This window comes from Mesonia sediminis, assembly GCF_042684705.1.
GTDB classification, from domain to species: Bacteria; Bacteroidota; Bacteroidia; order Flavobacteriales; family Flavobacteriaceae; genus Mesonia; species Mesonia sediminis.
Genome location: NZ_JBHULZ010000023.1, coordinates 57,672 through 115,342, shown reverse-complemented (window position 1 = coordinate 115,342; position 57,671 = coordinate 57,672). Strand labels below are relative to the sequence as shown.

Genomic DNA, 57,671 nt, shown 5'->3' with positions numbered 1-57,671 from the left:
CCGAAGCAATTGAAGCTTGTGTTAAATTAACAAACCGTTATATGACTGACAGGTTCCTACCCGATAAAGCCATAGATGCTTTAGACGAGGCAGGATCGCGTGTACATATCACCAATATTGAGGTGCCTAAACGTATCTTAGACCTCGAACGCCAGCTTGAAAAGGTACGTGAAACTAAAACTTCTGTGGTTAAAAAACAAAAATATGAAGAAGCTGCTAAACTTCGGGATGATGAGAAAAACTTAGAGCAAGAATTACAGGTTGCTCAAGAAAAATGGGAAGAAGAAAGTAAAAAACATAGAGAGCTTGTAAATGAAGAAAATGTAGCTGATGTGGTCTCAATGATGACCGGTATCCCTGTTAATCGTATTGCCCAAACCGAAAGCAATAAATTAGCAAAATTACCAGACCGAATCAAAGGAAAAGTTATTGGCCAAGATCAAGCAGTATCTAAAGTAGTTAAAGCCATACAACGTAACCGTGCAGGCTTAAAAGACCCTAACAAACCTATTGGATCATTTATCTTTTTAGGACAAACAGGCGTAGGGAAAACGCAGTTAGCGAAAGTCTTAGCAAAAGAGCTTTTTGATAATGAGGATACGCTTATTCGAATAGATATGAGTGAATATATGGAGAAATTTGCCATTTCACGTTTAGTTGGTGCTCCTCCTGGATATGTTGGTTACGAAGAAGGCGGCCAACTTACAGAGAAGGTACGCAGAAAACCTTATGCCGTTATCTTATTAGATGAAGTTGAAAAAGCACATCCAGACGTATTTAATATGTTGCTTCAAGTTTTAGATGATGGCTATTTAACCGATAGTCTTGGACGTAAAATAGATTTTAGAAATACGATTATCATAATGACGTCAAATATCGGTGCGCGTAAATTAAAAGATTTTGGTCAAGGAGTTGGGTTTGGCACCAAAGCGAGAAAAGAGCAAGCCGATGCCAACACAAAAAGTGTAATAGAAAACGCACTAAAGAAAGCTTTTGCTCCAGAATTTTTAAATAGAATTGATGATGTAGTTATTTTTAATGCACTAGAGCGACAAGATATTCATAAGATTATAGATATTGAGCTTGCTAAACTATTTACTCGCGTTAAAGATTTAGGTTACAATCTAGAACTCACAGAGAAAGCCAAAGATTATATTGCCGATAAAGGTTTTGATCAGCAATATGGAGCCAGACCATTGAAAAGAGCAATTCAAAAATACGTTGAAGATGCCTTGGCGGAAGAAATTATAAACACCAAATTAGAAGAGGGAGACCATGTAGTTATGGATCTAGATGAAGACAACAAACAACTTGTTGTACAAATTACTAAAAAAGAGACACCAGAACAACAAGAAGACTCATAATTTATGTATAATTAAAATCAAAAAGCCTCAACAGTTGAGGCTTTTTGATTTTAATCATTTATTTATAACCAAACTTAATTGGTTTGTTTTTTATGGGATTTATAATCGGATTCTGTAAGAATAACTGTATTAATTTTATTATATAAAAATTCCTTCAGCTCCTCACCTCGTAAAATCTTAAATTTAATATTTTCTTTTAACTTTAAACTGTCTATATAATTATCAAATTGATAAAATTTATTATTATGATAAATTAGGATTTTAGAATTAACATTTTTTCTGTTTTTCTCTACGAATATCATATTTCCTAAACTAGAGTTATCTATTAAAACCGCATTTTCTATCGATTTATCCAATAGAAAAGATGTCTTGGTTGAGTCTATTTGAGAGAATAAATTGTAACTCACAAACGAAAAGCCTAACATTAAAATAATTTTATTTTTCAAAATATATAATTTTACAACTAAGCTCTAAGTTAATGAATATTTTTAACTGCAAAACAACAATTCTTCATCGATTGTAAACTGATTTATAAAGTCTACCGCTTTATGAATCTCATTTGCCATTACCTTATCTTGTTTAACCACGGGCACCTCAGTTCTAAACGCCGTGATTAATTGCTCTACAAATGGAGAAGATTTTAAAGGCGCTCTAAAATACAAGGCTTGAGAGGCGTTAAAAAGTTCAATTGCCAACACTGTAGCTAGATTATCAACCACTTTAATTAATTTTGTAGCTGAGTTAGCCCCCATACTTACGTGATCTTCTTGACCATTTGAAGAAACGATAGAATCTATACTTGCAGGGGTACAGAGTTGTTTATTTTGACTCACAATACTAGCTGCAGTATACTGCGGAATCATAAAACCGTTATTCAAGCCTGGGTCATTCACCAAAAACATAGGAAGCTGTCTTAAACCCGAAACCAATTGATAAATTCTTCTTTCAGAAATATTGGCTAATTCCGCGCAAGCAATAGCTAAATAATCCATTCCCAATGCTAATGGCTGTCCGTGAAAGTTACCTCCTGAAATAATTTCATCTTCTTCAACAAAAATATTCGGATTATCGGTTACACTATTAATCTCAGTTTTTACCGTTTTGTGTACAAAACGCAAGGTATCTTTACTAGCTCCGTGAACTTGCGGGATGCATCGAAAAGAATATGGATCTTGTACATTTTCTTTGGTTTGTTGTGCAATTTCACTTCCGTCAAGGAAATCAAGCATACGTTCGGCTGTTTTAATCTGCCCTCGATGCGGTCTCACATAATGAACCAATTCATTAAATGGTGATAAATTACAATCAAAGCCGTCTAGAGAGGCAGCACTTATGGCATCTGCCATATAACTTAACTTATAGGTTTTTATTAAGGCATACACAGCATGTGCACTCATAAACTGAGTTCCGTTTAGCAATGCTAGTCCTTCTTTTGACTGTAAAACCAGTGGTTCAAGATTATGTTTTTTTAAAATTTCTTCACCTGTTAATCGTTCGCCCTTATACCAAGCTTCTCCTTTACCTAAAAGAGGTAGGCATAAATGCGCTAAAGGTGATAAATCTCCAGATGCTCCTAAAGATCCTTGTTCATATACAACGGGTAAGATATCATTATTAAAGAAAAAAATCAATCGTTCTACCGTAGCCATTGAAACACCAGAATGCCCATAACTCAAAGATTGAATCTTCAGCAACAGCATAATTTTCACTATTTTAGAATCAATAATAGCACCGGTCCCGCAAGCATGAGAAACCACTAAATTCTCTTGCAACTGAGCCAATCTTTCTTTAGAAATTTTCACGTTGCAAAGAGAACCAAATCCTGTATTAATTCCATAAAATGGTCTTTCGCTTTCAGCTAGTTTTTCATCTAAGTATTTTCTAGCCTTATTTATAGCACTTTTAGCTTCTTCGCTAAGATCTAATTGATAAGATTGAGTTATAATTTGCTGTATTTTAGGTAGGTCTAAAATATCTTTACTAATGTAATGTGTCTGTTTCATTTTAAATTTTAAAATTAACCCATCGCTGGGTTGTAAGGTCAATTATTTTGAATTCTTTACTTCTTGGGGTTTTTCAAACAGATAACGTAAGGCTTTACCTTGATGGGCAATTATGTCTGAGGCCAAAAGCGCATCTGGTATAGTATTTTGTATGGCTAAATCTCCAGCTAAAGCGTGGATATAGACTCCAAAAACACAACTAATGGCGGGGTCATAACCTTGGGCTAATAAACCGATTAAAATACCCGACAACACATCGCCACTTCCTGCCGTTGCCATGCCAGGGTTACCGTTCGTATTAATATAAACGTGGTCACCACTTACCGTTAAAGTATAAGTTCCTTTAACTATCACACTTACTCTGTATTTTTTTGAAAAAGTTTTTACTTTACGGATTTTATCAAAGTCATCATCCCAGTCTCCAATTAAATTCACCAACTCCTTAGGGTGCGGGGTTAATATAGATTTCTCTGGAATTAATTTTAATAGCTCAGGAGCTTTACCTAGCATATTAATACCATCTGCGTCTATTACTATAGGAGTTTTTACTTGATGCAGCAAGGTTGTAAACATTTCGATAGATTTCTCTTCTTGCCCTGCTCCTACACCAAAACAAATCCTATCCTTACTTGAAAACTCAAAATTATCCTCTACAAGATATTCATCGTGCGCTACGGTTTTAACCATCACCTCTGGATTAACGGTTTGCAAGGGTATGTAAGCACAAGTAGGTACTACCGCAGAAACTTTTCCAGCCCCCATTCTTAAGGCTGCTTTTGTGGCTAAAATCACGCTTCCAATCATGCCGTATTTACCACCTATCACATAAGCATGCCCATAGTCTCCTTTATGAGAAAAACGGGACCTAGGCTGATATAAAGCAGCCGCCTGTTCTTTAGTAATCAAGGTTGCTACCGCTTTTTGATTATGTAAAAATTGTTGATCTAAACCAATATCTATAATTTGAATATTGCCGGCATAAGGTGCGGTTTCGGGTAGAAAGAAAGGTAATTTAGCGGCTTGAAATGTAAGGGTATAATTAGCTCTTAAAATAGGTTGTTTTGAGTTATAACTATCCAACTGCATACCCGATGGCACATCTATAGCAAAGGTGTATGCACCAGCATCATTTATATGAGTTATAACTTTATTTACCCAAGAAGCTAAGGGTCGGTTTAAGCCAATTCCAAAAATAGCATCAATAACCACATCATTGGCTTGAACTGTGGGAAGTTCAGATTCTTCGTTCACCATTACAGGCCATTTATTCAATAACTCTTTAATGGCATTATAATTAGATAAGAATCCTGCTGTTCTTTGTTCAGAATAATTTATGATAAACACCTGTACGGCATAACCCTTTTCAATCAATTTTCTGGCTATGACTAAGCCATCTCCGCCATTATTTCCAACACCACAAAAAACCTTGATTTGTACAGCTGCTTTCCCCAATCGGGCATGGATTTGCTCAAAAGCACTAGTGCCAGCTCTTTCCATTAACTGTATCCCATCAATTTTCTGGTTTTTCTGGGTGATTTCTTCGGCTTGATATAATTGTTTTGCACTAAAAATTTTCATAATCTGGTTTTGTACAAATATACTATTCTTTATAGGAATTCATATTTAATACTAAGCTAATAGGAGGGGCAAATGCCGATTTTCTTAAAGCTAAATACTTGGTCATACTGCTACAAACAACTACCTTTGCTAAAATTTTTAAACCAATGAAAAAAACAGCTTTAAATTCAATACATAAAGGTTTGGGAGCAAAAATGGTTCCTTATGCTGGTTTTGAGATGCCTGTATCTTATGCTGGAGTTAATGAAGAACATCAAAACGTACGCGAAAACTTAGGTGTTTTTGATGTATCCCATATGGGGGAATTTTTAATTAGTGGACCAAACGCTTTAGCCTTAATACAAAATCTTACCACCAATGATGCTTCTAAGCTAGTAGATGGTAAAGCTCAGTACTCTTGCCTGACCAACCACGAGGGCGGTATCATAGATGATTTGATTATTTATAGGTTTAATAGTGAAAAATATCTATTGGTAGTAAACGCTTCTAATATCGAAAAAGACTGGAGCTGGATAGCAGAGAACAACACCGTAGATGCAGATATTAAAGATATCTCTGATGAGTATTCTTTATTGGCTATTCAGGGACCTAAGTCTATCGAAGCTATGCAAGCACTTACCCCTATTGATTTAAACGCTATAAAATTTTATAATTTTGAAGTAGGTGAATTTGCCGGCGCAGAAAATGTTATTATTTCGGCAACTGGATACACCGGAAGCGGCGGGTTTGAAATTTATTTTAAAAACGAAGAGGCTCCCGAAATATGGAAACGTGTTTTAGAGGCAGGAAAAAATTTTGGCATTCAACCAATAGGTCTGGCTGCCCGAGACACTTTAAGATTAGAAATGGGCTTCTGTTTATACGGCAATGATATAGATGAAGAAACAACCCCTATAGAAGCTGGCTTAGGTTGGATTACAAAATTCAATAAATCGTTTAAAGGAGATGAAGTGCTTAAAAAGCAAAAAGAAGAAAAACCAAGCCGTAAATTAATTGGTTTTGTATTATCTGAAAAAGGTATACCGCGCAAAGGTTACAGCATAATTGATGAGCAAGGTGAAGAAATTGGAGTGGTAACTAGTGGTACCATGTCTCCTTCAACAGGTAAAGCAATAGGGATGGGATATGTAAAACTTGAACACGCCAAAGAAGGCACACCCATAAAAATTCAAATAAGAAAGAAAAGTGTGGCTGCTGAAATAACCAAACCTCCTTTTTACAAAAAATAGTAGGTATTTCATATTACAATCAAAGCTGTTTATTTTTTGTTTATGCCTTTGAGTCTTCAAAGATTACGCAAAGCAGAGATGAACAGCTTTTACATTAAATAGACTTTTTAGTATTAAAAACAATAAGAACATATTAATTTTAGGAGCTAGCGGCTTTATTGGTAGAACGCTTTACAAAGAACTATCCCCCTATTTTAACGTTTACGGTACTTATCGGACGCCTCTACGAATCTATAATGAAAATCAGCAATACATACATTGGAATTTTCATTATGATGACCTAGAAGATTTGCTCAAGCAAATTCAACCTAAAATAATAATACATTGTTTAAAAGGTGATTTTAAGGCTTTGCACGAAAACTATCAATCTTTGTTGTTTTATCTCCGTAAAAACGAGGCAAAATTCATTCAGTTTTCTACCGCAAATGTATTTGATGCATTTACAAATTATCCTAATTACGAATACGATAAAACTTTTTCTACCAGCATATACGGTAAGTTTCAAATACAAATAGAAAATGCCCTTTTAAGACTGCCTACCTATAAGTATATAATTGCCAGAGTACCTATGCTTTACGGATTAAATTCGCCTAGAATTCAAGAAATACGGAATAATTATAAAAACAAGGAAGCCATTGAAGTTTTCCCAAAGGTTATAATAAATGCGGCCAGCGTGAATAGGCTTAGTTTGCAAATCCATTTTATGATCAACCAGCATTATGGCGGAGTTTACCACTTGGGCAGTAAAAATTTAGTTCACCACGAAGATTTAATTTTAGAATTATGCGAAAAATTAGACTTAGACAATCCGTTACTAAGAAGAGTCTACAATTCAAATCAAGATAGGTATTTAGCCTTATTAACTAAAAACAAATTACCGCAACATCTTCGATATGAACTAGATAAGGTTATAACAGATTCTACTAATAGTATAAAGTTTTAGTACAAATTTAACCTACGCTAATTATTTCTGTATTAAGCGAAAAAAATAAAACCTGTGTAAAACTATTTTTACACAAATTAAAATCAATTTACCTATTTATAATGCTCAGCCTTTCTTAATTTTAAGGCAAATAAAAAACCTGAAGCGATGAGAAAATTGAACGAGCAAGAAATAAAAGATAAATTAAAAGATTTAGAAGGTTGGCAACATCAAGAAAATGCGATACAAACCAAGTTTGAATTTGAAAATTTCAAGGAAACATTTTCTATAATGACTCGAATTGCTTTTGAAGCCGAAGCTTTAAATCATCATCCTGATTGGAGCAATGTCTATAACGAATTGAGTATTACACTTTCTACCCACGACGCTGGCGGAGTAACGGAAAAAGATATACAATTAGCACAAATAATAGAAGCTATAATAGACACCGAGTAATTTTAAATAAAATTTACCTAGAATTTTTAGATTTTTTTAAATTTGTCGTCAAGAAAAATGAATACAAATTATGGGAAGAGCATTTGAATTTCGTAAAGCACGTAAAATGAAAAGATGGGCGGCAATGTCTAAAGCCTTTACACGTATAGGTAAAGATATTGTTATGGCCGTGAAAGAAGGCGGACCCGATCCCGATTCAAATGCCCGCTTGCGCGCTGTTATACAGAATGCAAAATCTGTAAACATGCCTAAAGACAATATTGAACGAGCAATTAAAAGGGCTAGCGATAAAAATCAAGGCGATTACAAAGAAGTTTTGTTTGAGGGCTATGCTCCACACGGAATTGCTATTCTGGTTGAAACGGCAACCGACAATAACACAAGAACAGTGGCTAACATTCGCTCCTATTTTAACAAATGCAACGGCAATTTAGGAACTTCTGGCTCTGTAGAATTCATGTTTGATCATACTTGCAACTTTAGAATTAAAGGAGAAGGGTTAGATACCGAAGAATTAGAACTTGAATTCATTGATTTTGGTGCAGAAGAGGTTTTTGAAGATGAGGATGGAATATTAATCTATGCTCCGTTCGAAAGTTTTGGTGCCATTCAAAAAGAATTAGAGGATCGCGGTATTGAAATTTTGTCTTCTGGTTTTGAACGGATTCCCACTACTACTAAAAGTCTTAGTCCAGAAGAACAAGCGGATGTAGAGAAATTAATAGAAAAAATAGAAGAAGATGATGATGTACAAAACGTATATCATACAATGGAAGAAAATACCGAAGATTAATTGGTTATTATAAAAAAAGGAGTCAAAAATTGACTCCTTTTTTTATCTACATCAGTTTAGTTTACTACTCTATTGTAACTCTTTAAATATAGAATGCATTAAACGCTTCTTATCGTTTAAGCTTTCCTCCATAGAGATCATTGTTTCTGTACGGTAAACCCCCTCGATATCATCTATCATAAAAATGATCTTCTTTGCGTGCTCAGTATTTTTAGCCCTAATTTTACAGAAGATATTAAACTTTCCTGTTGTAACGTGTGCCACGGTAACAAATGGTATTTCGTTTATACGCTCTAAAACAAACTTAGTTTGCGATGTTTTTTGTAAAAACACACCCACATAAGCAATAAAAGAATAACCTAATTTTTTATAGTCTAGCGATAATGACGAACCCGTAATTATACCTGCTTCTTCCATCTTTTTAACTCGTACATGAACCGTACCAGCAGATATATCTAAACGTTTTGCTATATCTGTAAATGCAGTTCTAGAATTATCGATCAAAATATCTAATATTTGATGATCGATATCGTCTAACTTAAACTTTGCCATAATTTTTCTTTTACGTAATATCTTAAATTTCTTTCATTAAAGAATATGCAAAAATAATACTTTATTTTTGATAAATCATAAAGAAAAATTAAGTTTATGTTAAATTGAGTGAGAATAAGCCACTTGTTCCATTTAGGTATTTCAATTCCTCACCTACCTTGAGTAACTTTTCATCCAAAACACTTAATTTAAGCTGCTTAGCGCAAATCACTTTAAGTCCTTTCCTGCTTAACTTTAGTCCAATTTCTGCTATAATTGGTATAAAATGTATCTCTCTATCCATTAAACGTTCTTCATATTGTATACCTATTTTATAGCTTTCTGATTGCAATTCTAAGTTTTCAATAACCAAATCAAAAAATTGTTTCTCATTTTTAGGTATAGCAAAATAGTTTTTTTCTGTAAAATTCTTGAAAGAATTGTCATTAATTAAGCTTAAGCCTTTCCATAAAGCGCTAAAAACAAAACCGCGTGTTAGCTCGCGGGCATAATCATTAGGAAAGTGACCTGCTTCGAATAATACCGTAGGAATACCTTTGTACATTAATGTATCACCAATACAATCTAGATTAAAAGTATCATCGTAGCGGCCAATTCCGCCAGGTAAATCTTCACTTAATTCTTTATATATGCCTGCTATAATTTGCATAGCCTTTAAACGCTGGGAATTCACCTCTCTAGCCTCATTAAATGCAGGTGCAAGAAAAGATAAGGTAGCGGGTTTATTAAAGCCTTCTGTACCAAAGATTGTTCTTTGATCATGTAAATTGAAACAAAAGTTAGGAGAAATACTGGTGTAGGTATCCTTAAGGATTTGACTCTCTACTTGCGAAAGTTGCTGCGCATCTCTATTAAGATCTACCTGATTTGCATTTACTCTGGTATAAGCCTTCAATCCGTCTGGATTTAAAACGGGAATAATATGAATACATAAATTCTCAAAAAATATAGTAGTCGCTTCTTTTCTAATTTTCTCAATAAGGTCAAAAACAGCTTTAGTAGTAGTACTTTCATTACCGTGCATCTGTGACCACATTAGTATTTTAGTTGGACCATTTCCAAAAGCAACCTTAAAGATTTTTTCATTTTTTTCAGAATGTCCTATAACCGATACATTAAATTCAGAAGGTAAGCTTTGAAGGTATCCACATATATTGCTATAAGATAAATAACGTCCTTTAATTTGATTATAATGTTCTAAGCTCATTTTGAGGTTTCTTTTTTATTGTTTACAAAAGTAAACATTCTTTAATTTACATATGTAAACAAAAAGAAAAATTGAAATTGTTACAATTGTAAATCTACCCCGCTACGGGTAAACGGGTTGTTTGGAAAGTATCCTATGTAATTAAAAATAATTTACAATAAACTTGTTTTGAGTATTTTATATTGTTTCAATTAAAGTTTTTGTTTAATGTAATTAGTGACTAGGAATAAAGTTTTTGATACTGTTATTATTATTTATTACATTTGTAAACAATCAATTTAGTTTATATTGTTTACAATGGTGAACACGAAAGCATTTACAAAACGACTTGATAAAATTTTAGCCTACTATGATTTAACGGCTGCTGCTTTTGCTGAAGAAATTCAAGTTGGACGTTCTTCTATCTCTCATATTCTTTCTGGTCGTAATAAACCTAGCTTAGAATTTGTGTTAAAAGTAATTGAGCGGTTTCCCGAAGTAAATCTATATTGGCTTTTAAATGGAAAAGGAAAATTTCCAAGTTCTAAAAATTTAGAAACTCCTACCCCTCCAACTTTAGAGAAAACAAGTATTCCTGATTTATTTCAAACAAAGGAAAATTTGCAAGTAACTAAGGAGGCAGAAAAGAATACCACTGGAAGCTACCCAAAAAACAAATCCATCAGTCGAATAGTTATCTTTTATAAAGATGGAACTTTCGAAAGTTTTACTGATTAATTGCAGTTATATTACTTAAATTAGCGGTTAAAAAAATTCAATGAAAAATACATTTCTTTTGCTGATGTTTTTAGCTTTGGTTTCTTGCTATAGCCCTAGCCGTAATTGCACCGATTTTAAGACAGGTAGTTTTGAGTTTGAAACCTATCTTAATGGTGAATTGGTTAAAACCAGATTTGTGCGCAATGACAGTATTGAGATTGATTATTTTAAGAATGAAGTGGATAGTAGTAGCATAAGATGGATCAATGAGTGCGAGTACATACTTAAAAATTTGAATCCGAAAAATATGGCAGAAGAAAAACCATTGCATATGAAGATACTAACTACCAAAGGTAATACCTATACCTTTGAATATTCAATTGTGGGAGAAACCAAGAAACAAAAAGGAACCGTTATAAAAGTAGATTAAAGTAGGTATTTAATCCTTTATTATTCTAAAAAGCATTAAGAATTGGCTTTATTTTTCTCTTTTAATAAAGCATTCTGTTCTTGCATAAGTAATTTTAGGTCACTTAATAATTCTATATTTTTGGGTGTTGATACATGCTTGTTTTTAGTGTCCTCTGCATTTTTACGCAGTTGATTAAAAACTCTGATGACTATAAATACCGTAAATGAAATTATTAAGAAATTAAGTAGAACCGTGAGCAATTCACCATACCCGATATAAACTTCTTCTTTAATTATTTTGCCTCCCTCTTTTAGAGCGTGGCGCAATATTATTTTTTTATCTATAAAATTTATACCATCAGTAAGTAGAGATAAAGGAGGCATAATAACCTTTTTCACCAATACATCAATTACTTGATTAAAAGCGCTTCCTATTATCACACCAACAGCGATATCAATCATATTGCCTTTTATGGCAAACTCTTTAAACTCCTCTAAAATATTTTTCCCTTTAAAGAGCATGTTCTATTCTTTATTATTTTTTTCCTCATCAAACAAACTGGCTTGTTTCTCTTCTGGTGCTTTGGTTTGTTTCTCTAATGTACCAATTTCTAACTTATCATCTCGGCCATTATCTTCTTGAGAAGCCTCTACTTCAGACGTCGGTGGAATAGGCTCTAACAACTGCAATTGAGTAACTTTTTCAGTGGTTAACTGGTTTCCTTGGGCTTTTATACCTTTAACCGCAATGAATTCTTCTAGGTTTACGGTATCATTGGGTCTCTGTTCTTTACCCCTTTGTTTCCTATATTTAATTTCCAATACAGGAATTAGATCGGTAGATATTAACTCTAATTGTGATTTGGGATGGTCTGTAATTATTAATTCTTCTTTCTCTTCATTCTCAATAAAAAATCGCTTAACATAGTACCTTTCTTTTTCTCCTTCCCAATAAACTGCAGTCAATGGAATTTCTGGATTCCATTTTTCAAGAACCACATAATTATCATCAAACCGCGTAATCAACTCGGGTTTAATGGTAGACGCGACTCCTTTTTGAGTAACTAATAGAATACGATCTTCACCTTTAAACTCTCCTAACAACTCTCCTCTTTCTTCAACATTTAATCGTTTAATAGTTTCATCAAACCAAATTTTTCGTGGTTTTAAAGTAGATACGCCCTCTTCTTTAAGCTCCACTTTTTTAATTGGGTGTTTACTTACTAAATTGCCTTTTGCGGTTCTTCCTTTAATTAATTGGTCGGCAAAATCTAATTCGAATCGTAATTTTTTAAGTGCTCCTATTTGGCGAAGATAAATGGCTACCTTTTCGGCCTCCCCATTAGGATTAGCTGAAAAGTAAAGAATTTTTGTTCCAGGTTTACCCTTACCAACACTATACTCTTTATCTCTCGTTATAGAAGTAACCGCAAATCTTTTTACATAAGCGTTGCCACCTGTGCCGTTACGATAAATTAAATTGTAAATTGTTCTTTTATCTTTTTTCTTAAAAACGGCAACGTGAATAATATTTTTACCGATGAAGATTTTGCTATCTACCCTTGTAACCTTCATAATGCCATCTTGTGTGAAGCAAATTATATCATCTATATCACTGCAATCACCTACATACTCATCTTTTTTTAGAGAGGTGCCTATAAATCCTTCTTTTCTATTTACGTAAAGTTTTGTGTTTCTGATAACTACTTTTGTAGCTTCAATATCTTCAAAAAGGCGCAGTTCTGTTTTACGCTCTTTGTCTTTTCCAAAGTTCTTTTTTAAGCGGTTAAAATAATCAACAGCATAATCGATAAGGTTTGCTAAATTATGTTTTATTTTGGTTATTTCATCTTCTAGCGCTTCTATCTTTTGTTGAGCTTTATCAAGGTCAAACTTAGATATACGTTTAATTTTAATTTCGGTTAATCGTATTAAATCTTCGCGAGTCACCGCTCTTTTTAAATGTTGTATATGTGGCTTTAAACCATCATCTATAGCTTGAAGAACCCCTTCCCAGGTGTCTTGATTTTCTATATCGCGATAAATTCTTTTCTCGATAAAAATCCGCTCAAGCGAAGCAAAATGCCATTGTTCTTCGTGCTCATCAAGTTTTATTTCTAAATCTTTTTTAAGTAACTCAAGTGTATGGTTAGTACTTAACTTTAGAATTTCAGAAACACCTAAAAAATGAGGTTTATGATCAATGATAATACAAGATAAAGGTGATATTGAAATTTCGCAATTTGTAAAAGCGTAAAGCGCATCGATGGTTTTATCTGGAGAGATACTGTTAGGCAAGTGAATTAAAATTTCAACCTGCTCGGCAGTATTGTCTTCAATATGCTTTACTTTAATTTTGCCTTTCTCATTGGCTTTAATGATAGATTCTATTAACGTGCCAGTTGTGGTTCCATAAGGAATCTCATTTATTACTAAAGTATGCTTGTCTAATTGATTTATTTTAGCGCGTATACGCACTTTACCCCCTCTTAAACCATCGTTATAATTGCTAACATCCATAATTCCCGCCGTAGGAAAATCAGGGTATAATTTAAAGCGTTTACCTCTAAGGTGTTGAATGCTAGCATCTATCAACTCATTAAAATTATGAGGCAATATTCTGGTACTTAAACCAACTGCAATTCCTTCTGCTCCTTGAGCCAACAGCAAAGGAAACATTACTGGCAAAGCAATAGGTTCTTTTCTTCTACCGTCATAAGAGGCTTGCCAGTTGGTAATTTTTGGGTTATAAATTACCTCTAGAGCAAATTTTGAGAGTCTGGCTTCAATATATCTTGGTGCTGCCGCCCGATCGCCGGTTAAAATGTTACCCCAGTTACCTTGTGTATCAATGAGCAAATCTTTTTGCCCTATTTGAACTAAAGCATCTGCGATACTAGCGTCGCCGTGAGGGTGGTATTGCATTGTGTGCCCCACAATATTAGCCACTTTATTGTACCTGCCATCATCTAAGTCTTTCATAGATTGCATAATACGCCTATGAACAGGTTTGAATCCATCTTCAAGCGCTGGTACTGCTCTTTCTAGAATTACGTAAGAGGCGTAATCAAGAAACCAGTCTTTATACATACCCGTAACCCGGGTTATTTCTTGATTCTTATTGGTCTCAAAATTATTTTCTGCTGACTCTTTTTCGCTCATATTAATTGGCTTCAAATGTTTTGTTCTCTAAAATTCTATGCAGCTCATTCTGCAAGTATCCAATTTTCTTTTTACTTAAAAAACTAATATTAAATTGAATTGCTCGCCTGCGTTTAGTGGATTTTGAACAAATTTGTAATTCTAATATTTTAATAAAAAAATAGTTCTTGATTTTAAAATCATCTAGTTTCTGTTTAGGGAATTCAGCTTTCTTGTTTTTATAATTCCAATACTCCGACAAAAACCCACCTCTATTGGTGAAGCTCAAGGTTGCTCCTAATCCATCATATTCAAAATATTTTAAATTAAAAAAGCAGTACAGAAAAACCAACAGAAAAATTAAATTTATACTGGTGAACCAATCCGTAAAGGAAAAATTATTCAAACTAAAATAGAGTATGCAAATGGCCAAGTATGACACCAGCATCAAAAAATAAATTACCGGCACATATTGCGTTAACTTAAGGTTATTAAAGCGCATATTTTTAAGCTGTTTCTTCAATAGGATCTAGCTCTACTTTTAAATTTTCAATTATGAAGTTTTGTCTATCTGCAGTGTTTTTCCCCATATAAAAACTTAACATTTCTTCAATACCCATATCTTTATCAAGCATAATCGGATCTAATCGGATATCTTCACCTATAAAATTTTTAAATTCATCGGGAGAAATTTCACCTAAACCTTTAAATCTAGTTATTTCTGGATTCCCTTTTAATTTAGCAATAGCAGCTTGTTTCTCTTCTTCAGAATAGCAGTAAATTGTTTCTTTTTTATTGCGCACTCTAAACAAAGGAGTTTGTAGAATATACAAATGACCTTCTTTTATTAATTCTGGGAAAAATTGTAAAAAGAAAGTAATCAACAGTAATCTAATATGCATACCGTCTACATCGGCATCTGTAGCAATTACAATATTATTGTAACGCAAATCTTCCATAGAATCTTCTATGTTCAAAGCGGCTTGAAGCAGATTAAATTCCTCATTTTCGTAAACAATTTTTTTAGTTAAACCGTAACTGTTTAAAGGTTTACCTTTTAGACTAAAAACGGCTTGTGTATTTACATCTCTAGACTTGGTAATACTACCACTTGCTGAGTCTCCCTCGGTAATAAACAAAGTTGTTTCTAGGTTACGTTCTTTTTTTACATCGCCCAGATGTATTCTACAGTCACGCAATTTTTTATTATGTAAACTGGCTTTTTTTGCTCTTTCACGCGCTAATTTACGAATACCCGATAGATCTTTTCGTTCTTTTTCGGCCTGTAGAATCTTTTTATGCAGTTTCTCTGCTGTTTCCGGATTTTTATGTAGATAATTATCAAATTTTCGTTTTACAAAATCTACAATATAGGTTCTCACCGTTGGCAGGTCACCTCCCATTTCTGTGCTACCTAATTTGGTTTTGGTTTGACTTTCAAAAACAGGCTCCATCACCTTAATGCTTACTGCAGAGACGATACTTTTTCTAATATCACTGGCGTCAAAATTTTTATTATAAAACTCACGAATAGTTTTGACTATAGCTTCTCTAAAAGCCGCTAAATGTGTACCTCCCTGTGTGGTATGTTGTCCGTTAACAAAAGAATGATACTCTTCGCTATACTGCGTCTTGTTGTAAGTAATCGCTACCTCAATATCGTTGCCTTTGAGGTGTGCGATAGGAAACAAACGATTTTCTTCATTTATATTTTCTGCTAATAGGTCCTTTAACCCATTTTCCGAAAAATATTTTTCGCCATTAAAAACAATGGTTAAACCCGGATTTAAGTATACATAGTTTTTAAGCATTTTCGACACATATTCATGTCGATATTTATAATTTTTAAAGATTTGCTCATCTGGTATAAAACTAACTTTTGTACCTTTTCTTCTTGAGGTCTCTTCTAAAAATTCTTGTTCAAGTAATTCTCCTTTCTCAAATTCGGCAGAAGCCGATTTACCTTCACGTGTAGATTCTACTCTAAAATAACTGGAGAGCGCATTTACGGCTTTGGTACCAACACCATTAAGACCAACAGATTTTTTAAAAGCTTTGGTATCGTACTTACCTCCTGTATTCATTTTAGACACTACATCAACCACCTTGCCCAACGGTATTCCTCTACCATAATCTCTTACAATCACCCGTGTTCCTTGTATAGAAATTTCTATGGTTTTACCCGCGCCCATTACATATTCATCTATAGAATTGTCTAAAACTTCTTTTAGAAGAATATAAATTCCATCATCGGCACTTGAGCCATCACCAAGCTTACCGATATACATACCAGGACGCATACGAATGTGTTCTTTCCAGTCTAAAGATCTAATGTTATCTTCGGTATACTTTGTTTCCTCCATAGTTTACTTGCTTGATGCTAATATAGTAAGGTTTACATAAAAATGAAACCGTTTTTAGAAGTTTTAAAACCATAAAATCGAAGTTTTTTACAGATACTTCTGTAGCATGTCGATTAGGGTTTCTTTATTAAATGGTTTGATTAAAATGTCGGTAATTCCCACCGTATCGGCTAAACATTGAATCTCTTTTAATTCAGATGCTGTAACCGCTATGATTGGTACTTCTCGATTGGTTTTTCTTATTTCTCTAGTTATATCAAAGCCGTTCATTCCTGGAATGTTAATATCTACCAAAAGTATATCATACTCATTTTCTTTGTAAAGAGCTAGACCTTGATTACCTTCTGATGCTATATCTAATTTAACCTCTTGGTTTGATAGGAATTTAGTGACCACCATTTTATTGATCTCGTTATCTTCTATCAACAAGATTCGTTTATGAGCTATGTTCGAGGCATTTTGCGCTTTATTTTCATTCAATTCGGGTTGTACAATGATAGGGGCTACTAAATCGAAGTAAAAGGTTGTACCCTTACCTAGTTCACTATCAATATTAATATTTGAGCCTAATAATTCTACTAAATTTTTAACAATAGACAAACCTAAGCCTATCCCCTCTAAGTTTTTCTTCTCTGCAGATACTTGTGTAAATTCTGTAAAAATCTCTCGATGCTTTTCTTTTGGAATACCTGGGCCTTGATCAATAACTTTAAAACGTAATTTGGCCTTATCACTTGTCTTTTCTTGCAGAGAAACTTCAAGCCTAACTTCTTGCTTTTGCTGACTAAATTTAATTGCATTTTCTATAAGATTGACTAAAATTTCAAATAGAACAACTTGATCTAATTTCATTAAACTGGGAACCCCTTTTTCTAATTTCCATTTTACATCAACGCCTTTTTTATCTCCTATAAAAGATACCGACTGAATTACATTTTCTAAAAATCCCTTTATTTTGGTTTCTCTTGGCCGAACAACAATTTTATTATTGTCTATTTTACTAATAAGCAAAACATTACTTATAAGACCCAATAAGTAGTTACCCGAAAATTTTAAAGATTTTAATAGCTTTTTATTACTGTTAGAGGTATTTTCATCTTCCAAGAGCAATGAGGTAATCCCTATTACCCCGTGTAAAGGAGTTCTTATTTCGTGACTTATGCTATTTATAAACTGGGTCTTTATTTTTGCGGCTTGTAAGGCTGCCTCGCGAGCTTCTTTTAAGGCCCGATTATTTTTAGCTAAACCAGAAATTAGTTTCTTTTTAGCTGAATTTTGCCTGTAAATAATTACTGAAAAGATCAATAACACACTAAACGCAATGGCATAAATCACAATTAATTTTCTCCTACTATCAGCCAAAGAACTAACCAGCAAATGTTCTCTTTCTGAATTGTTTAAGGCACGCTCGTATTCTCCTATTTGAAGTTTTACTTTTTCGGCTCGTAAACTTTGAATGGCTTTATTATCTAAAAATAAATTATTGTAGGCAATATATTTTTTAAGCTGTTCGTGAGCTTTTTCATAGTTTTTTTGAACTTCGTATAATTTGGTGGTTTGCCAATATATATCTCTTAAATGCTCTAAATTTTTAATTTTCTTTGCATAGCCAATACTTTTATCAAAATAAATTTCGGCTTGCTTAAAATCACTTGTTTCTAAATAATATCGACCTAATATATAGCCGCTGGTGGCCTGAGTTAAAACTTCGTCACCATCTTTAGGAGGCGATTTTAAAAAATTATTTAGTTTAGAGAGATATGGTTTCACCTGATTTGTTTTTTGTTGATCTAGAAAATTCCAACAAAGATTAATGGTTAAAGTGGTTATAAAAGGTGAATCAATTTCTTCTGCAAAACTTAAAGCTTTGGTATAATAGTTTTCAGCTTTTTGGTAGTTACCATCTTTTAACGCAGCGATAGAACCCAAACCGTTGTAGAGGTCAATGATAAAAAGTGTGTCCTTATTTTGGGTAGTTATATCAAGTGCTTTTAGGTATTTTGTTTCGGCTCCTTGATAGTCGCGCGAAGTTTCATCGATTAGTCCAAGAAAGTAATAAGTTTCTGCGATGTATTCATCAGATTTTTGTTTGCGCGCTCGCTCTAAGAGTAAATTAGCTTGCTTAACACCATCTAAGTAACGGTTTTCCTCAAGGTGCTCATAACAAAGCTCTAATTGGTTCCGTAAAGCGGTATTATCAATTTCATTTTGGGCTATTGCTGTACAAATCCAAAAAAGACTAAGAAGAGTAAATGCTACTTTTTTATACATCAAAAAAAATTAATCAGAAAGCTTATTTTAGCCTGGTAAATATAGTAGTTTTAAACCTTTCTTCGCATTTCAATTTAAAATTTATATAAAAAAAAGCTCAATTTTGAATAAAATTGAGCTTTTTACAGATTTTATTTGCGCTTAAACATTAAACCTAAAGTGCATCACATCCCCATCTTGTACAATATACTCTTTACCTTCTACTTTTAATTTACCGGCTTCTTTAATTTTGGCTTCACTACCATAAGTAACATAATCATCATAAGCAATAACTTCTGCTCTAATAAATCCCTTTTCAAAATCTGTATGTATTACTCCTGCAGCTTGCGGTGCGGTAGCTCCAACCGGAATAGTCCAAGCTCTTACCTCCTTCACCCCAGCAGTAAAATAAGTTTGTTGATTTAACAGTTTATAGGCTGCTCGAATTAATTTGGCAGAACCCGCTTCATCTAGGCCAATATCACTTAAAAACATTTGCCTTTCTTCATAATCATCCAACTCGGTAATATCTGCTTCAATACCTACCGCCAAAATTAAAACTTCGGCATTTTCGTCTTTCACAGTCTCCTTTACTTGATCGACGTACTTATTACCCGATACAGCCGAAGCTTCATCGACGTTACACACATATAAAACAGGTTTGTCAGTTATCAACTGTAGCGGTGTAACATAATCATTGCGATCATCCTCATTTACAACAATTCCCCTTACCGATTTGCCAGCCTCTAAGCCAGCTTTAAGTAGTAATAAAGTATCTTGTTCTTTAATAGCTTCTTTATTACCCGTCTTTGCCGCACGCTTAACCTTTTCTAATTTTTTTTCGACGGTTTCTAAATCTTTTAGTTGCAGCTCAATATCAATGGTTTCTTTATCTCTAATAGGATTAACATTACCGTCTACGTGCACTACATTATCGTCATCAAAGCAGCGAAGCACGTGTAAAATAGCATCGGTTTCTCTTATATTTCCTAAAAATTGATTCCCTAGTCCTTCACCTTTACTAGCTCCCTTAACCAATCCCGCAATGTCTACTATCTCTACGGTAGCCGGTAAAACACGTTCTGGATTAACCAATGATTCTAATTTCTCTAAACGGTGGTCTGGTACATTAACTACTCCTATATTTGGCTCGATAGTACAAAAAGGAAAATTAGCACTCTGTGCCTTTGCATTGGATAAACAATTAAACAATGTCGACTTACCTACATTGGGTAAACCTACTATACCTGCTTTCATCTTTTAAAATTTTGAGTTGCAAATATATTAAATGATTTAAATATAAGCTTTAAAATAACCTTAGGCTTTACTTATTAATTATTAACATTTCTAAGTTGTATTTTTGAATAAACAAAATAAAAATGCTATGAAAAAGATTTTAATTACAGCTTTATGTTTTAGTTTTTCTTTGGGAGTTATGGCCCAAAAAGACCGATTAGAAAAAACGGTCACCACTAAAACAAAAGTTAAAACTAATAAAGGAGAAGAAGTAGCTATTAAAAAACAAAAAGTAAGTGAAAATCAAGACCTAAAACTCTCTGAAACTGGTGCAACCAACCAGATGCTTATGCGAGGTGATAAAGTGATACAATCTTCTACTTTATTTATTGAGAACAATGTCAACTTTAGTATAGAACCAGATGACAAAGGCTATGTTATAAAAAAGCAAACCGATGGTAAAATGGTAAATTATGGAGTTATTAGAAAATTACCTAATAAAGATCTTTATTTGCTACATACCCCTAAACACGACGCCGTAGGTTATTTTGATTTATCAGGAAATTTTGTTGTGGGTAGTTACGATGATAATACCGATGCGGTTGTACTTAAAAAATACAAACTAAAACGATAACTAAAAAGATTGAGAGAAAAGGAAAATTGAAATAAACGGATAGTAATTTACTATCCGTTTATTTTTAAAGAACAATTTAGCTTCCGTGCATAAAACTCTGTTTTTCTAGAAGCTTTTCTTCACTTTCGACGTGATTCTCATCAGGAACACAACAATCAACGGGGCAAACAGCCGCACATTGCGGTTCGTCGTGAAATCCTTTACATTCTGTACATTTATCGGGTACAATATAATAGAATTCATCACTTAAAGGTTCTTGGGTTTCTTCGGCATTGGCCTCTTTACCATCAGGTAAAACAATTTCTCCAGACAAGTCGGTTCCATCTGCATAACGCCAATCATCTGCTCCCTCATATATAGCGGTATTGGGGCACTCTGGTTCACAGGCTCCACAATTTATACATTCATCGGTGATTATAATAGCCATAATTAATAGTTTATATTACGTAACTTTGCACAAAAATAAAGCCATTGGCATAGATAACCAAATAAATATGGATTTAGAAACTCGAATAAATTCTTTTGTTGAACTGGGTAAATTTTTAAGTGATTACTTAAACGGCAAAGCACAACATAAATTACATGATAAATTAGATCAAACGGTAAGTTCAGCCATTCATCACAACGGGTGGTTTACAGTAGAAAATATAAAATTTGCCTTAAAGAATTGGGCAGACGTGTTAACACAGGATAAACTGGAACATTGGCTTGATTCTTACCAGTTAAATACTCCTACCCAACCCAAAACCATAGCAGTGATTATGGCAGGAAATATTCCGTTGGTTGGTTTCCATGATTTTTTGTGTGTGCTTTTAAGTGGAAATAACATTTTAGTAAAGCAATCAAGTAACGACCAAACATTACTTCCTGTTTTGTCTGACTTTCTAATTGTAAATAATGATAATTGGAGTTCTAAAATTGAATTCACAAAGGAGAAGCTAGAATATTTTGACGCCGTTATTGCCACAGGTAGCAACAATACGGCAAGATATTTTGAATACTATTTCTCTAAAAAACCAAATATCATACGTAAAAACCGAAACAGTGTAGCCTTAATTTCTCGAGATGATACCAAAGAAGACCTTAAAAAACTGGGAGAAGACATTTTTAGATATTACGGTTTAGGCTGTAGAAATGTTTCTAAAATTTATATTCCTCACGATTTTAAAATTGATAAGTTTTATGAGGCTATTTTTTCTTGGCAAAATTTGTTAGACAATCATAAGTACGCCAATAATTACGATTACAATAAAGCGGTTTACCTGATGAGTGAATTTTCAATTTTTGATAACGGCTTTTTATTGTTAAAAGAAGATACAAACTTTTCTTCACCTATAGGTACACTGTTTTTTGAGCGTTACAATCAGCTTCAACAAGTAAAGGATTTATTAAACGAACATCAAGAAAAGCTTCAATGCATCGTATCTAATCAGCTAGAAGAAAACCATATAGCTTATGGCCAAACACAAAAACCATCGCTAAGAGACTATGCTGATAATGTAGATACACTTAATTTTCTAAAACAACTATAATGATGCCTAAGCATAACTTTTGTGCAGGTCCCGCCAAGCTACCAGATGTTGTTTTTCAACAAGCTAGTAAAGCTGTGGTAAACTATAACGAAAGCGGTTTATCTATTTTAGAAATATCGCACCGAAGCAATGCCTTTACAGTCATTATTGAAGAAGCCCGAGCATTGGTGCTCGAACTTTTAGGGCTAAATACTAAAGATTATGTTGCCTTATTCTTACACGGTGGCGCCAGCGCACAGTTTCACCAAATCCCATTTAATTTTCTAAGCAAACGAGCAGGTTATTTAAATACGGGCGTATGGTCGCAAAAAGCCATTCACGAAGCTCGTTTCTTTGGCGAAATAGTTGATTTAGGCAGTTCAAATGACCAGCATTTTTCCTACATTCCTGAAAAAATCATTCAAAATAGAATTGATCTAGACTATATTCACTACACGAGCAATAACACCATTTACGGAACGCAAATTAAAAATTTCCCTGAACAAAAAGTACCGGTAGTGGTCGATATGAGTAGCGATATTTTTTCTAGATCTTTAGACTTTTCGCAGTTTCAACTCATTTATGCCGGAGCGCAAAAAAATATAGGCGCAGCGGGCACTACCCTAGTAATAATCAATAGAAAGGCCTTTTCTCAAGCAAATCGAAAAATACCAAGCCTGCTAAACTACGACTACTTAATACAGAAAGAAAGTTTAGCAAACACGCCAACCGTTTTCTCCATTTATGTTTCTTTACTTAATTTACGTTGGCTTAAAGCTCAAGGCGGAATTAAATCCGTTGAAAAACGTAACGAAGTAAAAGCAAATTTACTGTATAATTATCTCGATGCCTCAAATCTATTCACCCCTTTAGTTAAGAAAAACTCGCGATCAAATATGAATATTACTTTCGCTTTAAATAAGCCTGATTTAACTTCTGATTTTGATAGATTTTTAGAGCATCATAATATCATTGGACTAAAAGGACATCGCAGTGTGGGTGATTATCGCGCTTCACTTTATAATGCCTTAGAATTAGATAGCGTTAAAGTTTTAGTGTCTTGCTTGCAACAATTTGAAGAAAACTATGAAAATATTAAATCTTAAGGTTTTACAAGAAAACCAAGAACGCTCACTACAATCTTTAGGTATTGAAGTGGTTACCAAAACTATTGCCCAAAATCAAATCGTGAATTATTGTGCCAATCATGATTTTGACGGCTTATTGGTTGACGCAAATTATAAGATTACTACTACACTACTCGACCAACTGAATTCCTTAAAATTTATTATCGTAGTGGGTAAAAGTTTAGCGCATATCCCTTTTGAATATGCAAAAAAACTAGGTATACAAATTTATACTACCGAGCAAGCCTATATTCAAACCGAGGCAGAGCTTATTATTGCTCACAGCCTTAGTTGTTTAAGGAATTTAAAAGACTGTAATAGAGAAATGCCTTTAGAAGGAGATATTCGTTTTAATCAAATGCACAAACTATTTAGTCAAGGAAATACCTTATGGGGTCAAACTTGGGGCTTTTTAGGGTTTGATGCCGTGGCAGAACGGGTTGCACAATTATTACAGAATTGGGGAGTGAAATTTATGGTAGCAGAACAAGGTAAGTCTTCTATCCTAAACAAGACTCAAAGGCGGAATAAAGAATTTACTATTGAATTTGAAACTTGTTCTGAGGAAACACTCTGCCGTAAAGCTGATGTTATAAGTGTTCATAAATATGACATAGACGACTATTTAATTAATGCTTCAAATTTAAATTTAATGAAAAAAACGGCAGGCATAATTAACACCCATCACCCTAAAGCTATTGATGAAGTTGCTTTGGTAGATGCTTTAAATGACGACACCATCGGTTTTGCTGCACTCGATGTTTTTGAAAATCAGCCTAAACCCGAAATTCAAGTTCTAATGCAACCCAAAATATCCTTAAGTCCAAATCTAGCTTCACATTCTAAACAAGCAGATTACTTAGCTTCAAAAATGGCTACCCAACAAATTATTAATATATTTGAGGATTTAAAAAAATAAAAATGAATAGGCTTTTAATTTTACTAAGTTTTTTGGTTTTTAGTATAGCCAATTACGCACAAGTACAGACCGGTAAAGCTTCTTTTTATGCCGATAAATTTGAAGGAAGACGTACGGCCAATGGTGAAAAATATACGCATACTAAAGCTACCGCAGCCCATAGAAATTTGCCCTTTGGCACAAATTTAAAGGTAACTAACTTAGCTAATAATATAACGATTGTCGTAAGAGTTAATGATAGAGGGCCATTTGTAAAAGATAGAATAATAGATTTATCTAAGTCGGCAGCAAGGCAACTGGGTTTTATAGACGAAGGAGTGACCGATGTAGCGATTGAAGTTATTGATTATAAGGAAGAGGTGGCTACTGTACCCGTTGTATCAGAAATTGAAGAACCAGAATTTCGCAATGAAAATAAAAATACGATTGCTGGTACTTCTAAAGTAGATGTCGCTTCGGGCACAGTTGAAGCTTTAGAATTTTATGAGCTAGCCATAAAACGGGTTCAACCCGATTGGTATGGTGTTCAAATAGGAAGTTTTCAAGAATTAGCCAATCTGATAAGATTAGCCGATAACTTAAAAGCTAGTTATCAAAAAAATGTAGTGATACAAGTAAAAACTATACAAGAAGTAAAGGTGTACACTTTGGTATTAGGCGAATTTTCGCAAAGAGATAAGGCTGAGCGATTTAGAGATAAAGTGCAGAAACAGTATCCAGGAAGTTTTATTGTCGATTTTAAAGCTTTTAACTGATGCGTAGATTGGTTTTTGGATTGAAGTCTTTACTTTTTTTGTCTTTATTTGCTTGTACATCATTATATAAACCAATCCATGTCCCCAGGTCAGCCAATCAAGATTTTAGTTATGAAGTCGTCATTAACGATTCCGAATTCAAGAAATGGATGCAGACGCAAACAAACTTTCAAAATATGGAAGTGTCTAATATGAGAACTGAGCTTCTGAAAAAATTATCTAATTATAGAATTTGGGTCAAATCAAATCTTGAAAAACCACAAAACATAAATTATTTCAAAAACAAAAATTACAGTCATGAGGTAGATTCTGTGGTCTATCTATACTTGATTTATTTTGAAGAGAAGCATAACATTACATTATGAGAAAGCTGAAAGAGCATTGGGGAATTACTTCAAATTTTCAATTGATTATTATTTTTATTGTTTTTGGACTTACGGGTTCAACTGCTGTGTATGTGGCCAAACCCATTTTAGATTTCTTAAACTTAAGTAGAGAGAATTTTCCAGACAATTTTATTTGGGGTGGATTACTTTATTATACCTTACGTATTTTACTAATTTTCCCAGTTTATCAAGTATTGTTAGTTGTTCTGGGCAGCCTATTCGGACAATTTAAGTTCTTTTGGGCTTTCGAGAAAAAAATGCTAAAGCGTTTGGGACTCGGCTTTTTATTTGAGAAAGAATAAAAAAAACATCCCGAAAACTCGGGATGTTTTTTTTATTGTCAGCTCTGTTAATTAAGCGTGTTGAAGATCATGTTTTCCTTCTTTAATCTCTTCAATCACCTTGGCGTTAAAGGCTTCTAAGTCTCCTGGATTTCTAGAAGTTACGAGTGCTTCATCTACAACAACCTCTTGATCAACCCAAAGGGCTCCTGCATTTTCTAAATCTTTTTTAATTGACTTGTAAGAAGTCATTGTTCTACCTTCTACCACGTCTGCATTAATCAATGGCCAAGCACCATGGCAAATAGCTGCGACAGGCTTGCTTTGTTTAAAGAAATCTCGTATGAAAATTAAGGCATCCTCCTCTACTCTAAGCAAATCAGGATTAATAACTCCACCTGGTAAAACCAAAGCATGATAATCTTTTGCACTAACTTCTTTTAGTGGTTTATCTACATCAAAAGATTTACCCCAATTTCCATCTTTCCAACTTTTAATACTTCCCTTTTCAAGGCTAACAATCTCTACATTAAAACCTTCCTTTTTCATAGCATTTAAAGGAGACTCCAATTCACTTTCTTCAAATCCATTTGTGGCTAAAATAGCTACTTTCTTTTCCATAATAATTTTTCTTTTTTTTGATTCACCACTAAATTAGAGAATATGTATGGAAAAGGCTATTAAAGCTATTTTAAAAAACAATCCAAAGAAGTTAAATACTATTAAAATAAGTTTTTAAGTGCTCGAATCAGACAATACATCTAAATCTTTTTTGTTTTGTTCAATGATTCGCTTCTTTTCCTTCAATTCTTCAATTTCTTGGTAATAGGCAGGTTCAGCAAATTTATTTGGCTGTATGGTATCGTTTTTAAACAAAGCGTATTGTACGGTAAATTCAGCTCCGAAAAATAAGATTAAGCAAGAATAATAAATCCACAACAATATGAGCACTACCGAAGAAGCGCCTCCATAAATAGATGCAGGATTAGATTGACCAAAATAATAGCCTAATGCGTATTTACCTAGTAAAAACAACAAGGTAGTGAGTGAAGCGCCTATGAAAGTAGTTCGCCATTTAATTATTATATCTGGCAATAATCTAAATATACTCGCAAATAAAAATCCGATAAAGGCATAACTCAATAAAAAATTTAAAACCTCTACTGTATAACTTGTCAATTGCGGTGCAAACTGCCCCAGATACTCACTTAAATATGAAATTGCAGAACTAAGTATAAGAGATATTAAAAGTAAAAATGCAATAAAAAACACCATACCCAATGAAATTACTCTGTCCAAAATAATTCCTTTTAGATTATCGTTTTTAGTGCGAACACTCCAAATATTATTCATCGCTCTTTTAAGTTGAAAAAAAGCACCTGTGGCACCAAAAAACAGCATTCCTAAACTAATAATAATCATCAAGGTTTTATCTTGACTCAATTGTGCTTTTTCAATCATATCCGCTATAGCTTCCGCAGTATCGGGTCCTATAAAATTGGCGATTTCGTTTAAAATTTTTTCTTCTGCACTTTCTCTATTAAAAAAGTAACCAGTAATACTTATTACAATTACCAGCAAGGAGGGTAATGAAAATAACGCATAATAAGCGATAACCGCACTTTGTTCGAAGGGGTTATTACCCATCCAACGCTGATAGGTTTGTTTTAACAAGGCTAATCTTTTCATTACCGTTACCTTCATAATACGCTATTTTACACGTTTAACAAAATTACCTTCTCGACGATGTTTTTCTTCCATAAGTAAAGCATACTCCCTTCCCGTTTGACCGGCTACAGAGGTGTTCTCCTCTGCTCTTCTAATTAAATAAGGTATAACTTCTCGAATAGGTCCATAAGGCACTAGTTTGACCGTATTGTATCCGTTTAATGCCAAATTATAGGAAATATGGTCGCTCATACCGTACAATTGAGCAAACCAAATTCGCGGATCGTTTTTTTCTATTCCGCGTTCTTCCATTAAACGCATGGCAGAGTAGGTACTTACTTCGTTATGTGTACCTATATATAAGCTAATTTCATCTAGATTTTGAATACCATAATAAAGTGCGGCATTAAAATTAACGTCGGTAGCTTCTTTATCTTCGCATATTGGCGTGGGGTAATTCATTTTTGATGCTCTTAGATTTTCTTTTTCCATATAAGCACCACGCACTAATTTAGCGCCAACCTTAAAACCTTTATTTTGAGCTCGCACGTGAAGATCTTTAATGTACTGTAACCTGTCCCAACGATAACATTGTAGGGTATTAAATACGATGGCTTTTTCTTTGTTATATTTAGCCATCATTTCCTCCATCAAATCATCCGCTGCATCTTGCATCCAAGACTCTTCGGCATCAGCCAATATCACAACATCTAATTCGTGTGCTAAAGCACAAATTTTATCTACTCTATTCTTTATACGCTCCCACTCTTTTTGTTCTTCTTGTGAGAGCTGCTCATTGGCCGAAACTTTTTCCCAAATTGCAAACCTCCCAATGCCAGTAGGTTTAAAAACGGCAAAAGGAAGTTCATCATTTTCTTTAGTAAAGGCTATAAGGTCTTTTTTAATTTCTAAATCCTTATCAAATTCAGCTTCTTCATCTTTACCTTCGCTCGAATAATCTAAAATACTAAAAACATTCTTTTCATGCATTTTACGTATGGTAGGCAAGCAGTCTTCCTTGGTTATTCCTCCACAAAATTGCTCAAAAATAGTTTTCTTAATCAATCCCTCAATGGGTAAATGCAAAGCAAGTCCTAGTTTAGTTAATTTTGTGCCTACACTAACTAAGGCGGGTTGATTCATTAATTTAAAAATAAAGAGCGCTTTCTTTAAGTCTTTGTCACTTTTTAATGCAAAAGCCCTCTTGGTATTATTGAAGATTTTTGTAACCATTACAGATATTTAATTTTTGCAAATATAGTTTTCGATTTAGGAATAATATATTTTTCTCATTAATTTCGAACCATAATTAACATGCATTTATAATGAAAGCCATTCCCTCGGTAAATAACACAGTTTATTTTGTTGAAGAAGCCTATCAAAAACTAAACGATTGTCTAGCGACAAATTGCTTTTCTAAGGTTTTTATATTGGTAGATACACAAACCCAGATAAATTGTTTACCCCAATTTTTGCCTCTACTACAAACCAATATCACCATTGAAGTGATTGAAATTGACAGTGGTGAACAAAATAAAAATTTGCAAACCTGTAAAGGAGTTTGGGAAGCTTTAGCCGATTTAGGGGCAGATCGAAAGTCTTTATTAATAAATTTAGGTGGCGGTGTGGTAACAGATCTGGGCGGATTTGTTGCTTCTACCTATCAGCGCGGTATAGCATATATTAATATACCAACTAGCTTATTAGCAATGGTTGATGCTTCTATAGGCGGTAAAACCGGAATTGATTTGGGAAATTTAAAAAATCAAATCGGGGTGATAAATGATGCTAAAATGGTGTTGATCGATCCTAAATTTCTAGCCACCCTGCCCGCCAACCAGATGCGTAGCGGTCTTGCCGAAATGCTAAAACACGGACTCATTGCTGATAAAAATTATTGGAAAAAAATGACCGATTTGTCTCAATTAAATTTAACTCATTTAAATGAGCTAATTTACAGAAGCATTGAAATAAAGAATGAGATTATAAGCGATGATTTATTTGAAGATGGAATTCGAAAAACATTAAATTTTGGGCATACTCTCGGGCACGCGATTGAAGCTCATTATTTAAATCAATCTAATGAAAATGTTTTACATGGTGAAGCCGTTGCCGCAGGTATGATAATGGCTGCTTTTTTATCGCATAAGCTTACACAATTCCCAAAAGAAGATTTAGAAGAGTTGAGTAAAGTGATTAAGAAATACTTTGGCACTCTTTCAATTAAAGAGGAAGACGTGCCAGAAATCCTAGACCTTTTAAAACACGATAAAAAAAACAGCCACGGAAAGGTACTTTTTGTTTTATTAAGCCAAATTGCACAACCTCAAATAGATTGTAAAATTCCTAAAAACTTATTAAAAGAAGCTTTCACCTTTTATCGGCAAGTTTAATTACAGAATCTGTGCTGCGTGATCTTTGGTTTTCACCTTCTCTATGATGTTCTCTATAACTCCGTTCTCATCGATTATAAAAGTTTTTCGGTGAATACCGTCATATTCTTTCCCCATAAATTTTTTGGGTCCCCATACACCAAAAGCATTAATTAAACTTTTGTCTTCATCTGCAATAAGAGGAAATGGCAACTCATGTTTCTGTTTGAAATTCTCTTGACGTTTGGCCGAATCGGCACTCACGCCCAATAAAGCGTAATTTTTATTTGTAAAATCTTCAAAGTTATCACGTAAATTACAAACCTCATTGGTACAACCTGGTGTACTTGCTTTTGGATAAAAGAATACCACTAGTTTTTTACCGCTATAATCTTTTAATTCGTGGAGATTACCACTTTGATCTTTAACTTTAAAATCTGGAGCCTTATCTCCTACTTTTAATGTGTTCATATTTGTTATTTTTGCTTAAAAATAGATAAAATGAATAAGCAAGAGAAGGTTGAATTTGTTATAAATACGTTAAAGCAACTCTATCCAAACATTCCGGTTCCTTTAGATCATAAAGATCCTTACACCTTATTGATAGCGGTACTTCTTTCTGCGCAAAGCACCGATAAGAAAGTTAATGAAATAACCCCCCAACTATTTGCCTATGCAGATAACCCTTATGATATGGTACGCTTATCGGTGGAACAAATTAGAGAAATTATTAAACCTGTAGGACTTTCTCCTATGAAGGCAAAAGGCATATATGGATTATCAAAAATTTTAATTGATGAATATCACGGAAAGGTACCAAAAAGCATTGAAGCTTTAGAAAAATTGCCTGCAGTGGGCCATAAAACGGCTAGTGTAGTAGTGGCTCAGGCATTTGGAATTCCTGCATTTCCTGTAGATACACACATTCACCGGCTCATGTACAGGTGGAATCTGAGCACGGGAAAAAATGTTGTACAAACCGAACGTGATGCAAAACGCTTATTTCCTAAATCTTTATGGAATGATCTACATTTGCAAATTATCTGGTATGGTCGGGAATATTCTCCCGCACGCGGGTGGAATCTTGAAAAAGATATTATTACTAAAACGATAGGAAGAAAAAGTGTTATCCAGGCTTATTATAAAAAGAGCAGTAAAAAATAAATTTACTGCTCTTAATTTAATATAAACTCATACTTTTTATCTTCTTTATCTAAAACCCGTAAGGCCTTAGAATAATTCAATAAAAAAGCTATTGTTTCTTTTTTTGGCTTACGTGAGCCAGTATTTTCGTTATTTTTTTTTGGATTATTGAGGTAAAGCTGCGCCATTTATCTTATTGGTTTTGTTCTAGATAAAAACGGCAATATTATCTCTTTATTGTATTAGTTGGTCAAAATAATATTATGGGCTTCTATAACCTTCCTCAGATTAATTAAAGCATAACGCATTCTTCCTAGTGCTGTATTTATGCTAACATCAGTTTTTAAAGCAATTTCTTTAAAACTCATATCCTTGTAAATTCGCATAAGTAAAACCTCTTTTTGATCCTCAGGTAATTCAGCTATCAAATCAGTAACATCTCTTTCTATTTGATCTTTGATTAGTGCATTCTCAACATCTAAACTTGAATCTTTTAAAACGTCAAAAATATCAAAATCTCCCGTTCCTTCAAACTTAGGCATTCGTTTGTTTTTCCTAAAATGATCTATAACTAAGTTGTGAGCAATACGCATAACCCAGGGTAAGAACTTCCCTTCTTCATTGTATTTACCTCGTTTTAGGGTGCGAATTACCTTAATAAAGGTATCTTGAAAAATATCCTCGGTTAAATCACGATCAAAAACTTTAGAGAAAATAAAATTGTAAATTCTAACTTGATGCCTTTCAATTAAATGAGACAAAGCCGTCTCATCGCCATTAATATACTCCTTTACCAAAACAGCATCACTGGTAGTATTATTCCTTTTCATACGTGTTACTTTAGTTATAAGCCATCAGAAGAAAGCTTATTTTGATTATTAAGTTATTTTAGTTGTAAGTAACAGTATGCTATAGGCAGATATTATTGGTTTTTACTTGTGTAAATATATAAAAGAATTTTAATCCCACCCATAAAAGTTAATCTTTTTAACACTTTTTGAATGGAGTGCTTGCTTTTTTTCTCGTTTAGGTTTAATTAACTTTGACCCTTTATTCAAATACTGCATGAGAAAATCAAACCAAGAAATAGACCCAAAGAAAAATATCATCATTAAAGGAGCCAAACTACATAATCTAAAAAATATAGATGTTGTAATTCCTAGAAACAAACTGGTGGTTATCACCGGTCTTTCTGGCTCTGGTAAATCAAGTTTGGCTTTTGACACCCTTTATGCCGAAGGTCAAAGAAGATATGTAGAGAGCTTATCTTCTTACGCGAGGCAATTTTTAGGCCGCTTAGATAAACCCAAAGTAGATGACATAAAGGGGATAGCACCCGCCATTGCAATAGAACAAAAGGTAAATGCTACCAACCCTCGTTCTACCGTAGGTACATCTACAGAAATTTACGATTACCTCAAACTGCTTTATGCTAGAATAGGCAAAACCTACTCTCCTATCTCTGGAAATGAAGTTAAAAAAGATTCGGTGGCTGATGTAGTTAAATACATAAAAAGTTTACAAGAACGCGAAAAATTGCTGCTTTTAAGTCCGGTTTTTGTCGAAGAAGGTAGAAGCATTCAAGAGAAATTAAAAATTCTTCTGCAACAAGGTTTTAGCCGAGTGAAAATAGATCAAGACGTATTGCGAATAGATGAAGTTGAGAATCTAAATTCAAAGACCAGAGTTGAATTGGTTGTAGACCGTGTGGTAAAAAAGGATAATGAAGATTTTTACAATCGACTAGCAGATTCGATTCAAACAGCATTTTATGAAGGAAAAGGAGAACTATTTGTAGAGCATGTCAAATCGAACAAGCGTAGACAATTTAGCAATCGATTTGAGTTAGATGGAAAAACCTTTCTAGAGCCGAATATACACCTATTTAGTTTCAATAATCCATTCGGTGCCTGCCCTACTTGTGAAGGTTACGGTGATGTAATAGGTATAGATGAAGATTTAGTTATACCCAACACCTCCTTATCTATTTATGACAATGCAATTTTCCCGTGGCGTGGAGATAGTTTAAGCTGGTATAGAGACCAACTGGTAAATAACGCAAGCAAGTTTGATTTCCCTATTCACAAACCATATTTTGAACTGTCAGATAAGCATAAAAAGTTGATTTGGGAGGGTAATAAATACTTTGAGGGCCTAAATGATTTTTTTGCCCATTTAGAAGCGAAAGCTTATAAAATTCAAAACAGGGTTTTATTGTCTCGCTATCGCGGAAAAACAAAATGCAAAACCTGCAATGGATTGCGTTTAAGACCAGAGGCTAATTATGTAAAGGTTAGCCACACTCCTATTTCGGAATTGGTTGAACTTCCTTTAAACGAATTACGCGAATTTTTTGAAAATTTAAACCTTAGTATTAACGATAAGAAAATTGCCAAGCGCCTTCTAAAAGAGATTCAAAACCGATTAAATTTTTTATGTGATGTCGGGTTGAGTTATTTAACCTTAAATCGAAAATCAAATAGTCTTTCTGGGGGTGAATCGCAGCGAATCAATTTAGCCACCTCATTAGGAAGCAGCCTAGTAGGATCTATGTATATATTAGATGAACCCTCTATTGGTTTACACGCCAAAGACACCGAGCGTTTAATTGGTGTGTTACAAAAGCTACGCGATCTGGGTAACACCGTAATTGTTGTCGAACACGATGAAGATATTATGAAGGCTGCCGACGAAATTATCGATATTGGTCCAGAGGCTGGAACCCATGGCGGACAAGTGGTGGCAACCGGTAATTTTAAAAGCATTCTCAAAAGTGATTCGCTAACAGGTAAATATTTAAGTCAAAGACTACAAATTGAAATTCCAGGAAACCGGCGTAGCTATAAAAATTATATCGATTTAAAAGGATGTAGGCATAATAACCTAAAAAATATAGATGTGCGCTTTCCATTAGGGGTTTTCACCTGCGTTACCGGAGTATCAGGCAGCGGAAAAAGCACCTTGGTTAAAAATTTACTATACCCAGCTATTTTAAAAGAAACCGGAGGATATGGAGCGAAAATTGGACAATTAACTGAGGTTTCTGGGAAATTTGAAAACATTAAAAATGTAGAATTTATTGACCAAAATCCTATTGGTCGTTCTTCTCGTTCAAATCCTGTAACCTATGTAAAAGCCTATGACGCCATTAGAAGTCTATTTGCAGATCTTCCTTTAGCTAAAGCAAGAAATCTTAAAACCAAACATTTCAGTTTTAATGTTGACGGAGGTCGATGCGAAACCTGTAAGGGAGAAGGCGAAGTTACCATTGAAATGCAATTCATGGCAGATGTTCAATTAGAATGTGAAACTTGTAAAGGAAAACGGTTTAAAAGAGAAATTTTAGAAATTAAATTCGAGCAACAAAATATTGACGATATACTCAATATGACCATTGATGATGCGATTGATTTTTTCACTTCAAAAAAACAGAACAAAATCGCTAAAAAATTAAAACCTTTACAAGATGTAGGCTTGGGGTATGTCCGTCTAGGACAAAGTTCATCCACTTTATCAGGTGGAGAAGCACAACGAATAAAACTAGCCTCATTTTTGGGTAAAGCTACGAGTAAAGATAAAGTGCTATTTATATTTGATGAACCTACCACAGGATTACATTTTCATGATATTAAAAAATTACTCAAATCTTTTCAAGCATTGATTGAAAAGGGACACAGCATAGTGGTTATAGAGCATAATATAGATCTCATTAAATGTGCAGATTATATTATTGATCTAGGCCCAGAAGGGGGAAAAAAAGGAGGCTACTTATTGGCAGCAGGTACACCTGAAGAAATAATTAAAAACAAAAAAGGATTTACCACTAAGTATTTAAAAGACAAACTAGTAATGGCATAGAAATTGTGTATTATAAATTATATTTTCATAATATTTTATTTAGTTGGTTATAGGAAACAAGTGCAATTTCAAGTGAAATCTGCACTTGTTTTTTTATCTTATGCACCCTATTGTTAAAATTTTGGCACGTTAATTGGATTTCTGTTAATGAATCATAAAATTACAAGCCATGAAAACACTTATTAAATTTACAATTGCATTTTTATTACCCATAGGCTTGGCTTTTGCTACAGACAAAATTCATCCTAAATTCTATCACAATCAGGGTCCAATTATTTTTATCGAAAACAATATCGAATTTGCGGTATTTCAAGATGGGCAATTTGATTTTAATTACTTACCTAATAGAAGAAAATACAGCTATTTTAATCAGCACATTAATATAACCTATAACGGGGGCTATAACTACACGCCGCATATTCGGGTTAACCGGTACGGAAGTATAATTCAAATTAGAAACACACCTATTTTCTACGATTTCTATGGTCGAGTAACCCAAATTGGACAGATAAATTTAAAATATAATCGTTTCGGTTATTTAAAACGAATTGGCAATATGCACATTCGTTATAATAGGCATTTTAATCGTTATTACCTTAACGGATTTATAAATAGGTATAACAAAGGCTATACTTATAGACCTTGGCATCGAAACTTTAGAAGGCCAAAGTATGCTCATCATCCTGATTATAGACTACCAATTAGTGATCGTAGAGCTAAGCATCCTAAATACAGAAAACCGAGGATAAAGGGAAATAAAGGAAGAACTACCAACCGGTACAATTACAGAGCAGAAAAACAAAAAGACCTTAGGCGTGATGCCCAAACTAATAGAAGGCATTTGAATCGTCGTAAGGCACCAAGTAAAAATTTCAGGGAAGAAATAGATAATAAACCCAATACCGTACGGAAAAGAAGCTACCATCAAAAAAGACCTTTAGGTGCTAGCACTAGAAGTAATCGCTAAAAAAAAGCTCTATTTAGGAGCTTTTTTTATTTTGAAAATGTTTTAATTTATATATAATCTCTTTAAGAAATAAGCTCAGTTCTTCTGATGGCTTTAAAAATAAAATTCCTATAAAATAAACTATAGCCAAACTTATAGATTGAATAATAAGATTTATAAAAGGATTAAAGGGTAACGCAAAAAATCTTGAACAAAATAATAGTATAAAGATAAACACAATAACATAAAATGTCTTCCTGCTTAAGGGATGAAGCCTGTGAAATTTATAAACCATAAAAATTTTTGCTAAATCGTACATCAAAAAAACTATGAGTGATGCAACCGCCGCACCGATTAAACCAAAGCGCGGAATAAGATAAATATTGAGACCAATAGCTAAAAGAATTACAAAGAGTCCTGTGATTAAAAGCAATTTATAAAACCGAGAATTTAAAATAATGCTATTAGAAATGCCTAGAAGGTTATTCAATAATTTAATACTACTTAGCATACATAAAATCTCGAATGCTAAGGTATAAACCGGTGGCAGTAAACGATATATCTCGCTTGCGTTCACCAAAATCAATAAAAAAATAAAGCCACTTATAACCAATAAATTTATACTGCTTTTAGCATATAAGCTTTTTAATTTTCCATTTTGATTTTCATTTAAATACTTTGCTGTAAGTGGTAAGGTAATTTGATGCATCGCTCGAGAAGGCACGGCAATCACAGAGGCCATATAAACACCAATTCCATAAATAGAAACTTGCTCAATAGGCATAAAATGTTCTATCATTACCTTATCTAAATCTAATAAAGCAGTAGCTACAAAACCAGCTAAAAGCATCAAAGCCGAATAGGTGAAAATTTTCTTATAATTTTTAGGTAAACGCAAATCAATTTTTGGAGGTAGCAGGTGAAAAGCGTAAAACTTAATTAATAGGGTGCGTAGCAAATATACAGTCGTTAATGCATATAAAAACTGGTTGACATTGAGTAGTTCTATATATACCATATACAATAAAACACTGATTAAAACACGATGAAAAACCTCCTTCATAAAATTACCAAAAACGCTTTTTAATTTAAGCTTGCTCCAAGCAAAAAACAACTCAAAATAAGCGACAGCAAAAGCAATTAGAAAAATTAACCAGAAATAAGGTTTTATCCAGTCCTCGGTAATTAAAAGTAAAAATTGATTCTTAAAAATAGCAGTTAGACCTCCTAATATCAGGGCTGCTGCTAAGGGATAAAACAATCCCATACTTAACAATTGGTTTTGTTCATCCTGTTTTTTATAGGAAGAATAGAATCGAATTATAGAATTGTTTAAACCGATTCCCAGAAAAGGCCATAACAAAGTGCCAGCCGATAACAAAAAAGTAACCAAACCGTAGTATTGAGGACTTAGAATTTGAGGATATAAAATTAATACATTAAAAGCCCCAACACCAAAGCCAAAATATGTTACAAGAGTGTTCTGCAAAGATTGTTTAAAAACCACTCCCATCACACTTGGTCATTTAAAAAAAAAGCTAAATTTTGTGTAAGATTTCGGCGATGAAAAGCTTTTATTTCGTCGGTAGAATTAAAATCAGTTTTACCTTGTAAAAAATTATTGAATTGATCGCGGATATAGGCTTTGATTTTAGCCTTCTCTGTGTATTCAAAGGCGGGCTTATACCCTACTTGTTCAAATATTTTATTAACATCCCAGTTTTTGGGTCCTATTGCCAAGATAGGTCTTTGAGCTTTTAAATAAGCAAATAGTTTGCCTGGAACAATACTAGCATGTTGCGCAGAGTTAATTTCAATCAAACTTAATAAACTTGCTTCACACATAAAGCTAAATGCTTTTTCTGCAGACACATAACCCTTATTATTTAAACAATCACTTAAACCCTCCTTTTGAATTGAATTGATTACCTCCTCACTCACTTTACCGCTGAGCTGAAGTTCAAAATATTCTAAAAAGTTTTTATTTTCCTGCCTCAATTCAGCTAAAGCTACCCAAAGATTTTTAGGATTACGATTAGTTAATAAGGAGCCTACGTGGGCCAAAATAAACTTGTCTTTTTTACGAAATACATCTTTTTTTATGTTCCCATCATATCCGTTAGTGATTACACGTATGGGTCGCTTCGTTTTCTTTTTAAATTCTTTTGCAGTTCCAAAACTTGTAGTAATGATAGCATCTGCCTGCTGCAATACAGTTGTTTCTAACCTTTGGTGTCTTTTTTGAGATGCGGGTAATAAAAATAAGTCCTTATGATAACCTATATGTGTCCAAGGATCTCTAAAATCAGCATACCAAGCGATTCCCAATTTACGTTTCAAAGCCAAGCCTATTAAATGTAAACTATGCGGTGGCCCGGTAGTAATAACTTTTGTAATGTTATTTTTCTTTAGATAAGATTCGAGATATTTAGTTGCTGGTTTAACCCAACCTACTCGTGCATCTGGAATAAAAAGATTCCCTCGGATGAATAGCAACAGTTTTTCCATGAAACCCTGTTTATCCTTTTCTGAAATAATACCACTACTAATAGTTTGGGTTTTGCGCTTATTGAATATTTTAGCCAAGGTGTATGGTTCTCTAATAGGATATTTAACCACCTTAACTTGGTTTGGAACCTCTTTTAGTAACTCAGCATCTTGCAAGGGATAAAAAGGGTTTTCTGGTGCAAAAACAATAGGTTCATACCCAAAATCTGGCAGGTATTTTACAAACTTCAACCAACGTTGAACGCCAGGACCTCCAGCTGGTGGCCAATAATATAATACAATGAGAACCTTAGTCAATTGAAGTACCTTTTTTCTTCATCCATTTAAAATAGATTCCGCCTAAAAGCAGAAGTAGAACAAGCACACCACTAATTAAAGTATAAGTACTACCCTTCTGAATAACTTGTGGTTCAAATTTGAAGATAAGTTCATGTTCACCTGCAGGAAGTTCTGCTGCTCTCAAGGTATAGTTTACTCTAAAATGCGGAATTAACTCTCCGTCTAAATAAGCGTTCCACCCGTGCGGATAGTATATTTCAGAAAATACCGCCAATTGATCATTATTGGTTTTATACCCATAAATCAACTCATTGGCTTTATAGCTCTTTAAATAAATTGTATCTTGAACCGAGGGCTGAAACGATTTTTGCTTCAATTGTGCTGCAAACTCCTTGTGAACCACAGCTGTATTTTTAGTATTCAGCGTGTCGAGCATACTTATCACAACATCGGCATCTTGAGCCACTACCACTTCATTAATGAACCAAGCATTACCGTTTGCATCCGCATTTAGCTGTGCTAAATCTTCTCCTTGATTATTCATTAAAATATATTTGGTGTTCAGCATATTCAATACCTCCTGATTTCCTTTACTAATGTGATATTCAAATAAATCTTGCATTCTTTGAGGCTTGGCTGCGTGGTATCCACCAATAGAATGATGAAAATAAGAAGCTGCCGAGGAGTTGAATGGACTATTAGAAAGATCTAAGACACGGTAGTGTGTTTCATCCTGCAAAACTTGTTGATTAGCAGCGGTAGGTTGGAATGGTTGCTCCATAAATCGCTTTGCTACAAAAGCATCGTTATTCACGTATCGTCTATCTACAGCAACTAAATCAAATACAATTATTACCCCGAGTATCAAAATACTAGTATTTTTTTGCAATTTTTGCTTCAGGAACAACCATAATGTTCCGGCAACGGCCAAAACTAAAATTAGGCTTCTTAAGCTGTCCTCAGTAAAAATACTCTTGCGATCTTCCTTTAAGGATCGAACAAAATCTGGTCCAAACTGTTCTATAAAAATCCGATCTTGAGCACCAGAAAAATCAAAAAACAAACCTTTAAGCAGTAAAAATACTAAGGCTATACCTGCTGTAATAAAAGTTGACTTTTTAAGAGCTTCAAGCATTTCTGTTCGATGGTATTTTTGTTTAAATAAAACCGAAAGTCCCATAATTCCCAATACGGGAATACACAACTCAAGTATTACTTGAATACTGGAAACCGCACGAAATTTATTGTACAAGGGAATATAATTTACAAAAAATTTTGTAAGCAAAGCCAAGTTATCACCCCAAGAAAGCAGTAATGCTAAAATACTACCTCCTAACAGCCACCATTTTAATCTACCTTTCACTAAATATAGGGCCAATACGAATAGAAAAAGTACGCTAGCACCAATATAGGCTGGTGCCCCGATATAAGTTTGATCTCCCCAATAGGTTGGTGCTCGTTTTACAAACTCTTTTGCTTGAACAGGTGAAGCACCCATCTGTAGTAAACTATTGTAAGTAGCCGAATCAGTGCTGAGCTTTTCGGCACTAGCACCGCCCATAAAACGGGGAATAAACAAATTAAAACTTTCTAGAATTCCGTAACTATATTCAGTAATATAATCGTAATCTAAGCCTGAATTTTCTTTTTCACTACCATCAGGATTTAAAGTTAATACCGAAGGGCCTCGCGTACTAAAATCTGTATACTCTTTAGTGGCTAGCAAATTAGTGGCATTAGCTCCTATTGCCAGTAAAACGGGTACAATCATTATTCCTACCCGACTAAAGAAAACTTTAAGTTTATTTTTTTTATAAAAATCGATGAGGTAAGCCACTCCCAAAACCAAGGTTAGCACTAACAAATAATAAGTCATTTGAAAGTGATTGGCGTTAATTTCCAGGGCCATACCGGCAAACAAAAGTAAACTACCCCAAAAATACTTTTCTCTAAAGACCAGTATAATCCCGGCAAGCACCCAAGGCATATAAGCAATAGCGTGTGCCTTGGCGTTATGCCCTACACCCAAAATAATAATCATATAAGTACTAAAACCAAAAGCAAGAGCACCCAAAATAGCCAATTTATAATCTATTTTTAACGCCAATAATAAAATATACAGCCCTATAAAGTATAAAAATAGATAATCGGCAGGTCGAGGTAAAAATCGAATGAGACGGTCTACTTGCTTTACATAATTATAAGGATAATTAGCTCCGAGTTGGTAGGTTGGCATACCGCCAAATGCAGAATCTGTCCAGTAAGGCTCTTCATCAAAAGATTTGATGTGATCTTTCTGCTGCTTAGCCATCCCAATATATTGCACAATATCACTTTGCTGAATAACCTTACCTTGTAAAACTGGGTTAAAATAGGCCAAGGCCAATATTATAAACAGAGCCAAGGCACTTAAATGGGGTAAAAACCGCTTCAATGCTAAATTCATAAACTAGTATTTTGGAGCTGACAAGCTAATCAATTTCTTCGTAATCGATATACTCTCCTACTTTCTTTTCAGACTTTTCTAAATTTTCCTTTTTTGCTTGTTGTGGTCGATTAAAATCTGCTTGCTGTTTAAACTGATCTTGCATTTTCTGATTTACTTTGTTCAGTATATACTTCAGTAAAAACGGTTTAAGCCACTTAAAAATTATTTTAAGTCCAAAATAAACCAATAAAATAATTAATATAGTCTTCAATAAGCCCATAAATGATGCGTAAGCCATTTTTTTTGATACAAAATTAGGGATTGTTCTATTAAAGCCTATTTATTTAATTAAAAATTACCAAAAATATATACCTTTGGGTGTTTAACAAAGTACTATGAAGCAATTATTTTTAACGATTAGCTTGAGCTTGATGTGTTTTCACGGATTTGCTCAGTATACAGAAACTATAAACTCAAACCGCCCGGGAGCCTCCCAAGGAGCATTTTCTGTTGGCCACAAAGTCATACAGTTTGAAATGGGCGGACTATATGAGCAAAACCAACACGATTTAACTCAGATTGATGCAACCCAATGGGGTGTAGATTACGAATTCCGTTTTGGAATTATAATGGAGCAACTTGAGCTCAATTTAAAAGGGAGGTACTTAAGCACAACCGAAGAATATATTCAAGGTGGCCAGAATATAGAAAACAGTTATAGCAACTTTCAATCGAACACCTTGGCGATAAAGTATTTGGTCTATGACCCTTATAAAAAACGAGCTTTTGAAAAACCTAATATTTACAGCTGGAAAGCTAACAATAGCTTTCAATGGCGTGATTTAATTCCTGCGGTTTCAATTTATGCAGGGGCTAATATATTACTAGGCGATAACAATCCTTATTTAGCGCCTGGTGTTGGTAAACTTACTCCTACCGCCGCTTTAGTTACGCAAAACAATTGGGGAAAATGGGTATTTGTTATGAATTTTATTGCGGATAGATTTACTAGCGATGATCCTTATTATTCAGGAATTTTCACAATGACGCATACCCTTAACGCTCAGTTCTCTGTATTTGCTGAGTACCAGGCTATAAAAAACGATTTCTACGCAGATGATTTAGTACGATTGGGTGGTGCCTATTTGTTTTCTAAGGATTTACAATTAGATCTTTACGGATTAACGAACTTTAAAGACACGCCCTCTCGTTGGCAAGTAGGCTTAGGTCTCTCCTATCGTTTGGATAACAAGCACGAGGATGAAATAATAATGGAAAAGAAGCAACCTAAGCAAAAGAAAAATAAAAAGGTGAAAAACAGTGAGCTAGTTGATCCCGAAAGCGAACTAGATTAATTACAGCATAAAAAAATCCGCTTAAAGCGGATTTTTTTTCTTAATGAAATTCTGTTTATATTAATCACCCATTGCAGCAGCAACTCCTGCAGATAATCTTTTATAAGTACCATTTTCTAAACGCTCACGAATAGATGAAAAGGCTTCTAAAGTTTCTTCAATATCTTTCATAGTATGTGAAGCTGTAGGTATCATTCTAAGTAGTATTAAACCTTTTGGAATTACAGGGTATACTACAATACTACAGAATACACCGTGATTTTCGCGTAAATCTTTAACCAAGGCCATTGCTTCTGGTATACTTCCTTTTAAATAAACTGGGGTTACACAACTTTGTGTTGTACCAATATCAAAACCTCTTTCTTTAAGTCCGTTTTGTAAAGCATTTACATTTTCCCAAAGTTTCTCTTTCAATTCAGGCATGCTACGCAGCATATCTAAACGCTTAAGCGCCCCTACAACCAATTGCATTTGCAAAGACTTTGCAAACATTTGCGATCTTAAATTATACTTTAAATAATCAATAACTTCTTGATCACCCGCTATAAATGCTCCTGTACTTGCCATAGATTTTGCGAAAGTAGCAAAGTAAACGTCAATTTGATCTTGTACTCCTTGCTCTTCACCAGCACCAGCACCAGTCTTACCTAAGGTACCGAAACCATGCGCATCATCTACAAATAACCTAAAGTTGTACTTTTCTTTTAGGGCAACAATTTCTTTTAATTTCCCTTGTTCTCCACGCATACCGAATACACCTTCAGAAATCAGTAAAATTCCACCTCCAGTTTGCTGTGCAATTTTTTCGGCTCTTTGTAGGTTTTTCTCAATACTTGCTACATCATTGTGTTTGTAGGTAAATCGTTTACCCATATGTAAGCGTACCCCATCAATAATACATGCGTGCGCATCTACATCATAAACAATTACATCATCTTTCCCCACCAAAGCATCAATAGTACTCACCATACCTTGATAACCAAAATTCAATAAATAAGCCGCTTCTTTATTAACAAATTCGGCTAACTCATTTTGAAGTTGTTCATGCAAATCGGTATGACCACTCATCATTCTTGCTCCCATAGGATAAGCTGAGCCATACTGTTTAGCTGCCTCGGCATCTACCTTTCTAACTTCAGGGTGGTTTGCCAACCCTAAATAGTCATTCACACTCCAAGTAATTACTTCTTTACCCTGAAATTTCATTCGGTTACCTATTTCTCCTTCTAGTTTAGGGAATACAAAATAACCTTCAGCTTGGTCTGCCCATTTTCCTAATGGCCCTTTGTCTTTATATATTTTATCAAATAAATCTTTCATAGAATAATTTTTATAAAACAGAATGCAAAAATAATCAAATAAATATCAATTTGATTATTTAACAAGCAATTCGTGAATTTAACATATGGAATAAATTTAAAAGCATCCTTATCGGATGCTTTTAAATTACTTAATGTACTGAATTTTTTCAGCATCAACTAGATTTTCAGAATCTGAGAAACCTTGTTCTTGCATCCAATCGTCACTGTAGATTTTGCTCATATAACGAGAACCGTGATCGGGAAAGATAATAACTACTTTGCTATTAGCATCAAAAATTTCTTCCTCGGCCAACTGCTTCACCCCTTGAAAAGCGGCACCACTAGTATACCCAACAAAAAGACCCTCGGTTTTAGAAATCATTCTGGCTGTATGTGCGCTCTCTTCATCAGAAACTTTGACGAAACGATCTATAACATCAAAATCTGTTGCGGTTGGAATCAAATTTTTACCTAAACCTTCAATACGGTACGGATAAATTTCATTTTCATCAAACTCACGCGTTTCGTGGTACTTTTTTAATACCGATCCGTAGGCATCTATACCTATAATTTGAATATCGGGATTTTGCTCTTTTAAAAATCTTGCGGTTCCAGAAATGGTTCCTCCTGTCCCACTACACGCCACCAAATGAGTTATTTCTCCTTCAGTTTGTTTCCATATTTCAGGACCAGTGGTGTTGTAATGCGCGTCAATATTTAATTCATTAAAATATTGATTGATATAAACAGAACCTTTAATTTCTTGGTGCAACCTTTTTGCCACCTCATAATACGATCTTGGATCATCGGCGCTCACATGTGCCGGACAAACATATACTTTAGCTCCTAAGCTTTTAAGCATATCTATTTTATCTGCAGATGATTTTGAACTAACCGCTAAAATGCACTCGTAACCTTTGATCACCGAAACCATTGCAATACTAAATCCTGTATTACCCGATGTGGTTTCAATAATAGTATCTCCTGGTTTTAATATCCCTTTGCGCTCAGCTTCTTCGATAATATAAAGGGCTATTCTGTCTTTTGTTGAGTGACCGGGATTAAATGCTTCTACTTTGGCATAAAAATCTCCAGTTAAATCTTTAGTTATTCGGTTTAATTTAATGAGTGGTGTATTTCCTACTAGCTGTAAAGCGTCATTATAAACCTTTAAGTCTTCTTTCATAAAATGTGAAGTTCTTATTAACTTTCCTTTCGTGTTTTGATTCCAAAAAATTAAGGAATTCGCAAAACAAGGCAAATTTACATGTTTTTTTTTAATTATTGGTTAATTCCTTCCAAGTCTAATAAAAATGCATAGTCTTCGGCTAGCTCTTTTAGACTTTCAAATCGACCTGAAGCACCGCCGTGCCCTGTATCCATATTGGTGTTTAAAAATAATTTGGTCGCATTACGTTTATGGGTTCTTAACTTAGCAACCCATTTAGCGGGTTCCCAATATTGCACCTGAGAATCATGGTAACCCGTAGTGATCAACATATGCGGATAGTCCTGTTCTTTCACATTATCATAGGGCGAATAGTTTTTCATATAATCATAATACTCCTTTTTATTAGGATTTCCCCACTCATCATACTCGCCAGTTGTTAATGGTATACTATCATCGAGCATTGAGGTTAACACATCTACAAAGGGTACCGCTGCAATAATACCGTGATACAATTTTGGAGCCATATTGGCCACCCCACCCATTAACATACCTCCTGCCGATCCGCCGTAAGCATAAAGGTGTTTTTCTGAAGTGTATCGATTGGCGATTAAGTGTTTTGAAACCGAAATAAAATCGGTAAAGGTGTTCATTTTATGAAGCAGCTTACCATTTTCGTACCAATTACGCCCCATATACTCCCCGCCTCTAACATGGGCGATAGCATATACAAAACCACGATCTAATAAGCTTAAACGATTACTAGAAAAATAAGGGTCTGTGGTATGTCCATAACTTCCGTAAGCATATTGAAGTAATGGTGCACTGCCATCCCTTTTTAATCCTTTTTTATAAACTAAAGATATCGGAATTTTAGTCTCGTCATCGGCAGTGGCCCAAATACGTTCTTCTATATAATTATCTTTATTAAAACTTTTATCTAACACAGCTTGCTCTTTCATTAAAGTAGTTGTTTTTGCTTGCATATTAAAATCAAAAACAGCCGCTGGTGAGGTCAAACTCGAATAACTATAACGAAGTACAGGGGTGTCAAAGTCAGGATTTGCTCCAGTATTTGCTGTGTAGGTTTCTCCTTTTAAGGGCACATAAAAATCTTCCTGCTCGTCCCATCGCATCACTCTCAATTTGTTTAATCCTTGAAAACGCTCTGTCACCACTAAGTAATCTTTAAAAATATCTACATCTTCAAGCAAAACTTCTTCACGATGAGCAATAACTTCTTCCCAATAATCGTAACCTGTTTGTGTAATGGGTGTACGCATTAATTTAAAATTGTACGCCTCATCTTTATTGGTTAACAAATAAAAATGATCTCCAAAATGAGCCAAACCATATTCTACACCCCGTTTTCTTGGTGCGAATAGTTTAAATGAATCATTAGGGGTATCGGCATTTAAAATACGATACTCATCGCTTAAAGTACTGCTACTCCCAATAATCAGATAGGCTTGTGATTTTGTTTTATAAATATAGGTGTTAAAAGTTTCATCGTCTTCTTGATAAACCAAAGCATCGTTATTTGGCGATGTACCCAATTTATGCTTAAAAATCTGGTTTGAGCGTAAAGTTTGCTCATCTTTTCGGGTATAGTAAAGGGTTTTGTTGTCGTTGGCCCAAATTGATCCTCCTGTGGTAGATTCTATATGGCTAGGATACACCTCACCAGAAACTAAGTCTTTAACGTACAAGGTGTATTTACGTCGGCTTACGGTATCTACTCCATAAGCCACCAAATTGTTATTCGGACTAACATTTATGCCAGTTAAATGAAAATAACTATTCCCTTTTGCCATTTCATTGCAATTAAACAGCACTTCTTCATCTGCATCTAACTCGCCTAGCTTACGACAATAAATAGGGTAATCACCTCCCTTCTCAAAGCGAACATAATACCAATATCCATTTTTTTTATACGGCACAGAAGCATCATCCTCTTTAATACGCGATTTCATTTCCTGAAATAACTTTTCTTGAAACGCTGAAGTATGCTCAGTTTGCGTTTTATAGTACTCATTTTCAGCTTCAAGATAAGCTAACACATCTGGATGATCACGTTCATTCATCCAAAAATAATTATCAACACGTTCGTGCCCGTGAATACTTAGTGTTTTAGCTATCTGTTTCGCTCGTGGCGGATTTATTTTCGTAGAGATCATATGCTATTTTTTAAACGCCGCAAATTTAAACTATCCCACGTATTTTATTAAATTCTTAATCATATTATTAGGTTAAATTTATTAATTTGCACCACATAAAAAAAGTAAGTTATGTTTGGAGATATGATGAATAAACTGCAGGAAACGCAGAAAAAAGTTGAAGAGACCAAGGAGCGTCTTAAAAATGTTAGTTTACAAGAGTCTACTACAGATGATTTGTTAAAGATAACCATCTCTGCAGCTAGAGAAATTAAACAAATCGAAATTGCTGATGAATTACTTGAAGACAAGGAGCAATTAGAAGATTATCTTATTCTTACGCTTAACAAGGCAATTCAAAAAGCAAACGATATGCACGAGGCCGAGATTGCTTCAGTAGCCAAACAAGGTATGCCTAATATTCCAGGAATGGATATGTTCAAATAATAAACTAGAAAACAAAAAAAGAGGCGCTTAACGCCTCTTTTTAGTATTAAACCCTTGTGTTCAAACTTTCGAGTTCTTGCAGGACAAACTCGTGCATCTCTTGTGTATAATCCAGATGCGTTACCAAACGGAGTTTACCCTGGCCCATAGCACTAAGCCCAATTTCTTTTTCTCTCATAGCTTGCAAAAAAGTTTGTTCAGGCATCGAGTTTTTTAGGTAAAAGATAACAATATTGGTTTCTACCGGTTCAACTTTAGCTACATAGTTAGCTTTTGACAGCAAAGCACCCAATTCTTTTGCGCGCCTATGGTCTTCTGCAAGTCGAGCTACGTGATAGTCTAAAGCATAAGTTCCTGCAGCCGCCATATAACCTACCTGGCGCATACCTCCACCTAGAACTTTACGTACTCGAATAGCATTTTTCATCCACTTTTCATCGCCAACCAAAACCGAACCCATAGGCGCACCTAATCCTTTTGACAGACAAATTGAAATGGTGTCGAACAACTTCCCGTACTCGTTTGGCTGTTGACCAGTGGCTATCAAGGCATTAAACAAGCGAGCGCCATCTAAGTGTAAACCTAATTGATGTTGATCGCAAACTTTTCTAATTTTTTTTATTTCATCTAGATCATAGCAGGCACCTCCCCCTTTATTGGTAGTGTTTTCAAGACAGACCAAAGTGCTAAGTGGACTGTGATAAAAATCGGGTGGATTTATGCTTTCTTCTACTTGCTTGGCAGTGATCATTCCGCGATTGCCATCTATTAATTTACACGAAACTCCACTATTAAAAGCAACCCCTCCTCCTTCATAATTAAAAACATGGGCCCATTTATCACAAATAAGCTGTTCACCAGGTTGGGTATGTAATTTTATTGCGGCTTGATTGGCCATAGTGCCACTAGGAAAAAATAGAGCAGAATCTTTACCAAAAAGTGCCGCCACTTTTTCTTCTAACTCATTTACGCTGTAATCTTCTTTATATACATCGTCTCCCACCCGAGCATTAAGCATGTGTTCTAACATATTCGGCGTTGGTCGAGTAACTGTATCGCTTTTTAAATCTATTCGCATCGCTATTTTTAGTTAAAAGTAAGAATTGTGGTGAAAACATTTTTAAAAAGCTTGGTAAATTTTAAATTTGAAAAAAAAATAAATCCGTAAAGTCATGCAAATTACCCAAGACAACATAAAAGAACTCAATACACGTGTAACTGCCTTAAACCAATATCTTTGACTTAGATGCCAAAAGAATTGAAATAAGCAACCAAGAAGAAAAAACCTTTGCACCAGATTTTTGGGATAAGCCTCAAGAAGCACAAAAGGTGGTTCGGGCTTTAAATCAAGAAAAAAAATGGGTGCAAGATTTCGAAGAAATTAAAGAATTAACCGAAGAGTTAGAAATTTTATTTGAGTTTTATAAAGAAGGAGAAGCAAATCAAGATGAGTTGATTAAAAAATATGAATTGTGTCTTGATAAAATTGAAACTCTTGAGTTTAAAAATATGCTTTCTGATGAGGGAGATGATCTCACCGCTGTATTACAAATAACAGCAGGAGCGGGCGGAACAGAGAGTTGCGACTGGGCATCAATGCTTATGCGGATGTATATTATGTGGGCAGAAAAGCACGGATACAAAATTAAAGAACTCAACCTTCAAGATGGCGATGTAGCCGGAATTAAAACCGTTACTCTAGAAATTGAAGGCGACTTCGCCTTTGGCTGGCTCAAGGGTGAGAATGGTGTACATCGTTTAGTTCGTATTTCTCCTTTTGATAGTAATGCGAAAAGACATACTTCTTTTGCATCGGTTTACGTTTACCCGTTGGTCGATGATTCTATTGAAATTACTATTAATCCCGCCGATATTGAAATTACAACAGCGCGCTCTAGTGGAGCAGGCGGACAAAATGTTAATAAGGTAGAAACCAAGGTGCAGCTGGTTCATCACCCCACGGGAATACAGATAAGTTGCTCAGAAACACGATCGCAACACGATAACCGTGAAAGAGCAATGCAAATGCTGAAATCACAATTGTATGAGCTTGAGCTACAAAAACAGTTAGAGCAAAGAGAAGATATTGAGGCTAGCAAGAAAAAAATTGAATGGGGTTCGCAGATTCGTAATTATGTAATGCACCCTTACAAACTGGTGAAAGATGTGCGAACGGGAGAGGAAACCGGAAATGTTGATGCGGTGATGAACGGTGACCTAGATGCCTTTCTAAAAGCATATCTTATGCTTATGGGGCAAAAAGAGGAATTGTAATAAAGCAAAATTCTTATTATATTTCCCTATACCAGTCTTATTAATTTATAAAAAAAATAAAATGATTAAAATTTACCATAACCCAAGATGCAGTAAATCTCGAGAAGGCTTGGCCATTTTGCAAGAGTCTGGTCAAGATTTTCAAATTGTAAAATACCTAAATCAACCTCTTCGCGAAGAAGAAATTAAAGATCTTTTGAAAGCCCTAGGTTGTGATCCTATCGACCTAGTACGAACGAACGAAAAAATATGGAAAGAAGAATTTAAAGGTAAAGAATTAAGTAAAGATCAAATTATCAAAGCAATGCATGATAACCCGAAACTAATTCAACGACCAATTGTTATGCAAAAAGACAAAGCGATAATTGCCAGACCACCAGAAAAAATAAAAGAATTTTTATAATTGTTTTAGTAAATTTTATGGACAAAACTTGTTAGCTTTAAGCGTTTAATATTTAAAATGTTTATGATGAAAAAGTATGCATTTTTTCTATTTTTCGGTTTATTAAGTCTTGGCTTACAAGCCCAGCATCACCTTTTATTAATGGAGGCTACTCCTAAAATTAAAAAAAAAGCCGATGCTGAATCTAAAAAAATTGCTAAGCTTTTAGCTTTAGGTCCCGATGAACGCCTAATGGTTCGCAATGCTTTAATGGTACACGAAGTACAGAAGCAAAAAATTGAAAAAACTACTTGGAGTCCCGCACGAAAAAAAGCCATGTATGATAGAATTGACGCAACCCTCACTGGCGAATTTGCCAATATTCTCACTCGATATCAATTTAATTTTTTCATGCGCTATCAAGAAGATCAACGCCAAAAACTCCGCCAACAGCAAGAAGTTGAAAATGACGATAAAATAAGAACCCAGGGACAAATGAATAAACTTTGACCAATGGAATTAACGGAGTTTTAACGAGCTAAGCGCCTGTATTTTATTAAATTACCATAAAAATTTAAATTATGAAAAGTATTATTAGCTTATTATTAATCGGGTTTTTGGCATTTAATATGCAAGCGCAGCAAGTATTGGCAAGTGAAGTAACACCACAAATTGAGCAACAAGTTGAAAAGGAAGTACAAATCTTGAAAAACAAATTGGCGCTAACCGGGAAACAAGAAAGCCTCATAACTTTAAAACTTAAAAATTTTGGAGTTAGAGAACAAGAAATTATTAAGAGTTCAATTAGTCTAGAAGAAAAGAAAAAAGCCATATTGGCTTTAAAACAAAATGAAGTACTCGAAATGCGTAATATTCTAACCGATGCTCAGTACAACCAATATGTATCAATGATATTAGAAAAAAATAAAAAGTAAATTACTTAAATAGTTCATTTGCAAAATCATAAAGCCACTTCGAGTGGCTTTATGATTTTTTTATGAAAGTATAATTAAACCTTTCAATGCTTAAAAGGTCTTACACACATAAACAAAACAATAAACAGCTAATTGTAACTTCATGAAACTTCAAAAAAAATTACTAACCTTATTTGCTATAATAGCTTGTAGCTTAGGTTATGCACAAAAAAATTATCAGATTTCAGGAAAGGTAGTCGATAAGGATGCCGGGATACCACTAGAATATGCTACTATTACTCTTAAAGATACAAAAGGGAACCTACCCCCCCAAGGTGGTGTAACCGATTATGATGGTAATTTTAAGTTTGAGGTTAAAGAAGGTACTTATGATATAGTGGTTGAGTATATTTCTTTTGAACCTAAAAAGTACAACAACCGTACAATTAATAAAGATACAAAAATGGGAACGGTAAGTTTAGGTCTTAAATCAGACTCGCTCGATGAGGTAGTGGTTCGCGCCGAAACTACCCAAGTAGATATTCGGTTAGATAAAAAAATATATAATATTGGTAAAGATTTAACGACGCAGGGCGCCACAGTTAGTGATGCTTTAAATAACGTTCCTTCTGTATCTGTAGATGTTGAAGGCGGTATAAGCTTACGCGGAAATGAAAACGTTCGAATTTTAATTAATGGGAAGCCATCGGCTATGGCAGGTTTTGGAAATACCGATGTTTTTCAGCAACTACCTGCAGATGCGATTGAGCGTGTTGAGGTAATTACAAGCCCCTCTGCCCGCTACGATGCCGAAGGAAGTGCCGGTATTTTAAATATTATTTTGAAGAAAGAAAAAACCCTAGGTTTTAATGGATCAATCACAGCAAACGTAGGCTATCCAACAAACAGTAACTTATCGGCCAACGTAAACCTAAGAACCGATAAGTTTAATGTATTTAACACCACAGGGGTTTACTATAGAGAATCACCAGGAAACGCCAACTTTAACAACCGTTATTTTGGTGATGATGTAAGCGTAGATAATACCTTAGAAGACAGAGAATATGACCGTAGAAGAAAAGGGATCAATACCAATATTGGTATGGAATATTTTCTTACCGAAAGTTCATCTATAACTGGTAGCGCTTTTATGCGTTGGGGCGACGACAAAGACATTAGCACCAATAAAACTTCACGATTTTTCGAAAACAATTTAGTGAATAGAACCGAACGAAAAGAAATTGAAAAGGAAGAAGATGCTAGTTACCAATTCTCATTAAATTATCAGAATAAATTTGATGATAAGGGCCATAAATTAACCGCCGATTTTCAATATTCTTTTGACAATGAAGATAAACCTACAAGTATTATAGAAAATATCTTAGAACCCAATGAAGATATTCTAGACCAAGAGAGAATCTTTGAAAACGAAAAACAAAATCAATTCTTAGCTCAAGTAGACTATGTTCTTCCTATGGGGGAAGCGCAATTTGAAGCGGGTTACCGAGGAACTTTTGAAAACACCGATACAGATTATAATTTAGAGCGTTATAACTTTGATACCAATCAATACGAAATTGACAAAGGATTAACCAACTTATTCAAATATACCGAGAATGTAAACGCCATTTACACACAATACGGAAATAAATTTGGTGACTTTTCATTCCTGCTAGGCTTGCGTTTGGAGCATACCTTATTAAAAGGAGAAGTTTTTTCTGAGTTTGGCGACGAACAAGCCTTAGAAGAAGCGTTAGGAATAAACGTAGATACCAATTTTGAAAAAGATTATTTAGAGTTATTCCCCACCATTAATCTTATTTATGAATTAGGGGAAAATGAAAACATATCTTTAGGTTATAACCGTAGGATTAACAGACCGCGCGGTTGGTTTATCAACCCCTTCCCTTCTCGTTCTAGTAGAACCAATATTTTTCAAGGTAATCCAGATTTAGATCCAGCTTTTTCAGATGCCTTTGATTTAGGTTACCTTAAGCAATGGGATAAACTTACATTAACTTCCTCTGTATATTACCAACGCGAAACTGGAGCATTCAACAGAATTCAGGAAGAAACAGGCGAAACTACTCAAGACGGAGTAAAAATTATTCGAACGCTACCTATTAACCTATCAACCGAACAACGTTTTGGTGGAGAGTTAGGTGTAATATACAATCCAGAAAGATGGTTGCGAGTAAACGGAAGTTTTAATCTATTTGCATCTGATACAAAAGGAGATTTTAATGGTGTAAATTATGATGCCAAAAATACCAGCTGGTTTGCGCGTTTTAGCTCTAAAGTTACCTTACCTGCAAATATAGAATGGCAAACTACAGGATTTTATTTTGGGCCTAGAGAAACAGCAATTATCGACACCGATGGTATCTTTAGTTTAAATATGGCCTTTAGTAAAGAAATCATTAAAGACAAAGCTACACTTTCTTTAAATGTTAGCGATTTACTCAATAGTCGAAAAAGAAGATCTTTTACCAATACTCAAGAAAATAGTTTAGATACAAATTATTTCACGTCTGATTCCGAATTTCAATGGAGAGAAAGACAAATCACCTTAGGTTTAATTTACCGATTCAATCAGCCTAAAAACGGTCGCAGAAACGGTCAACGTAACCAAGGTGGAATGGATATGGACGAGGAAGGCGGATTTTAAGCTTCCAATTTTCTGAAAAACACAAAACCCCTTAGCAAAACTAAGGGGTTTATTATTTACATTGGTTATTCACCACCTACCATAAAAAAAGCTTGTCTCTTAAAAAGACAAGCTCATTGATATAAAATAAAGATTTTTAGAGCGATTTACTCCTCAATCATTTCTCTGTTTTTTCTTGCTTCTTTTTTCTCTTTAAAACGCTCTAGAAGAGAACCTCCTATCCAATAAGGCACTACAAAAGTTAATAAAAATAGCATTAACCAAAAACCGATTAAACCAATAACCGCAAACGCTAAAAAACCTAACCACTGGTCGAATTCGAACATCATAATTTCTAAATTTCAAGAATTTTTTCAAAGATACATATAATTACAAATTATTTCCAACAAAAAGTTAAAAAATAAATAGACCTGCTAATTTTGGCATCAACCCAAATATAGTAGGTTTGATTATCCACAAAATGAGTCTAATTATATTGAGCAAAGCAGGTTCATTTATAAAAGTTCAAGCATTCTACAAAACTTTGTCTGTTTGTCAAGCTTTAAGGCTTTATTTAAAAAATAAGGGTAAATCAAGTCTGAATTGATTAAATTTGTGCTGCAAAATTCAAAATACTTCCAAATGAAATACAGAATCGAAAAAGACACGATGGGCGAAGTGCAAGTACCCGCAGATAAACTTTGGGGAGCACAAACAGAGCGCTCAAGAAATAATTTTAAAATTGGCGCACCTGCATCAATGCCATTAGAAATTATATATGGTTTTGCTTATCTAAAAAAAGCCGCTGCCTACACCAACGCAGAAGCTGGTGTTTTATCAGAAGAAAAAAGAGATTTAATAGCTCAAGTATGTGATGAAATTTTAGCAGGAAAACACGACAATCAATTCCCTTTAGTTATTTGGCAAACCGGATCGGGAACGCAAAGCAACATGAATGTAAACGAGGTAATTGCTAATAGAGCACATCAATTGGCCGGTAAAACTATAGGTGAAGGGGAGAAAACACTGCAGCCAAACGATGATGTTAACAAATCTCAATCTTCGAATGACACCTTCCCCACAGGGATGCATATTGCGGCTTATAAAAAAATTATAGAGGTAACCCTACCGGGCATCAAACAACTACGCGACACTTTAAATGCAAAAGCAGAAGAGTTTAAAAAAGTTGTAAAGATTGGTAGAACGCATTTTATGGATGCTACACCCCTAACATTAGGGCAAGAATTTAGCGGTTACGTTTCTCAACTGGACCATGGTTTAAAAGCATTGAATAATAGCCTGCCACATTTAGGTGAATTAGCTTTAGGTGGTACTGCGGTTGGTACCGGATTAAATACGCCTAAAAACTATGCTGAAAAGGTGGCTCAATACATCGCCGATTTTACCGAATTACCGTTTACTTCGGCTGAAAATAAATTTGAAGCCTTAGCAGCCCACGATGCATTCGTAGAAACACACGGTGCATTAAGACAATTGGCCGTTTCATTAAACAAAATTGGCAACGATATTAGAATGTTAGCTTCGGGACCTCGAAGTGGAATTGGCGAGATCAATATTCCAGCAAATGAGCCAGGTTCTTCAATCATGCCAGGCAAAGTAAACCCTACCCAATGTGAGGCGTTAACAATGGTATGTTCTCAAGTAATTGGTAACGATGTGGCAATGAGTGTTGGCGGTATGCAAGGTCAATTTGAGCTTAATGTCTTTAAACCAGTAATGGCAGCGAACTTGTTGCAAAGCGCTCAATTATTGGGAGATGCTTGTGTATCTTTTGAAGAACATTGCATTAGTGGCATCACGCCAAACCAAGCAAGAATAGATGAGCTATTACAAAATAGCTTAATGCTGGTAACAGCCCTTAATACAAAAATTGGTTACTATAAAGCTGCAGAAATTGCCAATACCGCCCACAAAAATGGCACAACACTTAAAGAAGAAGCCATTAATTTAGGATATACCACAGCCGAAGAGTTTGACGCTTGGGTAAAACCGGAAGATATGGTAGGGGAAATATAATCCAATAGTGAGCAGGACTTTTTCACTTTTTGAAAAAACATTTATTAGCTAAACTAATAAAAAAAACCGCTGAGATTTTCAGCGGTTTTTTTATTAAATTTAAGTATTTGAGACATATTTAAGTCCAACAATGGAAAGCACTAGCGTACTAATAAAAAAGATACGCCAAAAATCTATAGGCTCTTTAAAGTAAAAAATTCCTACGAGCACGGTTCCGACAGCCCCTATGCCTGTCCAAACCGCATAGGCAGTACCAATTGGTAATTCTTGTGTTGCTTTTATTAATAATAGCATGCTTAAACACAAGCAAATAATAAAACTACCATACCAATATACGGCTTCATTGCCAGTGCTTTGTTGAGCCTTGCCTAAAGACGAAGCAAAACCAACCTCAAACAAACCACCTAAAATTAAATAAACCCAACTCACCTTTTGATATTATTTTTTATAGAACTTCTTATATTTTCGATAAGCAAAATGACCCAAAATGAGCCAAGCCACGAAAGTACCAATTATAAATTGATAACTAATGATTTGATCTCCGGAAGCATAAGAATGTAATCCTGTAAGATAAAAATTAACACCAAAATAAGTCATTAAAATAGAACCGAACGCGAGTATAGCCACCCAGTTAAATATAAATCTACCGCGCAAACCAGGAACCAAGCGCATATGTATTACAAAGGCGTAAACCATAATACTTATCAAAGCCCAAGTCTCTTTAGGGTCCCAACCCCAATATCTTCCCCAGCTTTCATTGGCCCATTGACCACCTAAAAAGTTACCTATGGTCAATAATACTAATCCTACGGTTAATGCTAACTCATTAATAATCGTTATTTCTTCTATATTAATACCTAATTTCTTGCGGTTCTTATCGTTGGTAAAAATCATAAGCAAGAGTGCTACCAAACCTAAAATCATTCCCAAGGTAAATGGACCGTAACTAGCAACAATTACTGCCACGTGAATCATCAACCAATATGAATCTAAAACTGGTTGCAAATTAGCTATACTTGGATCTAACCAGTTTAAATGGGCGACCATTAAAATCATTGCAGTAACAAAAGTCGTTGAAGCGGTAGTTAAATCGCTCTTTCGGCCCCAAGCCAAGCCAAAAAACATGGTTGCCCAAGCTACATAAATTATACTCTCATAAGCATCAGACCACGGAGCATGGCCCGAAACGTACCAACGAGCTATTAAGCCAGCGGTATGAAGCAAAAACAATAAAACAATTACAACTTTTGATACGGTTATGAGTACTGGTAAAGCCTTATGCTTTTTGAAAATTGCAATTACCACAAATAGGAACATCGCCATACCTGCAATCATATACATCCAGAACAAGTTCCTAAAAACATCATATTTATTATAAAGCACCTCGGCTTTAATTTTATTTTCAGAGGGTAATACCTCTGATCCGTATTTTTTCTGAAACCCTACTAAACTCTCTAAAACTTCATTAGCTTTGGAGTAATCTTTGGTTTTCTTAGCCACTTGAATGGTTTGCATATAAAGGGGCAATATATTGGTAACATACAAGCTATCTACCCCAGTAAACATGCCTTCACCTTTAATAGCCTCTGGGTAAGAAACCCATTTATTATTTTCTGCATTGGGTATCGGAAAAATACGTAATATTCTACCTTCTAAGGCACTATATAATAAGTTTACTTTTTCATCGGCAGCGATGTAATCTTTTTGAAATTGGTTTTTAACGCTAGCGCGATAGGCTTCTTCTAAAAAAGGAGCTAATTTATAGTTACCTCTTGCATCAAAAAATTGTGCTAAACGTACATGAGAGGCGCCTTCTTCTATTCCTATTACGTGATGCAAGCTATCGTTTTTGGCTTTTATGGCTATTAGAGGAACATTATACCATAAAGCTGGGTTCTCGGTCATGGAGAAAAACACTTGATCTGGATTTAGACCTTCATAATTGTTGCTTTTACTGAGTTTCCTAAGCAA

The 57,671-nt window shown here is 34.5% G+C and carries 54 protein-coding genes (2 of these 54 cut by a window edge); 25 read left to right on the top strand and 29 right to left on the bottom strand.

Going from position 1 to position 57,671, the window contains the following annotated elements:
* On the top strand, nucleotides 1-1,364 hold the 3' portion of the coding sequence (locus tag ACFSQ0_RS03775; RefSeq protein ID WP_379044334.1) for an ATP-dependent Clp protease ATP-binding subunit. The gene continues 1,207 nt to the left of window position 1, outside the view; only the last 1,364 of its 2,571 coding nucleotides appear in the window; its start codon lies beyond the left edge, outside the window; it ends in the stop codon at nucleotides 1,362-1,364.
* Nucleotides 1,365-1,438: 74 nt separating this feature from the next.
* Here ACFSQ0_RS03775 and ACFSQ0_RS03770 read toward each other — a convergent pair whose 3' ends face one another.
* From ACFSQ0_RS03770 to ACFSQ0_RS03760, 3 genes are read right to left on the bottom strand one after another with little or no spacing between them, the layout of a single operon-like run.
* Nucleotides 1,439-1,810 (bottom strand): hypothetical protein, encoded by a 372-nt coding sequence (locus ACFSQ0_RS03770; protein WP_379044331.1) that lies wholly within the window; start codon nucleotides 1,808-1,810, stop codon nucleotides 1,439-1,441.
* 42 nt (nucleotides 1,811-1,852) lie between these two features.
* Complete coding sequence (hutH, locus tag ACFSQ0_RS03765; RefSeq protein WP_379044329.1) at nucleotides 1,853-3,367, bottom strand: histidine ammonia-lyase; 1,515 nt, start codon at nucleotides 3,365-3,367, stop codon at nucleotides 1,853-1,855.
* A 42-nt stretch (nucleotides 3,368-3,409) separates the two neighbouring features.
* Nucleotides 3,410-4,945 (bottom strand): NAD(P)H-hydrate dehydratase, encoded by a 1,536-nt coding sequence (locus tag ACFSQ0_RS03760; RefSeq protein ID WP_379044326.1) that lies wholly within the window; start codon nucleotides 4,943-4,945, stop codon nucleotides 3,410-3,412.
* Between the two features lie 146 nt (nucleotides 4,946-5,091).
* On the opposite strand from ACFSQ0_RS03760, the gene gcvT reads away from it, so the two are divergent.
* The 4 genes from gcvT to ACFSQ0_RS03740 all read left to right on the top strand — a co-directional run bounded on the left by gcvT (nucleotide 5,092) and on the right by ACFSQ0_RS03740 (nucleotide 8,345).
* Complete coding sequence (gcvT, locus tag ACFSQ0_RS03755; RefSeq protein ID WP_379044323.1) at nucleotides 5,092-6,174, top strand: glycine cleavage system aminomethyltransferase GcvT; 1,083 nt, start codon at nucleotides 5,092-5,094, stop codon at nucleotides 6,172-6,174.
* Between the two features lie 112 nt (nucleotides 6,175-6,286).
* Nucleotides 6,287-7,117, top strand: a complete 831-nt coding sequence (locus ACFSQ0_RS03750) for a sugar nucleotide-binding protein (protein WP_379045364.1) — start codon at nucleotides 6,287-6,289, stop codon at nucleotides 7,115-7,117.
* A gap of 147 nt (nucleotides 7,118-7,264) precedes the next feature.
* Nucleotides 7,265-7,552 carry a 4a-hydroxytetrahydrobiopterin dehydratase gene (locus ACFSQ0_RS03745; protein WP_379044320.1) on the top strand — a complete coding sequence of 96 codons (288 nt, stop codon included), beginning with the start codon at nucleotides 7,265-7,267 and terminating at the stop codon, nucleotides 7,550-7,552.
* A gap of 70 nt (nucleotides 7,553-7,622) precedes the next feature.
* Nucleotides 7,623-8,345 (top strand): YebC/PmpR family DNA-binding transcriptional regulator, encoded by a 723-nt coding sequence (locus ACFSQ0_RS03740; RefSeq protein ID WP_379044318.1) that lies wholly within the window; start codon nucleotides 7,623-7,625, stop codon nucleotides 8,343-8,345.
* 69 nt (nucleotides 8,346-8,414) lie between these two features.
* Here the strand turns inward: ACFSQ0_RS03740 and ACFSQ0_RS03735 are convergent, their stop codons facing one another.
* Both ACFSQ0_RS03735 and ACFSQ0_RS03730 read right to left on the bottom strand, forming a co-directional pair.
* The gene (locus tag ACFSQ0_RS03735) at nucleotides 8,415-8,897 is read right to left on the bottom strand and encodes an Lrp/AsnC family transcriptional regulator (protein WP_147862443.1); all 483 of its coding nucleotides are present in this window, start codon (nucleotides 8,895-8,897) and stop codon (nucleotides 8,415-8,417) included.
* Nucleotides 8,898-8,991: 94 nt separating this feature from the next.
* Nucleotides 8,992-10,104 carry a M14 family zinc carboxypeptidase gene (locus tag ACFSQ0_RS03730; RefSeq protein ID WP_379044315.1) on the bottom strand — a complete coding sequence of 371 codons (1,113 nt, stop codon included), beginning with the start codon at nucleotides 10,102-10,104 and terminating at the stop codon, nucleotides 8,992-8,994.
* A gap of 297 nt (nucleotides 10,105-10,401) precedes the next feature.
* Here ACFSQ0_RS03730 and ACFSQ0_RS03725 point away from each other — a divergent pair, with 297 nt between their 5' ends.
* A complete protein-coding gene (locus ACFSQ0_RS03725) occupies nucleotides 10,402-10,821 on the top strand; it encodes a helix-turn-helix domain-containing protein (RefSeq protein ID WP_379044313.1) in 420 nt (139 codons plus the stop codon).
* Between the two features lie 40 nt (nucleotides 10,822-10,861).
* Nucleotides 10,862-11,233 (top strand): DNA topoisomerase IV, encoded by a 372-nt coding sequence (locus ACFSQ0_RS03720; RefSeq protein ID WP_379044310.1) that lies wholly within the window; start codon nucleotides 10,862-10,864, stop codon nucleotides 11,231-11,233.
* Between the two features lie 35 nt (nucleotides 11,234-11,268).
* Here ACFSQ0_RS03720 and mscL read toward each other — a convergent pair whose 3' ends face one another.
* The 6 genes from mscL to ychF all read right to left on the bottom strand — a co-directional run bounded on the left by mscL (nucleotide 11,269) and on the right by ychF (nucleotide 20,225).
* Nucleotides 11,269-11,736 carry a large conductance mechanosensitive channel protein MscL gene (gene mscL, locus ACFSQ0_RS03715; protein WP_379044307.1) on the bottom strand — a complete coding sequence of 156 codons (468 nt, stop codon included), beginning with the start codon at nucleotides 11,734-11,736 and terminating at the stop codon, nucleotides 11,269-11,271.
* A 3-nt stretch (nucleotides 11,737-11,739) separates the two neighbouring features.
* Complete coding sequence (locus ACFSQ0_RS03710) at nucleotides 11,740-14,376, bottom strand: DNA gyrase/topoisomerase IV subunit A (RefSeq protein WP_379044304.1); 2,637 nt, start codon at nucleotides 14,374-14,376, stop codon at nucleotides 11,740-11,742.
* A gap of 1 nt (nucleotide 14,377) precedes the next feature.
* Nucleotides 14,378-14,857 (bottom strand): hypothetical protein, encoded by a 480-nt coding sequence (locus tag ACFSQ0_RS03705; protein WP_379044301.1) that lies wholly within the window; start codon nucleotides 14,855-14,857, stop codon nucleotides 14,378-14,380.
* 4 nt (nucleotides 14,858-14,861) lie between these two features.
* Nucleotides 14,862-16,718 carry a DNA topoisomerase IV subunit B gene (locus ACFSQ0_RS03700; protein WP_379044298.1) on the bottom strand — a complete coding sequence of 619 codons (1,857 nt, stop codon included), beginning with the start codon at nucleotides 16,716-16,718 and terminating at the stop codon, nucleotides 14,862-14,864.
* A gap of 87 nt (nucleotides 16,719-16,805) precedes the next feature.
* Nucleotides 16,806-18,989, bottom strand: a complete 2,184-nt coding sequence (locus ACFSQ0_RS03695) for a tetratricopeptide repeat-containing hybrid sensor histidine kinase/response regulator (protein ID WP_379044295.1) — start codon at nucleotides 18,987-18,989, stop codon at nucleotides 16,806-16,808.
* Nucleotides 18,990-19,130: 141 nt separating this feature from the next.
* On the bottom strand, nucleotides 19,131-20,225 hold the full coding sequence (gene ychF / locus ACFSQ0_RS03690) for a redox-regulated ATPase YchF (protein WP_379044292.1): 1,095 nt from the start codon (nucleotides 20,223-20,225) through the stop codon (nucleotides 19,131-19,133).
* A gap of 127 nt (nucleotides 20,226-20,352) precedes the next feature.
* Here ychF and ACFSQ0_RS03685 point away from each other — a divergent pair, with 127 nt between their 5' ends.
* Nucleotides 20,353-20,838, top strand: coding sequence for a hypothetical protein (locus ACFSQ0_RS03685; RefSeq protein WP_379044289.1), 486 nt, complete (start codon nucleotides 20,353-20,355; stop codon nucleotides 20,836-20,838).
* A gap of 76 nt (nucleotides 20,839-20,914) precedes the next feature.
* Here the strand turns inward: ACFSQ0_RS03685 and ACFSQ0_RS03680 are convergent, their stop codons facing one another.
* Nucleotides 20,915-21,265, bottom strand: coding sequence for a 4Fe-4S dicluster domain-containing protein (locus tag ACFSQ0_RS03680; protein ID WP_379044286.1), 351 nt, complete (start codon nucleotides 21,263-21,265; stop codon nucleotides 20,915-20,917).
* A gap of 67 nt (nucleotides 21,266-21,332) precedes the next feature.
* Between ACFSQ0_RS03680 and ACFSQ0_RS03675 the strand changes: the two genes are divergently transcribed.
* The 5 genes from ACFSQ0_RS03675 to ACFSQ0_RS03655 all read left to right on the top strand — a co-directional run bounded on the left by ACFSQ0_RS03675 (nucleotide 21,333) and on the right by ACFSQ0_RS03655 (nucleotide 25,838).
* On the top strand, nucleotides 21,333-22,370 hold the full coding sequence (locus ACFSQ0_RS03675) for an acyl-CoA reductase (protein WP_379044283.1): 1,038 nt from the start codon (nucleotides 21,333-21,335) through the stop codon (nucleotides 22,368-22,370).
* Nucleotides 22,370-23,455, top strand: a complete 1,086-nt coding sequence (gene serC / locus ACFSQ0_RS03670; protein WP_379044280.1) for a 3-phosphoserine/phosphohydroxythreonine transaminase — start codon at nucleotides 22,370-22,372, stop codon at nucleotides 23,453-23,455. Before ACFSQ0_RS03675 ends, serC begins: the two co-directional genes overlap by 1 nt.
* Nucleotides 23,436-24,395: an NAD(P)-dependent oxidoreductase gene (locus ACFSQ0_RS03665; protein ID WP_379044277.1), complete on the top strand. Its 960-nt coding sequence runs from the start codon at nucleotides 23,436-23,438 to the stop codon at nucleotides 24,393-24,395. The genes serC and ACFSQ0_RS03665 overlap by 20 nt, the downstream gene beginning before the upstream one ends.
* 2 nt (nucleotides 24,396-24,397) lie before the next feature.
* The gene (locus tag ACFSQ0_RS03660; protein WP_379044274.1) at nucleotides 24,398-25,150 is read left to right on the top strand and encodes a septal ring lytic transglycosylase RlpA family protein; all 753 of its coding nucleotides are present in this window, start codon (nucleotides 24,398-24,400) and stop codon (nucleotides 25,148-25,150) included.
* A 361-nt stretch (nucleotides 25,151-25,511) separates the two neighbouring features.
* Nucleotides 25,512-25,838 carry a DUF6787 family protein gene (locus ACFSQ0_RS03655; protein ID WP_379044271.1) on the top strand — a complete coding sequence of 109 codons (327 nt, stop codon included), beginning with the start codon at nucleotides 25,512-25,514 and terminating at the stop codon, nucleotides 25,836-25,838.
* Nucleotides 25,839-25,889: 51 nt separating this feature from the next.
* On the opposite strand, the gene ACFSQ0_RS03650 is transcribed toward ACFSQ0_RS03655, so the two are convergent.
* The 3 genes from ACFSQ0_RS03650 to ACFSQ0_RS03640 all read right to left on the bottom strand — a co-directional run bounded on the left by ACFSQ0_RS03650 (nucleotide 25,890) and on the right by ACFSQ0_RS03640 (nucleotide 28,718).
* A complete protein-coding gene (locus ACFSQ0_RS03650; RefSeq protein ID WP_379044268.1) occupies nucleotides 25,890-26,438 on the bottom strand; it encodes a type 1 glutamine amidotransferase domain-containing protein in 549 nt (182 codons plus the stop codon).
* A 114-nt stretch (nucleotides 26,439-26,552) separates the two neighbouring features.
* A complete protein-coding gene (locus ACFSQ0_RS03645) occupies nucleotides 26,553-27,521 on the bottom strand; it encodes a YihY/virulence factor BrkB family protein (RefSeq protein WP_379044265.1) in 969 nt (322 codons plus the stop codon).
* Between the two features lie 6 nt (nucleotides 27,522-27,527).
* Nucleotides 27,528-28,718, bottom strand: coding sequence for a proline dehydrogenase family protein (locus ACFSQ0_RS03640; protein WP_379044262.1), 1,191 nt, complete (start codon nucleotides 28,716-28,718; stop codon nucleotides 27,528-27,530).
* Between the two features lie 92 nt (nucleotides 28,719-28,810).
* Here ACFSQ0_RS03640 and aroB point away from each other — a divergent pair, with 92 nt between their 5' ends.
* Nucleotides 28,811-29,878: a 3-dehydroquinate synthase gene (aroB, locus tag ACFSQ0_RS03635; protein ID WP_379044259.1), complete on the top strand. Its 1,068-nt coding sequence runs from the start codon at nucleotides 28,811-28,813 to the stop codon at nucleotides 29,876-29,878.
* On the opposite strand, the gene bcp is transcribed toward aroB, so the two are convergent.
* Nucleotides 29,879-30,328 (bottom strand): thioredoxin-dependent thiol peroxidase, encoded by a 450-nt coding sequence (gene bcp, locus ACFSQ0_RS03630; RefSeq protein ID WP_379044256.1) that lies wholly within the window; start codon nucleotides 30,326-30,328, stop codon nucleotides 29,879-29,881. It abuts the gene before it with no gap.
* A 30-nt stretch (nucleotides 30,329-30,358) separates the two neighbouring features.
* Between bcp and ACFSQ0_RS03625 the strand changes: the two genes are divergently transcribed.
* Nucleotides 30,359-31,021, top strand: a complete 663-nt coding sequence (locus ACFSQ0_RS03625) for an endonuclease III domain-containing protein (RefSeq protein ID WP_379044253.1) — start codon at nucleotides 30,359-30,361, stop codon at nucleotides 31,019-31,021.
* An 11-nt stretch (nucleotides 31,022-31,032) separates the two neighbouring features.
* Here ACFSQ0_RS03625 and ACFSQ0_RS03620 read toward each other — a convergent pair whose 3' ends face one another.
* Nucleotides 31,033-31,188 carry a hypothetical protein gene (locus tag ACFSQ0_RS03620; protein WP_379044250.1) on the bottom strand — a complete coding sequence of 52 codons (156 nt, stop codon included), beginning with the start codon at nucleotides 31,186-31,188 and terminating at the stop codon, nucleotides 31,033-31,035.
* Nucleotides 31,189-31,242: 54 nt separating this feature from the next.
* Nucleotides 31,243-31,830, bottom strand: coding sequence for an RNA polymerase sigma factor (locus ACFSQ0_RS03615; protein WP_379044247.1), 588 nt, complete (start codon nucleotides 31,828-31,830; stop codon nucleotides 31,243-31,245).
* 235 nt (nucleotides 31,831-32,065) lie between these two features.
* On the opposite strand from ACFSQ0_RS03615, the gene uvrA reads away from it, so the two are divergent.
* Both uvrA and ACFSQ0_RS03605 read left to right on the top strand, forming a co-directional pair.
* A complete protein-coding gene (gene uvrA, locus ACFSQ0_RS03610) occupies nucleotides 32,066-34,858 on the top strand; it encodes an excinuclease ABC subunit UvrA (RefSeq protein WP_379044244.1) in 2,793 nt (930 codons plus the stop codon).
* Between the two features lie 169 nt (nucleotides 34,859-35,027).
* Nucleotides 35,028-35,825: a hypothetical protein gene (locus ACFSQ0_RS03605; RefSeq protein WP_379044241.1), complete on the top strand. Its 798-nt coding sequence runs from the start codon at nucleotides 35,028-35,030 to the stop codon at nucleotides 35,823-35,825.
* 13 nt (nucleotides 35,826-35,838) lie between these two features.
* On the opposite strand, the gene ACFSQ0_RS03600 is transcribed toward ACFSQ0_RS03605, so the two are convergent.
* From ACFSQ0_RS03600 to ACFSQ0_RS03585, 4 genes are read right to left on the bottom strand one after another with little or no spacing between them, the layout of a single operon-like run.
* A complete protein-coding gene (locus ACFSQ0_RS03600; RefSeq protein WP_379044239.1) occupies nucleotides 35,839-37,293 on the bottom strand; it encodes an oligosaccharide flippase family protein in 1,455 nt (484 codons plus the stop codon).
* 23 nt (nucleotides 37,294-37,316) lie between these two features.
* Nucleotides 37,317-38,609, bottom strand: a complete 1,293-nt coding sequence (locus ACFSQ0_RS03595) for a glycosyltransferase (protein WP_379044236.1) — start codon at nucleotides 38,607-38,609, stop codon at nucleotides 37,317-37,319.
* On the bottom strand, nucleotides 38,602-41,037 hold the full coding sequence (locus ACFSQ0_RS03590) for a hypothetical protein (protein WP_379044233.1): 2,436 nt from the start codon (nucleotides 41,035-41,037) through the stop codon (nucleotides 38,602-38,604). The genes ACFSQ0_RS03595 and ACFSQ0_RS03590 overlap by 8 nt, the downstream gene beginning before the upstream one ends.
* Nucleotides 41,038-41,062: 25 nt before the next feature.
* Nucleotides 41,063-41,317 (bottom strand): DUF4834 domain-containing protein, encoded by a 255-nt coding sequence (locus ACFSQ0_RS03585; RefSeq protein WP_379044231.1) that lies wholly within the window; start codon nucleotides 41,315-41,317, stop codon nucleotides 41,063-41,065.
* Nucleotides 41,318-41,414: 97 nt separating this feature from the next.
* Between ACFSQ0_RS03585 and ACFSQ0_RS03580 the strand changes: the two genes are divergently transcribed.
* Entirely contained in the window at nucleotides 41,415-42,374 is a 960-nt protein-coding gene (locus tag ACFSQ0_RS03580) for a transporter (RefSeq protein ID WP_379044228.1), read from the top strand.
* 60 nt (nucleotides 42,375-42,434) lie between these two features.
* On the opposite strand, the gene ACFSQ0_RS03575 is transcribed toward ACFSQ0_RS03580, so the two are convergent.
* The 3 genes from ACFSQ0_RS03575 to ACFSQ0_RS03565 form a co-directional block, all read right to left on the bottom strand.
* Nucleotides 42,435-43,694: an aminotransferase class I/II-fold pyridoxal phosphate-dependent enzyme gene (locus ACFSQ0_RS03575; RefSeq protein ID WP_379044225.1), complete on the bottom strand. Its 1,260-nt coding sequence runs from the start codon at nucleotides 43,692-43,694 to the stop codon at nucleotides 42,435-42,437.
* 126 nt (nucleotides 43,695-43,820) lie between these two features.
* Entirely contained in the window at nucleotides 43,821-44,861 is a 1,041-nt protein-coding gene (locus ACFSQ0_RS03570; protein ID WP_379044222.1) for a PLP-dependent cysteine synthase family protein, read from the bottom strand.
* A 95-nt stretch (nucleotides 44,862-44,956) separates the two neighbouring features.
* Complete coding sequence (locus ACFSQ0_RS03565; protein ID WP_379044219.1) at nucleotides 44,957-47,020, bottom strand: S9 family peptidase; 2,064 nt, start codon at nucleotides 47,018-47,020, stop codon at nucleotides 44,957-44,959.
* Nucleotides 47,021-47,131: 111 nt separating this feature from the next.
* Here ACFSQ0_RS03565 and ACFSQ0_RS03560 point away from each other — a divergent pair, with 111 nt between their 5' ends.
* Nucleotides 47,132-47,446 (top strand): YbaB/EbfC family nucleoid-associated protein, encoded by a 315-nt coding sequence (locus ACFSQ0_RS03560; RefSeq protein WP_379044217.1) that lies wholly within the window; start codon nucleotides 47,132-47,134, stop codon nucleotides 47,444-47,446.
* Nucleotides 47,447-47,492: 46 nt separating this feature from the next.
* On the opposite strand, the gene ACFSQ0_RS03555 is transcribed toward ACFSQ0_RS03560, so the two are convergent.
* Nucleotides 47,493-48,524, bottom strand: a complete 1,032-nt coding sequence (locus tag ACFSQ0_RS03555; RefSeq protein WP_379044214.1) for a threonine aldolase family protein — start codon at nucleotides 48,522-48,524, stop codon at nucleotides 47,493-47,495.
* 94 nt (nucleotides 48,525-48,618) lie between these two features.
* On the opposite strand from ACFSQ0_RS03555, the gene prfB reads away from it, so the two are divergent.
* The 5 genes from prfB to ACFSQ0_RS03530 all read left to right on the top strand — a co-directional run bounded on the left by prfB (nucleotide 48,619) and on the right by ACFSQ0_RS03530 (nucleotide 53,684).
* Nucleotides 48,619-49,720, top strand: a protein-coding gene (gene prfB, locus ACFSQ0_RS03550) for a peptide chain release factor 2 (protein WP_379044211.1) whose coding sequence is annotated in 2 segments (ribosomal slippage) — nucleotides 48,619-48,684 and nucleotides 48,686-49,720 — 1,101 coding nt in all. Because the reading frame shifts where the segments join, the coding sequence is not laid out codon by codon here.
* A 61-nt stretch (nucleotides 49,721-49,781) separates the two neighbouring features.
* A complete protein-coding gene (gene arsC, locus ACFSQ0_RS03545) occupies nucleotides 49,782-50,123 on the top strand; it encodes an arsenate reductase (glutaredoxin) (protein ID WP_379044208.1) in 342 nt (113 codons plus the stop codon).
* Nucleotides 50,124-50,186: 63 nt separating this feature from the next.
* Nucleotides 50,187-50,612: a hypothetical protein gene (locus ACFSQ0_RS03540; protein ID WP_379044205.1), complete on the top strand. Its 426-nt coding sequence runs from the start codon at nucleotides 50,187-50,189 to the stop codon at nucleotides 50,610-50,612.
* 71 nt (nucleotides 50,613-50,683) lie between these two features.
* Nucleotides 50,684-51,037 (top strand): hypothetical protein, encoded by a 354-nt coding sequence (locus ACFSQ0_RS03535; RefSeq protein WP_379044202.1) that lies wholly within the window; start codon nucleotides 50,684-50,686, stop codon nucleotides 51,035-51,037.
* 142 nt (nucleotides 51,038-51,179) lie between these two features.
* Nucleotides 51,180-53,684 carry a TonB-dependent receptor domain-containing protein gene (locus ACFSQ0_RS03530; RefSeq protein WP_379044199.1) on the top strand — a complete coding sequence of 835 codons (2,505 nt, stop codon included), beginning with the start codon at nucleotides 51,180-51,182 and terminating at the stop codon, nucleotides 53,682-53,684.
* A 146-nt stretch (nucleotides 53,685-53,830) separates the two neighbouring features.
* On the opposite strand, the gene ACFSQ0_RS03525 is transcribed toward ACFSQ0_RS03530, so the two are convergent.
* On the bottom strand, nucleotides 53,831-54,010 hold the full coding sequence (locus ACFSQ0_RS03525; RefSeq protein ID WP_147862718.1) for a hypothetical protein: 180 nt from the start codon (nucleotides 54,008-54,010) through the stop codon (nucleotides 53,831-53,833).
* Between the two features lie 295 nt (nucleotides 54,011-54,305).
* On the opposite strand from ACFSQ0_RS03525, the gene fumC reads away from it, so the two are divergent.
* Entirely contained in the window at nucleotides 54,306-55,700 is a 1,395-nt protein-coding gene (gene fumC / locus ACFSQ0_RS03520; protein ID WP_379044196.1) for a class II fumarate hydratase, read from the top strand.
* 99 nt (nucleotides 55,701-55,799) lie between these two features.
* Here fumC and ACFSQ0_RS03515 read toward each other — a convergent pair whose 3' ends face one another.
* The gene (locus ACFSQ0_RS03515; protein WP_379044193.1) at nucleotides 55,800-56,129 is read right to left on the bottom strand and encodes a DMT family transporter; all 330 of its coding nucleotides are present in this window, start codon (nucleotides 56,127-56,129) and stop codon (nucleotides 55,800-55,802) included.
* A 9-nt stretch (nucleotides 56,130-56,138) separates the two neighbouring features.
* A protein-coding gene (gene ccsA, locus ACFSQ0_RS03510; RefSeq protein WP_379044190.1) for a cytochrome c biogenesis protein CcsA crosses the window boundary here: on the bottom strand, nucleotides 56,139-57,671 show its 3' portion. The gene runs 1,707 nt beyond the window's last position; the window shows 1,533 of its 3,240 coding nt (coding positions 1,708-3,240); the start codon falls outside the window, past its right edge; its stop codon occupies nucleotides 56,139-56,141.

What these genes read in the sequence shown, in the direction of transcription:
- hutH (WP_379044329.1), bottom strand. Translation starts at nt 3,367, where the DNA reads ATGAAACAGACACATTACATTAGTAAAGATATTTTAGACCTACCTAAA.
- ACFSQ0_RS03760 (WP_379044326.1), bottom strand. Translation starts at nt 4,945, where the DNA reads ATGAAAATTTTTAGTGCAAAACAATTATATCAAGCCGAAGAAATCACC.
- gcvT (WP_379044323.1), top strand. Translation starts at nt 5,092, where the DNA reads ATGAAAAAAACAGCTTTAAATTCAATACATAAAGGTTTGGGAGCAAAA.
- ACFSQ0_RS03745 (WP_379044320.1), top strand. Translation starts at nt 7,265, where the DNA reads ATGAGAAAATTGAACGAGCAAGAAATAAAAGATAAATTAAAAGATTTA.
- ACFSQ0_RS03740 (WP_379044318.1), top strand. Translation starts at nt 7,623, where the DNA reads ATGGGAAGAGCATTTGAATTTCGTAAAGCACGTAAAATGAAAAGATGG.
- ACFSQ0_RS03735 (WP_147862443.1), bottom strand. Translation starts at nt 8,897, where the DNA reads ATGGCAAAGTTTAAGTTAGACGATATCGATCATCAAATATTAGATATT.
- ACFSQ0_RS03730 (WP_379044315.1), bottom strand. Translation starts at nt 10,104, where the DNA reads ATGAGCTTAGAACATTATAATCAAATTAAAGGACGTTATTTATCTTAT.
- ACFSQ0_RS03725 (WP_379044313.1), top strand. Translation starts at nt 10,402, where the DNA reads ATGGTGAACACGAAAGCATTTACAAAACGACTTGATAAAATTTTAGCC.
- ACFSQ0_RS03720 (WP_379044310.1), top strand. Translation starts at nt 10,862, where the DNA reads ATGAAAAATACATTTCTTTTGCTGATGTTTTTAGCTTTGGTTTCTTGC.
- mscL (WP_379044307.1), bottom strand. Translation starts at nt 11,736, where the DNA reads ATGCTCTTTAAAGGGAAAAATATTTTAGAGGAGTTTAAAGAGTTTGCC.
- ACFSQ0_RS03710 (WP_379044304.1), bottom strand. Translation starts at nt 14,376, where the DNA reads ATGAGCGAAAAAGAGTCAGCAGAAAATAATTTTGAGACCAATAAGAAT.
- ACFSQ0_RS03705 (WP_379044301.1), bottom strand. Translation starts at nt 14,857, where the DNA reads ATGCGCTTTAATAACCTTAAGTTAACGCAATATGTGCCGGTAATTTAT.
- ACFSQ0_RS03700 (WP_379044298.1), bottom strand. Translation starts at nt 16,718, where the DNA reads ATGGAGGAAACAAAGTATACCGAAGATAACATTAGATCTTTAGACTGG.
- ACFSQ0_RS03695 (WP_379044295.1), bottom strand. Translation starts at nt 18,989, where the DNA reads ATGTATAAAAAAGTAGCATTTACTCTTCTTAGTCTTTTTTGGATTTGT.
- ychF (WP_379044292.1), bottom strand. Translation starts at nt 20,225, where the DNA reads ATGAAAGCAGGTATAGTAGGTTTACCCAATGTAGGTAAGTCGACATTG.
- ACFSQ0_RS03685 (WP_379044289.1), top strand. Translation starts at nt 20,353, where the DNA reads ATGAAAAAGATTTTAATTACAGCTTTATGTTTTAGTTTTTCTTTGGGA.
- ACFSQ0_RS03680 (WP_379044286.1), bottom strand. Translation starts at nt 21,265, where the DNA reads ATGGCTATTATAATCACCGATGAATGTATAAATTGTGGAGCCTGTGAA.
- ACFSQ0_RS03675 (WP_379044283.1), top strand. Translation starts at nt 21,333, where the DNA reads ATGGATTTAGAAACTCGAATAAATTCTTTTGTTGAACTGGGTAAATTT.
- serC (WP_379044280.1), top strand. Translation starts at nt 22,370, where the DNA reads ATGATGCCTAAGCATAACTTTTGTGCAGGTCCCGCCAAGCTACCAGAT.
- ACFSQ0_RS03665 (WP_379044277.1), top strand. Translation starts at nt 23,436, where the DNA reads ATGAAAATATTAAATCTTAAGGTTTTACAAGAAAACCAAGAACGCTCA.
- ACFSQ0_RS03660 (WP_379044274.1), top strand. Translation starts at nt 24,398, where the DNA reads ATGAATAGGCTTTTAATTTTACTAAGTTTTTTGGTTTTTAGTATAGCC.
- ACFSQ0_RS03655 (WP_379044271.1), top strand. Translation starts at nt 25,512, where the DNA reads ATGAGAAAGCTGAAAGAGCATTGGGGAATTACTTCAAATTTTCAATTG.
- ACFSQ0_RS03650 (WP_379044268.1), bottom strand. Translation starts at nt 26,438, where the DNA reads ATGGAAAAGAAAGTAGCTATTTTAGCCACAAATGGATTTGAAGAAAGT.
- ACFSQ0_RS03645 (WP_379044265.1), bottom strand. Translation starts at nt 27,521, where the DNA reads ATGAAGGTAACGGTAATGAAAAGATTAGCCTTGTTAAAACAAACCTAT.
- ACFSQ0_RS03640 (WP_379044262.1), bottom strand. Translation starts at nt 28,718, where the DNA reads ATGGTTACAAAAATCTTCAATAATACCAAGAGGGCTTTTGCATTAAAA.
- aroB (WP_379044259.1), top strand. Translation starts at nt 28,811, where the DNA reads ATGAAAGCCATTCCCTCGGTAAATAACACAGTTTATTTTGTTGAAGAA.
- bcp (WP_379044256.1), bottom strand. Translation starts at nt 30,328, where the DNA reads ATGAACACATTAAAAGTAGGAGATAAGGCTCCAGATTTTAAAGTTAAA.
- ACFSQ0_RS03625 (WP_379044253.1), top strand. Translation starts at nt 30,359, where the DNA reads ATGAATAAGCAAGAGAAGGTTGAATTTGTTATAAATACGTTAAAGCAA.
- ACFSQ0_RS03620 (WP_379044250.1), bottom strand. Translation starts at nt 31,188, where the DNA reads ATGGCGCAGCTTTACCTCAATAATCCAAAAAAAAATAACGAAAATACT.
- ACFSQ0_RS03615 (WP_379044247.1), bottom strand. Translation starts at nt 31,830, where the DNA reads ATGAAAAGGAATAATACTACCAGTGATGCTGTTTTGGTAAAGGAGTAT.
- uvrA (WP_379044244.1), top strand. Translation starts at nt 32,066, where the DNA reads ATGAGAAAATCAAACCAAGAAATAGACCCAAAGAAAAATATCATCATT.
- ACFSQ0_RS03605 (WP_379044241.1), top strand. Translation starts at nt 35,028, where the DNA reads ATGAAAACACTTATTAAATTTACAATTGCATTTTTATTACCCATAGGC.
- ACFSQ0_RS03590 (WP_379044233.1), bottom strand. Translation starts at nt 41,037, where the DNA reads ATGAATTTAGCATTGAAGCGGTTTTTACCCCATTTAAGTGCCTTGGCT.
- ACFSQ0_RS03585 (WP_379044231.1), bottom strand. Translation starts at nt 41,317, where the DNA reads ATGGCTTACGCATCATTTATGGGCTTATTGAAGACTATATTAATTATT.
- ACFSQ0_RS03580 (WP_379044228.1), top strand. Translation starts at nt 41,415, where the DNA reads ATGAAGCAATTATTTTTAACGATTAGCTTGAGCTTGATGTGTTTTCAC.
- ACFSQ0_RS03575 (WP_379044225.1), bottom strand. Translation starts at nt 43,694, where the DNA reads ATGAAAGATTTATTTGATAAAATATATAAAGACAAAGGGCCATTAGGA.
- ACFSQ0_RS03570 (WP_379044222.1), bottom strand. Translation starts at nt 44,861, where the DNA reads ATGAAAGAAGACTTAAAGGTTTATAATGACGCTTTACAGCTAGTAGGA.
- ACFSQ0_RS03565 (WP_379044219.1), bottom strand. Translation starts at nt 47,020, where the DNA reads ATGATCTCTACGAAAATAAATCCGCCACGAGCGAAACAGATAGCTAAA.
- ACFSQ0_RS03560 (WP_379044217.1), top strand. Translation starts at nt 47,132, where the DNA reads ATGTTTGGAGATATGATGAATAAACTGCAGGAAACGCAGAAAAAAGTT.
- ACFSQ0_RS03555 (WP_379044214.1), bottom strand. Translation starts at nt 48,524, where the DNA reads ATGCGAATAGATTTAAAAAGCGATACAGTTACTCGACCAACGCCGAAT.
- arsC (WP_379044208.1), top strand. Translation starts at nt 49,782, where the DNA reads ATGATTAAAATTTACCATAACCCAAGATGCAGTAAATCTCGAGAAGGC.
- ACFSQ0_RS03540 (WP_379044205.1), top strand. Translation starts at nt 50,187, where the DNA reads ATGATGAAAAAGTATGCATTTTTTCTATTTTTCGGTTTATTAAGTCTT.
- ACFSQ0_RS03535 (WP_379044202.1), top strand. Translation starts at nt 50,684, where the DNA reads ATGAAAAGTATTATTAGCTTATTATTAATCGGGTTTTTGGCATTTAAT.
- ACFSQ0_RS03530 (WP_379044199.1), top strand. Translation starts at nt 51,180, where the DNA reads ATGAAACTTCAAAAAAAATTACTAACCTTATTTGCTATAATAGCTTGT.
- ACFSQ0_RS03525 (WP_147862718.1), bottom strand. Translation starts at nt 54,010, where the DNA reads ATGTTCGAATTCGACCAGTGGTTAGGTTTTTTAGCGTTTGCGGTTATT.
- fumC (WP_379044196.1), top strand. Translation starts at nt 54,306, where the DNA reads ATGAAATACAGAATCGAAAAAGACACGATGGGCGAAGTGCAAGTACCC.